This is a genomic window from Streptomyces venetus, assembly GCF_039540295.1.
GTDB lineage: Bacteria > Actinomycetota > Actinomycetes > Streptomycetales > Streptomycetaceae > Streptomyces > Streptomyces venetus.
In genome coordinates, this window is record NZ_BAABET010000005.1 from 339,485 (window position 1) to 395,135 (window position 55,651).

Genomic DNA, 55,651 nt, shown 5'->3' on the forward strand with positions numbered 1-55,651 from the left:
CTGTGGAAGCACTCCGACCTGACCCCCGATGACGTGGACGTCGCCCAGATCTACGACGCCTTCACCCCCCTGGTCCTGCTCTCCCTGGAGGGCTACGGCTTCTGCGGGCGCGGCGAGGGCGGGGCGTTCACCGAGGGCGGGGCGCTGGAGATCGGCGGGACGCTGCCCGTGAACACCGGCGGGGGCGGGCTGTCCGAGGCCTACGTGCACGGCTTCAACCTCATCGACGAAGGGGTGCGGCAACTGCGCGGGACCAGTACCGCGCAGGTGCCGGGCGCCTCGGTCTGTCTGGTCACCGCGGGTGAGGGTGTCCCGACCTCCGCCCTGCTGCTGAGGAGCTGACATGCTGCGTCCCGTCACCGACGCCGACGGCGCCCCCTTCTGGGAGTACGCCGCCCGGGGCGAACTCCGGGTCCAGGGCTGCGCCGGCTGCGGCGAGCTCCGCTTCCCGCCCCGGCCCTGCTGCCCGCACTGCCAGTCCTTCGAGGCCGGGTGGCGCCGGATGTCCGGGCGGGGCCGGGTCTGGTCGTACGTCGTCCCGCACCCGCCGCTGCTGCCGGAGTACGCGGCGGTGGCGCCGTACAACGTGGTCGTCGTCGAGCTGGACGAGGCACCGCGCATCCGGCTGGTGGGCAACCTGGTCGCCGGGCCGGGTCAGGCGCTCGACTCCTTCTCGCCGAGCGGCCTTCGTATCGGCGCCCGGGTGCGGGCCGTCTTCGACGAGGGCATCCCCCGGTGGATCCTGGAGCGCTCATGAGCAGTGTGCTCGTCACGGCCGACCAGGACAGCGGAGTCGCCGTCGTCACCCTGAACCGGCCCGACCGGCTCAACGCCATCGACCTGGGCATGGCCGGTGACCTCGCCCGCGTCTGGCGGGACCTGCGGTTCGACGACTCCGTGCGGGCGATCGTCCTCACCGGTGCCGGAGAGCGGGCCTTCTGCACCGGGATCGACCGGGACGCCGTCGTGCCGCAGCCGAACTCGCCCTACGCGCAGGACGATCCGCTGCTCGGCGTCGGGCCCAAGGCGAACGACCTGTGGAAACCGGTCGTCGCCGCGGTGCGCGGGATGGCCTGCGGGGGCGCCTTCTACCTGCTCGGCGAGGCGGAGTTCGTGATCGCCGACACCACCGCCACCTTCTTCGACCCGCACACCACCTACGGCATGGTCAGCGCCTACGAGTCCGTCCTCATGGCGCAGCGCATGCCGTACGGCGAGGTCGCGCGGATGGCGCTCATGGGGACGGCCGAACGGATCTCGGCCCGGCGCGCCCACGAGGTCGGGCTGGTGTCGGAACTCGCCCCGGAGGGCGAGGCGCTGGCGGCGGCGACCGCCTGCGCGGTCGTCGTCGCCGGGTATCCGACGGAGGCCGTGCAGGGGACGGTCCGGGCCCTGTGGGCGGCGAGCGAGGCCGGGCGGTCCCGGGGCCTCGCGCAGGCACCGCATCTCATCGCGCTCGGGAACGCGACGGGTGAGCGTCAGGCCCGGCTGTTCGCGGGGCGGGGGCGGGGGTACCGGTTGCGTGACCAGCAGCCGTTCAGTGGGCGGTGAAGCCGCCGTCGACGGGGAGAGCCGTCCCCGTGACGAAGCCGGCGCCGGGGCTGCACAGCCACAGGACGGCCGCCGCGACCTCCTCCGCCGTCCCCAGCCGGCCGATGGGCTGTTCCTTGAGGATCCCGGCCATGGCCTCGGCCTGGTTCTGGACCATGTCGGCGACCATCGGGGTGTCGATGACGCCGGGACACACGGCGTTGACGCGGACGCCCCTGGGCGCGTACTCGACCGCGGCGCTGCGGGTCAGGCCGATGACGCCGTGCTTGGAGGCGTGGTAGGCCGCCCGCTCGGGCAGCCCGACGAGCCCGCCCAGGGACGAGCAGTTGACGACGGCACCGCTGCCCTGCTCGCGCATCTGCCGCAGCTCGTGCTTCATCGCCGCCCAGACGCCGCGCAGGTTGACGGCGTTGACCCGGTCGAAGGAGTCGGCCGTCTCGTCGGCGGCGTCGGTCGGCGGCACCTGGATGCCGGCGTTGTTGAACGCCATGTCCAGGCGGCCGTACTCCGTGACCGCGCGCCGCACCGCCGCTTCCACCTGCTGTTCGTCGGTGACGTCGCAGACGACACCGATCGCCCGGCCTCCGCGGCCGGTGATCTCTTCGGCCGCGTCGTGGACGGCGTCGTGGTCGCGGTCGGCCAGCACCACGGCGGCGCCGGAGTCGGCGAAGGCGCGGGCGGCGGCCAGGCCCATGCCGGAGGCGGCGCCGGTGACCAGGGCCACCTGCCCGGAGAAGTCGTAGGTGGGGTTCATGGTGTTCTCCTGTCGAAGCTTTCACACCGACTTGTCGGCGGTGCTGTCCACCGTCCGCCACCTCGCGGACGCCTGCCAGGCCCTGTCAGGGACCCCCTCGGCCACGAGCACGTGACCCCTGCCTCGTCAGATTTCGTTTCCGCCTACACACGTATGCTCGACGCGTGGTTACGCATCGGATGATCGACGTGAACGGCATACGCCTGCACATCGCCGAGCAGGGCGAGGGCCCGCTCGTGGTGCTGCTGCACGGGTTCCCGGAGTCCTGGCACTCCTGGCGGCACCAGTTCGGGCCGCTGGCCGAGGCCGGTTTCCGGGTGGTCGCGCCCGACCAGCGCGGGTACGGCGGCAGTGACCACCCCGAGGACGTGTCCGCGTACAGCATCCTCCACCTGGTGGGGGACGTGGTCGGGCTGATCCACGCGCTGGGCGAGGAGCGGGCGTTCGTCGTCGGGCACGACTGGGGAGCGCCGGTGGCCTGGCACACCGCGCTGCTGCGGCCGGACGTGGTGCGCGGCGTGGCGGGGCTGAGCGTGCCGCCGCCGTTCCGTGGCGGGCAGCCGCCGCTCGCGACCATGCGGGAGCGCTTCGGCGGACGGTTCTACTGGAACTACTTCGAGCAGCCGGGCGTCGCCGAGGCCGAGTTCTCGGCGGACACCCGCGGCACCCTGCGCAAGCTGCTGTACTCCGCCTCCGGTGACGCCCCGGACGCCGGGCGGCCCGAGCAGGCCCTGGTCGACGACCTGGAGCGCGGCTGGCTCGGGGACGCGCCGGACCCCGAGGTGCTGCCCGAGTGGCTCACCGAGGAGGACCTCGACACCCTCACCGAGAGCTACGCGCAGGGCTTCACCGGCGCGCTCAACTGGTACCGCAACCTGGACCGCAACTGGGAGCTGACCGCCCCCTGGCAGGGAGCGGTCGTGTCCCCGCCCGCGCTGTACGTGTACGGCGACCGGGACCTGGTTGCGGCCTTCCCGGGCACGCCCGAACTGATCGAGAAGCTCCCGGAGTTGATGCCGAACCTCCTTCGGAAGCCGCTCGTGCTGCCGGGCTGCGGCCACTGGACGCAGCAGGAGCGGCCCACCGAGGTGAACGAGGCGCTGCTCGACTTCCTGACGGAGCTGCGGGACTGACGGACTGCCAGGCGCCTGCTCGTCGGGTCGTCGGCTCGTCGGTCGTCGGCTCTCGTCAGTCGTCGACGAGGGCCTGGCGGTCGACCTCGCAGTGGTCGACCGAGTCCACCAGGCCCGGGCCGACCTCGACGTCGACGGTCGCCCTGCCCTGCGCCGGGACCGTGACGTCCCCGTACCGGTCGACGACGGTGATGCCCTGCGCGTCCTCGAAGGTCACCGAGACGGAGAAGGTCGCCTTGCGGCCGTTGGGGTTGCTGACCTCGACGGTCGCGTAGGGGCGGGCGGCGCTCGCGCAGCTCACCAGCTTCGCCGTGCCGTCCCGCAGGGCCTTGCCGCTGCCGGAGCCGGAGGACGACGTCGGCGTGGAGCCGTAGTTCGGCCTGCGGGTGTACGAACCGCCGCCGCTGCTGGAGCCGCCGCTGCTCGCGTAGTAGTCATCGTCGTCGTCGGAGCCGTAGGACCCGCCGCTGGAGCCGCTGCTGGAGCCGCCCGAGCCGTAACCGCCGCCCGACGTCGACGAACTCGAACTGTCGTGGTCCTGGCTGGAACTGCTGCACCCGCCGCCGTGTCCCCCGCTGCTGCTGTGACCGTGGCTGCCGCCGCGGCCCCGGCCGGTGGAGAACCCTGTCAGGGCCAGGACGACCAGGACGAGTACCGCCGTGAATTTGAGCTTGCGCCCCCGTATCCGCATGGCGGAGAGCCTAGTGATCGCCTGTCACGGTCATGTCACCGCGTGGCGACCGGGCCGTACCCGGCGTAGCGTCGTGGGTGGAAGCGGCGCACAGGCCGCTCCCCGATGAGCGACGGCCGCCGTCCGGAGCCCCTTCCGTACGCCGTGCGACGGCCGTCCCGGGAACGTCAGGCAGTACGCCGCCGTCCCGGGAGCTTCAGGCGGTGCGCGCCGTGCCCGTCCCCTTCTCCGCGTCCAGCGCGTACACGCAGCGGTCCTTGCTGCACGCGTACACCACCCCGTCCCGGACGACCGGGGAGCCGGTGATCTCGCCGCCGGTGGCGAGCTTCCAGCGCAACCGGCCGTCGTCGGCCTTCAGGGTGTAGAGCAGGTGGTCGGTGGAGCCGAAGTGGATGCGGCCCTCGGCCACCGAGGGGGCGCCCACGATGTCGCCGCCCGCCTGGAAGCGCCACTTGGGGGTGCCGGTGACCGCGTCCAGGGTGTAGAGGCCCTTGCCGCTGCCCACGTGGACGTGGCCCGCGGCGACCAGGACGGGGTCGACGGACGTGCGGGACTCGGTGGCGATGCGCCAGCGGTCACGGCCGTCGGTGGCGTCCAGGGCGTACACCGTGCCGAGGTAGTCGGCCAGGTAGACGCCGCCGCCGGTGACGGCCGGGCCCGGGACGAAGGTGGGCGGGGAGAGGAAGACGGCCGGGGCCTCGAAGTGCCACTTCACATGCCCGGCGGCCACGTCGAGGGCGAGGACGCGGGTGCCGGCGCAGACGTAGACGTAGCCGTCGGGCGCCGGGGTGACCCGGACCGGGACGCCGCCGCAGGAGGCCGTGTCGCCGATCGGGTACGACCAGCGCTCGTCGCCGGTGCGGGCGTCCAGGGCGCGCAGCCGGGCGTCCTGCCAGACGTAGACCGTGCCGTCGTGCAGGGCGGGTCCGGCCTCGGAGGACTCGAAGTCGGTCTGGCAGCCGGTGATCTCCCAGAGCTTCTGCCCGTTCGAGGCCTCCCAGCCCTGGACGCCGCCGCCCCGGGTGCCGGTGACGACGCTGCCACGGCCGGCCTGGAGGGAGTAGACCCAGGCGTCCGTCTGGAAACGCCACAGGTCGCCGCCCTCGCGGGCGTCCAGGGCGAAGAGGGTGGGCCCGTCGGAGGCGTGGATCCGGCCGTCCGCGACCGCCATGGACCAGGCGACGTCCCGGGTCTTGAAGCGGCGGCGGCCGGTGGCCACGTCCAGGGCGTGCACCTCGAAGGAGGTGACGTAGACCAGGTCGTCGGCGACGGAGGGGGTGCCCCAGACGTCGTTGGACATGCGGAAGCGCCAGGGACGCCAGCCGCCGGCCTGCTCGGGCGGCGCGGCCGGGGCCGGGGGCGTGGCGACCGCGGGGCCGACGGCGGGGTCCGTGCCGTTGACTCCGGGGCGGGGCTTGGACCAGGAGGCGGCGAGTGCGGCCTCCGGAGGGGGTGCCTTGACGGCGGCGGCACGGACGTCGGCGACGCGCGGGCCCGGCCCGATGGGCACCTGGCCGCCGGCCAGCCGTACGGGGCCGGTGTCGGGGCCGCCGACCGGGGCGGCGACGGACGCGGCGGCCACGGACGCAGCGGGCACGGGCGCCGGGACGACGGGGTCGTGCGAGGGCGGCGGCGGAATGGGCGCGGGGCCCGGCGCCGGGGCGGGGCGTCCGCCGCCGCTGCGGCCGGGGCCGGGGGCGGGCTTGCCGGCCGGGCGGCCGTTGCGGCGGGACTCGATCAGGCCCACGGCCCGCTCGGGCAGCCAGGCGGAGGCGGTGCCGCTGTCGTCGGAGCCGGAGCCGAAGAGGTGGGGGGCCAGCTGGGCCTGGAGGTCGGCCGGGTTGGGGCGGGCCGTCGGGTCCATCTGCATACAGGACTCGATGAGCGGACGCAGCTCGTCCGGGAGACCCTCCAGGTCCGGGCCCTCGCGCAGCAGCATGAAGACCGTCTCGACCGGGTTGGCGCCGTGGAAGGGCGGGTGTCCGGTGGCGGCGAACACCAGCATCGAGCCGAGGGAGAAGACGTCGCTCGCGCCCGTGACGCTGCGGGAGTCCTTGGCCTGCTCGGGGGACATGTAGGCGGGCGTGCCGACGGCGACGTTGGTCATCGTCAAACGCGTGTTCGAAACGCCCGACGCGATCCCGAAGTCGATCACCCGGGGGCCGTCCTCGACGACGAGGACGTTGGACGGTTTGAGGTCGCGGTGCACGAGACCGGCCCCGTGGATGGACTGGAGCGCCTCGGCCACACCCGCCGCCAGCCAGCGCACCGCCTGGGCCGGCATCGGGCCGCAGTCGTTCACTATCTCCTCGAGGGAGGGCGCGGGGACGTACGCGGTGGCCAGCCACGGCACGGCGGCGCGCGGATCGGCGTCCACGACGGCGGCGGTGTAGAAGCCGGAGACGGCCCGGGCCGCCTCCACCTCACGCGTGAAGCGGACCCGGAACAGCTGGTCCTCGGCCAGTTCCGTCCGGACGGTCTTGATCGCCACGCGCCGGCCGGACGCCGAACGCGCGAGATAGACCAGCCCCATGCCGCCGGCACCCAGCCGTCCCAGCACCTCGAACGGCCCGATCCGCCGCGGATCGTGCTGCGTCAGCTGATCCACCACTCTGCCTGCCACCTCCCCGTACGAGCCGCGCCAAGCCACATGTTCCACGCGACCTTCGTGCAGCGTCTCACCACCGCACCGCCATGGCGGCACGCACCCCGATTCTTCCTGGCCGGAGCCGTGGTGGCGAACCCGGTGACATTTGGGATGTCTCGGCACAGAGGCGATCAAACGATGACCAAACCCTGCCCGCTCAGCGGTGCAGCAGCGCGAAGGACGCCCCCTGATTGTCCGTGACGACGGCCACCGTGCCGTACGAGGCTTCGAAAGGCCCGGCCTGGACACGGCCGCCGAGCCGGAGCACGTCCTCCAGCGCGGCCGGCACGTCCTCGACCGCGAAGTGCACGAGGAAGTGGGGCGGCATCTCGGCCGGGAACACGTCGGAGACGGGGGCGCGGCCGAAGTCGGGCTCGGCGTCCGGCCCGAACAGGGCCTCCTGGAAGAGATCGCCGTAGAAGGCGTCGGCCGCCTCGGCGTCCCGGGCGTACAGCTCGGCCCAGGCGAAGGTGCCCGGCTCGTGCCGTCTGCCGAAGCCGGGGTGCTCCTGGGGCTGCCACAGGGCGAAGACGGCCCCCTCGGGGTCGGTGACCAGGGCGGTTACCCCCAGGTCACCGGCCGGGACCGGCGCCGAGACGATCTGTCCGCCGGCCTCCCGGACGCGCCGGACCAGGGCCACCGCGTCCGGTGTCGCGAAGTACACCGTCCAGACGGTGGGCAGCCGGCCATCCACCTTGCGGACCAGCGCGGCCACGGGTTCGCCGTCCTTCAGCGCCTGCGCGAAGGAGCCGAACCAGTCCTCGAAGGTCCACCCGAAGAGTTCACCGTAGAACCGCTTGCCCGCCTCGACGTCGGCAAGCTGCGCGTCCACCCAGCAGGGGACGCCCTCTGCGTACACCGATGCCCTGTTTTCGGCCATGCCGCCAACGTAACCGTGACAGCCACAGCCCGCAGACCAGGCACACCAGCCTCCGTACTCCCTTACACCCCATTTGCAGTCGGCCGAATCGCGCCCCGATCACGCCTCGGTAAGCTGACGTCATGACAGGACAAGTGCGTACCGTCGACGGCCGTGTGGCCGGCCGGCGTGGGCAGGCGACCCGGCAGAAGCTGCTCGACTGCCTCAGCGAGATGCTCAGCTCCTCCCCGTACCGGGACGTCAAGGTCATCGATGTCGCCCGGAAGGCGGGCACTTCGCCCGCGACCTTCTACCAGTACTTCCCGGACGTCGAGGGCGCCGTCCTGGAGATCGCCGAGCAAATGGCGACCGAGGGCGCCGCGTTGACCGAGCTCCTGGAGGGCCGTTCCTGGGCCGGCAAGGCCGGCTGGCAGACGGCGCAGGAACTCGTCGACGGGTTCCTGGAGTTCTGGCGCAAGAACGACGCGATCCTCCGGGTCGTCGATCTCGGCGCCGCCGAGGGCGACAAGCGCTTCTACAAGCTCCGCATGAAGATCCTCAACTCGGTGAACAACTCCCTCGCGGACGCCGTCGCCGAGCTCCAGGCCAAGGGCAGGGTCGACAAGGACGTGAACCCGGCGGCCATCGCCGGCTCGCTGGTCGCGATGCTCGCGGCCGTCGCCTCGCACCAGAAGGGCTTCTCCTCCTGGGGCGTGAAGCAGGCCGAACTGAAGCCGAACCTCGCGCTGTTGGTGCACCTGGGTGTCACCGGCAGAAAGCCGACGAGGTAGCCCGGCGCGGCGGCCCCGGCCCGTTACCCGTACCCAAGTCCTGTCTGGCAGGCGGCGGTCCACCCGAGTGGACCGCCGCCTGTCGCGCTTTTCACCGCCGTACGACCCCGGATCACCCCCGTAGGACCCCGATCACCGCCGCACGACCCTGAACACGCGGATCTCCCGCTCCACCCGCGCCTGGTACGCCGCGTACGGCGGCCAGAACGCCAGTACCGCCTGCCAGGCCGCCGCCCGCTCCTCCCCCTCCAGCAGCCGGGCCGTGACCGGGATGTCCCGGCCCTTCCAGTTGATCTCGGCGTCGGGGTGAGCGAGCAGGTTGTGGCTCCAGGCGGGATGCCCCGGCCGTCCGAAGTTGGACCCGACGAGGATCCAGCTGTGCCCGTCCTGCTCGGGCATACAGGCGAGCGGCGTACGACGGGGCGCCCCGCTCCTCGCCCCGGTCGAGGTCAGCACCACCCCCGGCAGGAGCTGCGCGCTGAGCAGCACCTTTCCCCGGGTGAGCCGGTGCACGGCCCGGTCGAGGGCCGGGAAGACGTGCGGTGCCACGCGCGCGAAGCCGCGGGTGGACGACACCTTCTGCACGAACCGCACACCCCTCATCGACCGGCCTCCTCGAAGACGTCCGCCGCGTCGGCGGCGTGCGCCCGCAGCCGGTGCACCGGCCCGAACAGCAACTCGTCGCCCGCGGCGCGCTTGAAATACAGGTGAACCTCGTGCTCCCAGGTGAAACCGATGCCGCCGTGCAGCTGGATGCCCTCGGCGGCGGCCGAGCGCAGCGCCTGGAGCGCCTGGGCGAGGGCCAGCCCGCCTGCCGTCTCCTCGTGGGCCTCCCGGGTCTTCTGTGCGGCGGTCCAGGCCGCGTAGTACGCCGCCGAGCGGGCCGCCTGCACCTGCACGTACACGTCGGCCAGCCGGTGCTTGACCGCCTGGAAGGACCCGATCGGCCGCCCGAACTGCTCGCGCTGCCCCGCGTACTCCACAGTCCGCTCCAGCACCCGGGCGGCGGCCCCCACCGCCTCGGCGGCGAGACAGGCGGCGGCGGTCTCGCCGAGCCGGGCGAGGGCCGGGAGGACGTCCACGCGGTCCGTGCCGAGCAACTCGGCTTCCGTGTCGCGCAGCTGGACGCGTGCCTGCGGACGGGTCGCGTCCAGCGCGGTCCGCCGTACCCGGGTGAGCCCGGCCGCGTCACCGCGCACCAGGAAGAGCAGCACGCGGGAGCGGGCGAAGCCCCCGGCGTGTGCGGCGACCAGGAGCACATCGGCGCTGTGCCCGTCGAGGACCTGCTCGACCTGCCCGTACAGCAGCCAGCCGCCGTCCGTCCGCCGCGCCTGCACGCCCCCGGCCCGGCCGCCGCCCGCCCAGCCCCCGCGCGGGTCGTGGCCGGTGAGCGCGAGGGCGGTGGTGAGGGCCGGGCCCGGCACGGCGAGGGCGGCGGTGAGGCGGCCGGAGGCGATGCGCGGGAGAAGGCGGGCCCGCTGGGCGTCGGTGCCGAGGGCGAGCAGCAGGGGTGCGGTGAGGACGGCCGTGGCGAGCAGGGGCGAGGGGGCGAGGACCCGGCCCGTCTCCTCACAGGCCAGGGCCAGCTCGGTCACCGAGCAGCCGGCGCCGCCGCGGTCCTCGGGGAGGGCCAGGCCGGGCAGGCCTAGCTGCTCGGCGAGGGCGGTCCACAGGGCGGGGTCGTGTCCGGCCGGGGTGTCGACGGCGGCCCGCACCTCCTCGGGGCCGCAGCGCTTGTGGAGCAGTTCGCGCAGGGTGCGGCGGATGTCGTCCTGTTCGGCGGTGAAACGGGCGTCCATGGCGGTACCACCTCCGCATCTGACGGTGCGTCATATTAGGGCGGTGGGGCGGGGATGCCCAGAGTCCTGCCGTTCTTGCGCTCCGCCTCATCTGATGTACCGTCAGATTCATGGGTGCCCGGAGGAACGTGGCCGTCGTCGGTGTGGCCCTCTCGGACTGCGGCCGGGTGGACGACGCGACTCCCTACGCCCTGCACGCCCAGGCGGCCCGGCGCGCCCTGGCCGACGCGGGCCTGGACCGGTCACTGGTCGACGGCTTCGCCTCGGCGGGGCTGGGCACCCTGGCCCCGGTCGAGGTCGCCGCGCACCTGGGCCTGCGCCCCACCTGGGTCGACTCCACCTCCGTCGGCGGCTCCACCTGGGAGGTCATGGCGGCCCACGCGGCGGACGCGATCGTGGCCGGGCACGCGCGCGCGGTGCTGCTGGCCTACGGTTCCACGGCCCGCGCCGACGTCCGCGCGGGCCGCCGCACCGGCACGCTGTCCTTCGGCACCCGCGGCCCCTCGCAGTTCGAGGTCCCGTACGGCCACACCCTGATCGCCAAGTACGCCATGGCTGCCCGCCGCCACATGATCGAGTACGGCACGACGATCGAGCAGCTGGCTCAGGTGGCGGTGCAGGCACGGGCCAACGCGGCCCCGAACCCGGAGGCGATGTTCCGCACCCCGGTCACGGTGGACGAGGTCCTGGCCGGTCCCATGATCGCGGACCCTTTCACCAAGCTGCACTGCTGCGTCCGTTCCGACGGCGGGGCGGCGGTGCTCCTGGCGGCGGAGGAGTACGTACGGGACTGCCGTACGGCACCGGTGTGGGTGCTGGGCAGCGGGGAGCACGTCTCGCACGCGGCCCTGTCCGATTGGCCGGACTTCACGGTGTCCCCGGCGGCGGTGAGCGGCCGGCTGGCCTTCGAGCGGGCGGGCGTACGGCCGGAGGAGATGGACCTCGCGGAAATCTACGACGCGTTCACCTACATGACCCTGGTGACGCTGGAGGACCTGGGCTTCTGTGGGAAGGGCGAGGGCGGGGCGTTCGTGGAGAAGGGTCGGCTGCGGGTCGGGGGCGGCGGGCTGCCGGTGAACACCGACGGGGGCGGGCTCTCGGCCCAGCACCCGGGGATGCGGGGGTTGTTCCTGCTGGTGGAGGCGGTGCGGCAACTGCGGGGCGAGGCGGGCGAGAACCGCCAGGTGCGCCGGGCCGACGGCACACTGCCCCGACTGGCGGTGGCGTCGGGGACGGGTGGGTGGTTCTGCTCGTCGGGGACGGTGGTGTTGGGGGTGGGGTGAGGGTGAGCCGGGAGGCCGCGGAGCTGGGGGGCCGGGGCGCCGGGAGTCCGGGGCGCCGGGGGCCGGGAGGCCGGGGGTCGGAGCGCCGGGAGTCCGGGGCGCCGGGGGCCGGGAGGCCAGCGAGCCGGGAGGCCGAGGCACAGGGGCACCGGGGGCCCGGGACGCCGGGCGCCAGGGAGCCGGGGCACCGGGGAGCTAGGGGGCCGGGTGACAATCGGGGGATGGCGACTGATCTTCATGAGCTGCTGAGGTCACTGCGGGTCTGGGACCCGGAGGTCACCCGGCTGCCACCCTTCGACCCCGAGGCCGCCCCCGCCACCCCGCTGGAGCTGTTCACCGAGTGGTTCGCGGCGGTGGTGGCGGCCGGGCAGTCCGAGCCGCACACCATGTCGCTGGCGACCTCGGACGAGGCCGGCCTGCCCGACGTACGGATCGTGATGCTGCACGGCGCGGACGAGGCCGGCTGGTCCTTCGCGTCCCACGCCGGCAGCCGCAAGGGCCGTCACCTCAGCGCCCGCCCGTACGCCGCGCTCTGCTTCTACTGGCCGGTGCTGGGCCGGCAGGTGCGGGTGCGCGGCACGGTGACGGCCGCCCCGTCCGCCGACGCCCAGGGCGATCTCCACGCCCGGTCGACGGGCGCGCTGGCCGCGGCGCTGACCGGGCGCCAGAGCGAGGTCCTCGGGTCGGTGGCGGAGCTGGCACAGGCCTCCCAGGCCGCCTGGGAGCGCGCCGCGCGCGAGCCGGAGACCTCGGTGCCGTCCTGGACGCTGTACCGGCTGCGCGCCGAGGAGGTGGAGTTCTTCCAGGGCGACGAGGCCCGCCGGCACGTACGGCTCCGCTACCGGCGCGCCGAGGACGGGTGGACGCGGGAACTGCTGTGGCCGTGAGGGGGCGTGCAGCGGCTGGGGCCTGCCCACCGGGCGTGCAAAGGGGAGCGCGCGTAAATGGGATGGACACCGGCCCCCGCCGACGGCGAGTGTGGGCGGAATGAAGCAGGAGCAGATCTGGAACGCCGAGGCCGCCCAGCGCTATGACACGCCCGGTACCGGCATGTTCGCGCCGGAGGTCCTGGGGCCGACCGTGGACCGGCTGGCCGAGCTCGCGGACGGTGGAGCGGCCGTGGAGTTCGCGGTGGGGACCGGCCGGGTGGCGGTGCCGCTCGCCGAACGTGGAGTGCCCGTCACGGGCATCGAGTTGTCGGTGCCGATGGTGGAGCGGCTGCGGGCCAAGGCGGACGAGGCGACGATCCCCGTGATCGTCGGCGACATGGCGACCACCGTCGCGCCCGGTGAGTTCAGCCTGGTCTACCTCGTCTACAACACGATCTCCAACCTGCTCACCCAGGCCGAGCAGGTCGAGTGCTTCCGCAACGCCGCCCGCCATCTCACGCCCGGCGGCCGGTTCGTGATCGAGCTCTGGGTGCCCGAGCTGCGCAAGCTGCCCCCGGGCCAGACGGCCACCGTCTGGCAGTCCGACCCCGAGTACATCGGTCTGGACACCTACGACGTGCTGCACCAGCGCGTCGTCTCGCACCACTTCTACTTCGACGAGACCCAGCAGGCCCGGCTCAGCCGCAGCCCGCACCGCTACATCTGGCCGGCCGAACTCGACCTCATGGCCCAGCTCGCCGGATTCGAGCTGGAGGCCAGGCACGCGGACTGGTCCGGTGCCGAGTTCACCGCCGACGCGCGTTCCCACGTCTCGGTCTACCGCCTGAATCCGGCCACCGCCTGAATCCGCCTACCGACTACCGTCTGAATCCGGCTACCGACTGAATCCGTCTACCGACAGGATCCGACTACCGCCTGAAGTCGTAGACCGCGAAGTCCGCCACCGGCCGGTAACCGATCCGCTGGTACAAGCCGTTGCTGGTCGGGTTCGCGAGGTCCGTGAAGAGCAGCACCTCCTTCGCCCCGGCCGCCAGGGCGGCGCGGCTGACCTCGGCCGTGGCGGCACCCGCGTAGCCGCGCCCGCGCAGGTGGGGTGGCGTGTAGACGGAGGCGACGCGGACCTGGCCGGCGACCTGGGGGGTCGTCCCGGCCATGGCGACGGGCGTGCCGTCGGGGTCCTCCCAGAAGGTGATGCCACCGTGCTCGATGCGGGCGTCCGCCCACTCGCCGGCGTCCCGGACGGTGCCCGTGCCGACGGCGTCCGCGAACTCCAGGTGCCAGCGGACGAGCAGCTCACGGTCCGGCTCGACGGCGACCCGGGGCCCGCCGGGCGGTATCGGCCGGGGCGGGGTCAGGGTGCCGAGCCGGTAGAGCCGCTGGCGCTGCCGGAGCACGGCGGTGGCTCCCGTGTGCCGCCGCCAGGCCTCGGCGAAGGCGGCGGCGGTGTCGCGATCGGCACTCACCCCGGGCAGGGGCCGCCCGAGTTCGGCCAGCCGCGCGGTCAGGGTGCCGGCCTCTTCGGCGGTCAGCGAGGTGAGGTTCAGCTGGTGCGGGGGCGTACGGAAGAACGTCGCCCGGACCGCTCCGTCACGTTCCAGCACACCGAACTCCGGTGCGCCGTCGCCGTACACGTGCGGTCCGCGGGTGCGCAGCGTCTCCGTGACGGTCAACGGGACGGTGTGCAAGGCAGGCCGGGAGCGGAGGAAGTCGCCGGCGCGGGTCAGGAAGTCGTCGAGGTCAGGGGTGAGGCGCCACTCGGCGGTGTCCGTGTCCGTGTCCATACTCCATGGTGCCGCCGGCCCCCGTCCCGGCGCCTCCGAATTCACCGCCCCCTCCGCTCACTTGCCGCTGCCCTCGGCGAGGGTGTGGGCCACGAGCGCGTTGGCGTGGCCGTGTCCGAGGCCGTGCTCGGTCTTGAGCCAGTTGACGAGTTCCATGTGCCGGGTCAGCGGCGAGGAGCGGATGAGCGCCTGCCAGTCGGTGATCGGCCGGCCGTACTTCTTCTCGATGGCGGGGAAGTAGCTCGCGGGGCCCTTCACGGGTGCGGTCATCTCGGGTGGTCCCTTCTTGGTGGTTGCCAGATATGACCGGCGGCGCGGGAGGGACTCATCGCGGAGAAGATGTGATCTGCGTCATACGGCCGCCTGCCACGGGGCTCCTCACGGTCCCGCGGGCTCCGGATCCGTGGCCAGACGGGCGTGCAGATGGGCGTCGCGGAACGCGTCGTGCCGGCCCTCCTGGAAGATCGCCCCGCGCAGGGTGCCCTCGTACGCGAATCCGCACCGCTCGGCGATCCGGCACGACGCGTCGTGACCCAGGGCGTGGTCCAACTCCAGGCGGTGCAGGCCGAGTTCGGTGAGCGCCCAGTGCGCGGCGAGCAGCAGCGCCCGGGTGGCGACGCCCCGGCCGCGGGCCTCGGGGAGCACCCAGTAGCCGACACGGGCCACCTTCAGGTGGTACTTGATCTCGTTGACTCCGATGTGCCCCAGTGCGGTGTCGCCGGCCGCGTCGGCTATCCGGAACGACATCGACGTGCCCTCCGTGGCGCTCTGCGCCCGGGCGAGCAGCGACTCCTGGGCGCTCCTGCGGTCCGTCACCAGCCTCAGTGGGGTGTTCCAGCGCTGGAACTCCGGGTCCCTGAGGCCGCGCAGCCACGTCTCGACGTCGGAGCCGGACGCCGCGTCCCAGGGGCGGAGCCGGAGGCCGTGGCCGTGGAGTTCGGTGAGAGGAGCCGGGGACTGGTCACGTATGGGGGCCATGGGGCCATTCAAACCCGTGTCCGAGGCGCGTCGCAGGAGTGTGAACGCCGCACCCGGTGTCATCGGCGGGTCGGTGGTGTGACCGCCGTGAGCATCACGCTGGAGACCGGCCTGGACCGCCTGCCCCCGACGGACCGCTGACCCGGAACACCGGGATCCCCTCCCGGAAGGTCACCTCCAGTTCCGCCCCGGCCGACAGCTCCCCCGACCCCACCACCTCGGTCATCATGCGCGGGCCCTCGACCAGGTCCACCACGGCGGCGACGTACGGCGTGCGGTCCGTGAAGGGCGGCAGGTCGTTGCGGTGGACGACGGACCAGGTATAGAGGGTGGCGCGGCCGCTCGCGGGCTCCCAGGCGACGTCCTCGCTCCAGCAGTGGGGGCAGAACTCGCGCGGGTAGTGGTGGGCCCGGCCGCAGGACCGGCAGCGGCGGATCAGCAGCCGCCCCTCGGCGGCGGCGTCCCAGTACGCGCGGGTGAAGGCGTCGGGCTCGGGCAGATCGAGGCGTCCCGTCATCAGAACAGCCCCAGCGCACTGTCCAGCGACCAGGTCTGCCAGGACATGCCGAACAGCCCGACGACCGACATCAGCGCCATCATGGAGTTCTGCCCCTGCTCGGCGACGTCGTGGATCATGAGCGTGAAGTAGAGGGCGTTGAGGAGCAGTCCGCCGGCCAGCGCGATCGGGGTGAGGAGGCCGGTGATCAGGCCCAGTCCGAGGGCGAGTTCCGCGTAGACCACGACGTACGCCATCACGCGCGGGTGCGGGGCGACGGCCGCCTCGAAGCCCGAACGGACCGCGCTCCAGCGGTGCTTGCCCGCTATCCCGGCCGCCCACGCGATGCCGGTGCCCCGTTCGAACCAGGCCTTGCGGTCCTTGTGCCGCCAGCTCTCCAGCCACCACAGCCCGAGCCCGATCCGCAGTACGGCCAGCCACTGCGGGCCGGTGAGCCAGATCGTGTCCATGAAATCTGACGGTACGTCAGATCTGCGGATGCGCAAGGCCCCACAGCGCCTGAACGTCGGCGTCCTCGTCGAGATCGACGGCAGGAGCGTCGACGCCACGAGCGCGCCGTCCTGTTCGCGAACTCGGTCGGCGGCTTCATCCGTCACCGGTGACCGACGCCGACGGACGTCAGGAACGATCACCGCCTCGCCACAACCGGGCCCGCGACGCCACGAGGCCCACCCCCTCCCCCTACAGCCGTGATCAATCCGAAACCAATTCCGGTCTTGACCGAGACCCATCAACCAGGCCTGTGGCTACGCTCGCGCTCATGGCCGAGTCCACAACGCCCCCACACTCCTCCGCCCACCCCACACCGGACCGCCCCGTCTACGTCATCGGCGGCGGCCCCGGCGGACTCTCCGCCGCGTACGCGCTGCGCGCCCGGGGCATACGGGCGGTCGTCCTGGAGAAGTCCGACCGGGTCGGGGCGTCCTGGCGCGGCCACTACGACCGGCTGCACCTGCACACCACCCGCCGCCTGTCGGCCCTGCCCGGGCTGCCGATGCCACGCCGGTTCGGGCGCTGGGTGTCCCGGGACGACGTGGTGCGGTACCTGGAGAAGTACGCCGAGCACCACCGGCTCGAGATCGTCACCGGTGTCGAGGTGTCGCGTGTCGAGCGGGCGGCCGACGGCACGGGCTGGCTGCTGCACGCCACCGGCGGCCGGGAGCTGACCGGTGCGGCGGTCGTCGTCGCCACCGGCTACAACCACACGCCCCGCGTGCCCGACTGGCCCGGCCGCGAGACGTACCCCGGCGAGTTCCTGCACGCCGGTGAGTACCGCAACGGCGAGCCCTACGCGGGCCGGGACGTCCTCGTCGTCGGCGTCGGCAACACCGGCGCCGAGATCGCCGTCGACCTGGTGGAGGGCGGCGCTGCCCGGGTCCGGCTGGCGGTGCGCACCGCCCCGCACATCGTGCGGCGTTCGACCGCCGGTTGGCCCGCCCAGTACAGCGGCGTCCTCGTACGGCGGCTGCCCGTCGGCCTCGTCGACCGGATCAGCCGGGCGCAGGCCAGGGTGGCGGTTCCCGACCTGTCGGCGCACGGTCTGCCGCGCCCCGACACCGGGCTGTACACCAGGGTGAAGCAGGGGGCGATCCCGGTGCAGGACGTCGGTCTGATCGACGCGGTGCGCAAGGGCAGGGTGGAGATCGTGGCCGCCGTGGACGGCTTCGAGGACGGCGGCAAGATCGCGCTGGCCGACGGCAGCCGCGTCTCCCCGGACGCCGTGATCGCCGCCACCGGGTATGTCCGCGCCCTGGAGGGCCTCGTCGGCCACCTCGACGTCCTCGACCCGCACGGCAAGCCCGTCGTCCACGGCCCCCGCACCCCGCCCACGGCCCCCGGCCTGTACTTCACGGGCTTCACCAACCCGATCAGCGGCAACCTCCGCGAGATGGCGATCGACGCGGTACGGATCGCGAAGGCGATAGCCCGCGACCGGTCGGTCACCGCGGGGGCGGTGTCGCGACTGCCGGGCTGAGACGGGGCCGGGGCCCCGCACTCCTGACTGCCGGCGGGGCGGGGCGGCGACGGGGTCCGGACAGCGGCCAGGGCCGGACTGCGCCCTGCGGCTCCCGGGCCAGGACCGGGTGCCGGGGCCCGACTGCCGCCGAACCCGGACCACCGCCCGGGCCGGACCACCGCCCGGACCGGCCGCCCGGACCGACCGCCCGGGCCGACCGCCCGGGTCGGAAGTTGCTCCCCGCACGACCGTTCCTGACGTGGAGTCAGTTCAGATAATCTGACAGAGCGTCAGTTAGCGGCTGTCTCACAGGAGCGGGCGGAACGATGCTTGGATCGACCCACGGCACCCTCACCACCGACTCCCGCCGGACCCGGGCCATCGCCTGTGGCGAACGGTCCGGGCCCGCCGTGCACGGCAGGCCGGCCCAGGTGGGCGACCTCGACGTCAGCGGGCGTCCGCTGCACGCCGAAGTACCCGATCTGGACCTGTTCTTCCGCCCCCGGTCCGTCGCCGTCATCGGCGCCTCGGACAGCGAGGGCCGCCCCAACACCGGCGTCACACGGCAGTTGGCCGACTGGGCCGGGCGGGTCGGTGCCCGGCTGTACCCCGTGCACCCGAGCCGGCCGTCCGTCTTCGGCATTCCGTGCTCCCCGTCCGTCGCCGACCTGCCCGAGCAGGTCGACCTGGCCGTGGTGCTGGTCGGTGACCCGCTCCCCGTCGTCGAGGAACTCGCCGAGGCCAAGGCCCGGTTCGCGGTCGTCTTCGCCTCCGGCTTCGCGGAGACCGGCGAGGCCGGCGCGGCCGCTCAGCGGCGGCTGGCCGAGGTCGTCGCACGGTCCGGGCTGCGGCTGCTGGGCCCCAACACCAACCTCAACGCCTTCGAGCGGTTCCGTGACGACCTGGAGGGGCCGGCGATCGCGCTGATCACCCAGTCCGGCCACCAGGGCCGCCCCGTCTTCGCCCTCCAGGAGCTCGGCATCCGCCTCTCCCACTGGGCGCCCACCGGCAACGAGGCCGACCTGGAGACCGCCGACTTCCTCTCCTACTTCGCCGAGCGGCCCGAGGTCGGCGCCATCGCCTGCTACCTCGAAGGGCTGAAGGACGGCCGCTCCTTCCTGCTCGCCGCCGACCGGGCCGCCCGGCGCGGCGTGCCGGTCGTCGCCGTCAAGGTGGGCCGCACCGAGACCGGCGCCCGCACGGCGGCCTCCCACACGGGCAAACTGACCGGCGCGGACGCGGTGGTGGACGCGGCACTGCGCCAGTACGGCGTGATCCGCGTCGACGGGCTCGACGAACTCCAGGACACGGCAGCCCTGCTGGCCCGGGCCCGGCCGCCCCGCGCCGACGGGGTCGTCGTCTACTCCATCTCGGGCGGCACGGGCGCGCACGTGGCCGACCTGGCGACCGAGGCGGGCCTGCGCCTGCCGGTCCTGTCCGAGGCCAGGCAGGCCGAGCTGCACCAGTGGATACCCGAGTACCTGAGCGTCGCCAACCCGGTCGACAACGGCGGACACCCGGTCGGGGACGAACGCGGCCGGAAGATCATCGACGCGATCCTCGACGACCCGGAGGTGGGCGTGCTGGTCTGCCCGATCACCGGGCCGTTCCCCCCGCTCAGCGACCGGCTGGTACGGGACCTGGTGGACGCGGCGGAGCAGACGGACAAGCTGGTGTGCGTGGTGTGGGGGTCGCCGGTCGGCACCGAACCGGCCTACCGGGACGTCCTGCTCGGCTCCTCGCGCGTGGCCACCTTCCGCACGGTCGGCAACTGCCTCACCGCCGTCCGCGCCCACCTCGCCCACCACCGCTTCACGACCGGCTACCGCTCCCCCTTCGACGAGGCCCCGCGCACCCCCTCGCCGTCCTACCGCAAGGCACAGGCGCTCATGCACCCGGGTGAGCAGCTGAGCGAGCACGCGGCGAAGCAACTGCTGCGGGCGTACGGCATCCGGGTGCCGCGCGAGCAGTTGGTGACCAGTGCGGCGGCCGCCGTACGGGCGGCGGGCCAGGTGGGCTATCCGGTGGTGATGAAGGCCTCGGGCGCCCGCATCGCCCACAAGACCGAACTGGGCCTGGTGAAGATCGGCCTGACCTCGGCGAGCCAGGTCCGCGACGCCTACCGGGAGCTGACCGACATCGCCCGTTACGAGGGCGTCTCCCTGGACGGCGTCCTGGTCTGCCAGATGGTCGAGCAGGGGGTCGAGATGGTCGTCGGCGTCGCCCACGACGACCTGTTCGGCCCGACCGTGACGGTCGGCCTCGGCGGCGTGCTCGTCGAGGTGCTGCGCGACACCGTCGTGGGAGTGCCGCCCTTCGGGGAGGAGCAGGCCCGGGACATGCTCGCCGGGCTGCGCGGGCGGGCACTGCTCGACGGGGTCCGGGGGCGGCCGCCGGCCGACCTGGACGCACTGGTCGAGGTCGTCCTGCGCGTGCAGCGCATGGCCCTGGAACTCGGGGACCAGCTCGCCGAGTTGGACGTCAACCCGCTGATGGTGCTGCCTCAGGGGCAGGGCGCGGTGGCGCTGGACGCGCTGGCGGTGTGCGGCCGATGACGGAAGAACCCGCTGTCCTGCACACCACCGGCGACGACGTCCTGTCCATCACTCTCAACCGGCCCGAGACCCTCAACGCCCTCACGCCCGGCCAGCGGGAGGACATCATCCGTCTGCTGTCGGAGGCCTCCGCGACCGCCGCGACACGAGCCGTCGTGATCACGGGCACGGGCCGCGGCTTCTGCGCCGGAGCGGACCTGCGGGGCACCGCCACGACCGGCGAGCGCGCCCCCGGCGATGTCGCACGCACCCTCCGCACCGGCGCCCAGCGGCTGATCTCCGCCGTGCTCGACTGCGAGAAGCCGGTGCTCGCGGCGGTGAACGGCACGGCCGCCGGGCTGGGCGCGCATCTCGCGTTCGCCTGCGACCTCGTCCTGGCCGCGCGGTCGGCACGGTTCATCGAGGTGTTCGTACGGCGCGGGCTGGTGCCCGACGGGGGCGGCGCCTATCTGCTGCCCCGCCTGATCGGCCCCCAGCGCGCCAAGGAGTTGATGTTCTTCGGCGACGCGCTCACCGCGGCGGACGCCGAACGGCTCGGCCTGGTCAACCGGGTCGTGCCGGACGACGAGCTGGAGAAGACGGCCACGGAATGGGCCCACCGCCTGGCCACCGGCCCCACCCGCGCCCTCGCCCTGACCAAGCACCTCGTCAACGCCTCCCTGGACACCGACCGCGCCACCGCCTTCGCGGCCGAGGCCGCCGCACAGGAGATCAACATGACGACGGCGGACGCGCGGGAGGGCGTGCGGAGCTTCGTGGAGCGACGCGGGGCGGAGTTCACCGGCCACTGAGCCTTCCTATCTGACGGTGCGTCAGCTTCAATGGCGCCTGTGATGGGACAAGCAGGGATGGCGGAAGCCGCCGTCCGCTACCTCAGGTCGGTCCGCACCACCGCCCCGGAGCCCGTCGAAGCGCTGCCGCGCCCCGAACTGCGGTGCGTCGGCGCCGACGAGCGCGCTCCCCTGGACCCGCGTGAGTTCCGCCGGGTCCTCGGCACCTTCGCGACGGGCGTGGCCGTCATCACGGCCCCTCCCGCCACCGCCGCCGACTCCCCCGCGGGCTTCGCCTGCCAATCCTTCACGTCCCTCTCCCTGGACCCGCCCCTGGTCGCCTTCATGGTCGGCCGCGCGTCGACGACCTGGCCGCGCATCGCTCGCGCGGGCGTCTTCTGCGTGAACGTCCTGGGGTCCCGCCAGGCCGGACTCTGCCGTGCCTTCGCGGTCAGCGGGGCGGACAAGTTCGCGGGCGTGCCGTACGACGCGGCGCCGGTGTCCGGCTCGCCGCGTCTGCCGGGAGCCGTCGCCTGGATCGACTGCGCGATCCACGCCGTCCACACCGGCGGCGACCACCTCATCGTGGTCGGCCGGGTGGACGCCCTCGGCACGGACACCGACGCCGACCCGGACGGCCCGCTGCTCTTCCACCGGGGGCGGTTCGCGCACCTGCCAGACGACCCGACGGACTGAACCGACGGACTGAGCCGGTTCACTCACCCTTGCAGGTCGTCGGCCGCTACCAGATCGACGCCATGAACCTCGAACGTCGCCACCGACGGCACCCGCCTCACCCTGGCGGTCGGCATCAAGCCGGAGATCCGCGCAGCCTCGACCGAGCAGATGCCCCCGGACTACCCTGCCGCCGCCATCGGTTTCCTCCCCGGTGCCGACGACAAGTACATCGTCACCGAGGGCGGCCTCGCGGGGCAGCGCGGCTACTTCTCCCGCGACAGCGACGGCACGATCACGGGGATCGACCTCGCCGGCCGGCTCTTCGGCCGGACCTCGCCGGCCTCCTGATCCGGCTGATCCCACGCGGGCGGCTCAGCCGACGGCCAGCCGCCACAGTGACGTGACCTCGGCGGCCCGTACGGCGTGCAGCGGATCGTCCGTGTCCCGCACACGCGCATGACCCGGACGCGTGTCCACCCGCCCGACCACCCGCAACCCGGCCCCCTCCACGGCCGTCAGCAGCTCCTCCCGGCTCCGCAACCCGAGCCGCTCGGCCAGGTCGGACAGGACGAGCCAGCCCTCACCGCCGCGTTCCAGCCGCCCGGCGAGCCCGCTCAGGAACCCGTCGAGCATGCCGCCACCCGCGTCGTAGACGCCGAGGTCGAGGTCGGAGGCGGGACGGGCCGGGATCCAGGGCGGGTTGCAGACGACGAGACCGGCACGCCCCTCGGGGTACAGCGCGGGCCCGGTGACGCGAACGGACCCGGCGAGCCCCAACCGCCGTACGTTCTCCCGCGCACAGGCCCGGGCCCGCGCACTCACGTCCGTGGCCACGACCCGCCCGACACCCCGCCGGGCCAGCACGGCGGCGAGCACACCGGTGCCCGTGCCCAGGTCGAACGCGCAGCGGACGCCGGTGCCGGGCAGCGGCGCCCGCGCGACCAGGTCGACGTACTCACCCCGCGTCGGCGCGAACACCCCGTAGTGCGGGTGGATCCGCGCTTCCAGCGCCGGGACGTACACGCCCCGCTCCCGCCACTGCCGGGCACCGAGCACACCCAGCAGCTCGGTGAGGGCGACGGCCACGGGCCCCTCGGACACCCCGTACGCCTCATCGCACGCCCGGCGCACATCAGGCGCTCGGCGCAGCGCCAGGCTGTGGTCCTCCTCCAGCAGGACGAGCAACTTGCCGAGCACGCGCGCACGGTGGGCGCGGAAGCGGCGTTGCAGGTGAAAGGTCTCGGCGGGACTGTCCGCCGCGCCGGGCGCGGCACGGCCGACACGGCGGTCCATCGCGCGCAGCAGCTGACGGGCGTTGTGGAAATCACCGCGCCACAACAACGCGGTGCCCTCGCAGGCCAGACGGTGGGCGTCGGCGGCCCGCATACGGTCGTCGGCGACGACGACCCGGCGGGGCAGGGGCAGCCCGGACTCAGAATGCCAACGGGCGGAACGGGTTCGAACCTCGATCCAGTGGATCGTGGACACGGCGGACTCCTCGGAAGGTCGAGCGTGAACGAAGAAGCGACGTCACGACGACCCCGTCACCGAGGACCATGCCGAGTGTCATCAACCGGCCTTTCGAAGCAGGGAAGTTGCCGGGTCCACAATAGGCCGGACACCCGCCACAGATGAGGAAGCGCGCCCATGCCAGTGCCCGCCGACCCGACGATCCTGCATCCGATGCCCGAACAGCCCCGGGTGGTCCTGCTCAAGCCCCTCGTCAAGTCCCCCCTGATCGAGGTCGGGGAGTACTCCTACTACGACGACCCGGACGACCCGACGGCGTTCGAGACCCGCAACGTGCTGTACCACTACGGGCCGGAGAAGCTGATCATCGGCAGGTTCTGCGCGCTGGGCACGGGCGTGCGGTTCATCATGAACGGCGCCAACCACCGGATGGACGGCCCCTCGACCTTCCCCTTCCCCACCATGGGCGGCTCCTGGGCGGAGCACTTCGACCTGCTGACCGGCCTGCCCGACCGCGGGGACACCGTCGTCGGCAACGACGTCTGGTTCGGCCACGGCACGACGGTGATGCCCGGCGTACGGATCGGGCACGGCGCGATCATCGCCACCGGCGCCGTGGTCACCGCCGACGTCCCCGACTACGGCATCGTCGGCGGCAACCCGGCCCGCCTCATCCGCACCCGCTACGACGCCGAGGACGTCGCCCGGCTCCTGGCGGTGGCCTGGTGGGACTGGCCCGCCGAGCACATCACCGCACACGTACGCACGATCATGTCGGGCAGCATCACCGACCTGGAGGCCGCGGCCCCGGGCACCCGGTAGCGGTCCTCCGGCGGTTTCAGGTGAGCAGCACGTGCAGCGTTCCCGCGGTGATCAGCAGCCCGGCCAGCGAGGTCCAGCCGACGCCGAGAGTGATCGGGAACTTCCTCTCCGTCCACCGTTGCGCGTGTCCCGGATAGCGCGCGTCATAGATCAGTTCGACCGGGTCGCCCACCTCCGGGAAGTCGGGCGGACCCTCCACCATCCAGCGCATCCGGCGGCCGTCTTCGGAGAAGTACTGGCACAGGACCCTCTTCGGGTCCGCGCTGACCCCGTCGTAGACCCGGTCGACGCACGTCGCGACCACCCGCACCCCGTTGCGCTTCAAGCTCCGCTCGACGTACCAGATGCGCAGCCCGAACGGCAGCAGGAACACCCCGATGCCGATCAGTCCGGTCATGTGCCCCGCCCCTGTTCCCCGATGGGTCGATTCCCCCGCACCAGTATCCGTTCTCAGACCGCCGCCGCCACGGCCCCCGGCCTCCGACGAATGACCAACGCCATCAACGCGGCCACCGCGCACAGCGCCCCCGACGCGTACCAGACCACATCGTAGGAGCCGAACGTGTCGCGGGCGACGCCGCCGAGGAAGGCGACGAGGGCCGCGCCGACCTGGTGGGAGGCGAGGACCCAGCCGAAGACGATCGCGCTGTCCTCGCCGTACTGCTCGCGGCACAGGGCGAGGGTGGGCGGGACGGTGGCGACCCAGTCGAGGCCGTAGAAGACGATGAAGAAGATCATCGGCGGCTGCACGCTGGGCGTGACCAGCAGCAGCGGCAGGAACATCAACGACACGCCCCGCAGGGAGTAGTACACCGCGAGCAGCCGGCGGGCGTCGAAGCGGTCCGTGAACCAGCCGGAGGCGATCGTGCCGACGACGTCGAAGACGCCGATCACCGCGAGCAGGGACGCGGCGGCCGTGATGGGCATGCCGTGGTCGTGGGCGGCGGGCACGAAGTGGGTCTGGACCAGGCCGTTGGTGGAGGCGCCGCAGATGGCGAAGGTGCCGGCGAGGAGCCAGAACGGGCCGGTGCGGGCCGCCGAGAGCAGGACGGACACCGTCCGGCGGGCAGCGCCGCGCACCGGTGCGGGCTTCGGCACGAACTCGGCCGCGCCGTACGGCTTCTGGCCGACGTCGGCCGGGTGGTCGTGGAGGAGGAGCCAGACGAAGGGGACGACCGCGAGGGCGGCGAGTGCGACCGTCACCGCCGCCGGGCGCCACGCGTACCGGTCGACGATCCAGGACAGCAACGGCAGGAAGATCAGCTGGCCGGAGGCCGAGGCGGCGGTGAGGATGCCGCTGACCAGACCGCGCCGCTCGGTGAACCAGCGGTTGGTGACGGTCGCCGCGAAGGCCAGCGCCATGGAGCCGGAGCCCAGGCCGACCAGCAGCCCCCAGCACAGCATCAGCTGCCAGGCCGCCGTCATCCACACCGTCAGGCCGGAGCCGAGCGCGATCACCGTGAGCGCGACCGCGACGACCCGCCGGATGCCGAAGCGGTCCATCAGGGCGGCGGCGAACGGGGCCGTCAGACCGTAGAGAGCGAGGTTGACGGAGACGGCGGCGCCGATCGTGCCGCGGGACCAGCCGAACTCGGCGTGGAGGGGGTCGATGAGCAGGCCCGGCACGGATCGGAAGGCCGCGGCTCCGATGATCGTCACGAAGGTGACGGCGGCGACGAACCAGGCCCGGTGCACACGCCCGCGGCCCGGCTTCGACGGCTGCTGTACGGCTGCTGGGGCTTCGCTTGTCTGGGTCACGACATAGAGCTTCCGCTCTGCGACGCAGCGCATCGAGTGGCCCGGAGGACAGCGTTCGTTAGGATCCGGCCATGACAGCAGCGACCTCGTCCTCCACCGGCTTCCGCCCCCACCGGGTCGTCGTCCTCGCGCTCGACGGGCTGCTCCCCTTCGAGCTGGGCATCCCGCACCGCATCTTCGGCCGCCCGAAGGACGCCCGGGGACGGCATCTGTACGAGGTCGTCACCTGCTCGGTCCGGCCGCCCGGCCCGGTCGAGACGGACGCCGACTTCGCCATCCACGTCGCGCACGGCCCGGAGGCCCTGGCCACCGCCGACACGGTGATCGTCCCGGCGTCGTACGAACTCGGCCCGGTCTACGAGGAGGGCGTGCTGACCGACGAACTGGCCGCCGCCCTCACCCACCTCCGCCCCGGCACCCGGCTCGCCTCCATCTGCACCGGCGTGTACGTCCTCGCCGCCGCCGGCTTCCTCGACGGCCGGCCCGCCACCACGCACTGGTCCGACGCCGAGCGCCTCCAGCGGCTCTTCCCGCAGGTCGACGTCGACCCGGACGTGCTGTTCATCGACGACGGCGACGTGCTGACCTCCGCCGGTGTCGCGGCCGGCCTCGACCTGTGCCTGCACATCGTGCGCCGCGACCACGGCTCCGCCGTCGCCAACGACGTGGCCCGCCGTACGGTCGTACCGCCGCACCGTGACGGCGGGCAGGCGCAGTACATCGCGCGGCCGGTGCCCGATCCGCAGCAGGCGTCCACCACCGCCGCCCGCGCCTGGGCCCTGGGCCGCCTCCACGAGCCGATCCAGCTGCGCGACATGGCCGCCCAGGAGGCCATGTCGGTCCGCACCTTCACCCGCCGCTTCCGCGAGGAGACCGGGGTCAGCCCCGGCCAGTGGCTCACCCAGCAGCGTGTGGAACGGGCCCGGCACCTGCTGGAGTCCACCGACCGCTCCGTCGACCAGGTGGCCCACGACGCCGGCTTCGGCACGGCACAGTCGATGCGCCAGCACATGCAGGCGGCGCTGGGCGTCACCCCCACCGCCTACCGGCGGACCTTCCGGACCGGGAAGGGCCCGCAGACCGGCGGGGACCCGGCGCCGGCCGTCGCCGCGGGGCGACCCCGAGCCCTCAGAAGGTGAGAACCGCCCGCGCCACCCGCCCCGCCTCCGCGTCCTGCGCCGCCTTCTCGAAGTCCTCGACGGGGTAGGTCCGGGTGACCAGTTCGTCGAGCAGCAGGCGGCCCTCGCGGTACAGGCCGGCGTACAGGGCGATGTCGCGCTGGGGCCGGGAGGAGCCGTAGCGGCAGCCCAGGATGGACTTGTCCAGGTACAGCGACGAGACGCGGAAGGACGCCTCGGCGGTGGCCGGGGGCACGCCGAGGAGGACCGCCTGCCCGTGCCGGTCCAGCGCGTCGATCGCCTGGCGGATCAGCTCCACCCGGCCCACGCACTCGAAGGCGTGGTCCGCGCCGGTGGGGAGGATGTCCCGCACGCCCTCGGCCGAGGTGAGGAAGTGGGTCGCACCGAACCGCCGCGCCACCTCCTCCTTCGCCGGGTTGGCGTCGACGGCCACGATCCGCAGGGCACCCGCGAGCCGCGCCCCCTGGAGCACGTTCAGCCCGATGCCGCCCGTCCCGATCACCAGGACGCTGTCACCCCGGTCCACCCGCGCCCGGTTCAGCACGGCGCCGACTCCCGTCAGGACCCCGCAGCCGATGAGCGCGGCCGACGGCAGCGGCACGTCCTTGGGGATCCGCACCGCCTGTACGGCCTTCACGACCGTGCGCTCGGCGAAGGCGGAGTTGGCGGCGAACTGGTGGACGGGCGCCCCATCGAGGCTGAACGGCCGGCCCGGGCGCCCGATCGCCTGCCGGCACATCGTGGGCCGGCCCCGGTCGCACTCCGCGCACGCACCGCAGTTCGCGAGGGTGGACAGCGCGACATGGTCCCCGGGCACCACATGGGTGACGCCCGCACCCACCGCCTCCACGACGCCCGCCCCCTCATGGCCCAGCACCACGGGAACGGGGAACGGTATGGTCCCGTCCACCACCGACAGATCGCTGTGGCACAGCCCCGCCGCCGAGATCGCGACCCGCACCTCGCCCGGCCCCGGCTCCCGCACCTGGAGATCCCTGACGACCCGGACCCGCTTCCCGTCGAAGATCACGCCTCGCATCACACGGCCCCCTTGGGCTCCCTGGGCAGGCCGAGCACCCGCTCGGCGATGATCGTGCGCTGGACCTGGTCCGAGCCGCCGTAGATCGTGTCGGCCCGGGAGAAGAGGAACAGGTGCTGCGCCGCGTCCAGTTCGTACGGCGACGAGACCGACCAGTCGGCCGGTCCCGCGCTCGCGGCCGCGCCCCGCACCAGCACCGCCAGCTCCCCGAGCCGCTGATGCCAGCCGGCCCACAGCAGTTTGGCGACGCTGGGCGCGCCCGGGCCACCGGAACCCCCCAGCGTCCGCAGGGCGTTCCAGCGCATGGTGCGCAGTTCGGCCCACTGCCGCACGAGCCGTTCCCGTACGACGGGATCCCGCGCGGCCCCGGTCTCCACGGCCGTACGCACCACGGTGCGCAGTTCCTCGGCGAACCCGATCTGCTGGGCCAGTGTGGACACGCCCCGCTCGAAGCCGAGGAGGCTCATGGCGACGCGCCAGCCGTCGCCCTCGCCCCCGACGACGTGCTCCGCGTGCGCGCCGTCGAAGAAGACCTCGTTGAAGTCGCTGGTGCCCGTCATCTGCCGGATGGGACGCACCTCGATCCGGCCGGGCTGGTCCATGGGGACGAGGAGGAAGCTCAGTCCGTGGTGCCGCTTCGACCCGGGCTCGGTGCGGGCCAGGACGAAGCACCAGTCGGCTTCGCGGGCGAGTGACGTCCAGACCTTCTGGCCGGTGACGCGATGGGTACGGCCGTCCGGTTCGCGTACGGCCGTCGTACGGATGCCCGCCAGGTCCGAACCGGCACCGGGTTCGCTGTAGCCCTGACACCAGAGTTCCTCGCCGGCGGCGATCGGGGGGAGGAAGCGGGACTTCTGCTCGCCGGTGCCGTGGAGCAGGAGCGTGGGGGCGAGGAGGTTCTCCCCGATGTGCCCGGAGCGCGCAGGAGCCGCCGACCGTGCGTACTCCTCGGCCCAGGCGACCTGCTGGGTGAGGGTGGCCCGCCGATTTCCGTACCCGGACGCCTCCCACCCGATCCCGATCCAGCCGGCGGCCCCGAGGGTCCGCTCCCAGCTTCGCCGGTCGGTCACCCCTTCGACGTTCTCGGCAAGCCAGCCCCGAGCCTCGTCCCGAAACTCCTGGTCCTCTTGACCGAATCCGAAGTCCACGATCGCCGCCTCACTCAACCCAAGGGGCGCGGGGAACTGCGCGACCAGCCACAACGAAACCCGCACCCACCGAACAACTGGGCATCGGACCGCCGCCCCAAGCGACACGCCTGCCCGCAGATCAACACCCCGAAGGGGCGCGGGGAACTGCGCGAACCACCACACACAACCCGCACCCGCCGAACAACACGCACCCCCGAGCTACTGGGCGTTAGGCCTCCGCCCCTCCCCCGCCGCCCTCTCCATCTCCCCCACCCGCTCCAGCATCGGCATCACATCCACCCCCACCGACCCGGGCAGAAACTCCGCGATCCGCTCCACGGTCCACCCCCCGGCGGCATACGCGGCCCGCAACTCCCTCGGCTGCGCCCACACCGCGATCTTCGCCCCGGCGACCGTGTACACCTGCCCGGTGATCCCCTGCCGGGCGGCCTCCCCCGACAGCAGGTACACCACCAGCGCGGCGACATCCTCCGGCTCCCCGATCTCCGCAAGTTCCACCGGCACCCCCGCCGACATCCGGGTCCGGGCGACCGGCGCCACCGCGTTCGCGGTCACCCCGTACTTGTGCAGCCCCAGCGCCGCACTGCGCACCAGGGAGATGACCCCGCCCTTCGCGGCGCTGTAGTTGGCCTGGGAGACCGACCCCTGGTGGTTGCCGCTGGTGAACCCGATCAGCGTCCCCGCCCGCTGCTTCCGCATCACCGCCGAGGCCGCCCGGAACACCGTGAACGTGCCCTTCAGATGCGTCGCGACGACCGGATCCCACTCCTCCTCGGTCATGTTGAACAGCATCCGCTCGCGCAGGATCCCGGCCACGCAGACCACTCCGTCGAGCCGTCCGTACGACGACAGCGCCACGTCGACGACCCGCTGCCCGCCCGCCATGGTGGAGATGTCGTCGGCGACCGCCACCGCGTGCCCGCCCGCCGCCTCGATCTCCTTGGCCACCGCCTCGGCGACCTCACTCGTCGGCGAGGCCCCGTCGACCGCCACGCCGTAGTCGTTGACGACGACCTTCGCCCCCTCTGCCGCCGCCGCGAGCGCGACCGCCCGGCCGATGCCCCGCCCCGCGCCGGTGACGGCGACGACCTTGCCCGCCAAGAAGTTCCCCACGCCCGGCCCCTTCCCGTCCCACGGTTTCTGACGGACCGTTAGATTTCGCAGACGTCCGAATTCTACGACCCGTCAGATACCGGAAGACAAGCCCCGGGGAGGACTCATGTCGCTGCCGGACGCGTTCCACGACATCGCCAAGCGCGTGAACAACTGGGGCCGTTGGGGCGCAGACGACGAGCTCGGCACGCTGAACCTGATCACCGACGAGGCCGTACGGGAGGCCGCGGCGACGGTCCGCACCGGCCGGAGGATCCCACTCGCGCTCCCGCTGCGGCGCGACGGCGTGCAGACGGGGATGATCCCGGGGCGGATCGACCCGCTGCACGTCATGGTGCAGATCAACCAGGAGCTCTTCGGCCCGGGCACGGTCGCGTGCAGCGACGACGTCGTGACCATGGGGCTCCAGGCGGCCACCCACTGGGACGCGCTGCCGCACGTCTCCCACTCGGGCCGGATCTACAACGGCCGCCCCGCAGACACCGTCACCCCGCACGGCGGCGCCGAGTTCAGCGGTATCGACGGGGTCCGGCGACTCGTGTCGCGGGGCGTGCTGCTCGACGTCGCACGCGCCCGGGGCACGGACCGGCTCGACGGCGGGTACGCCGTCACGCCCGAGGACCTGGACGCCGCCGAGGAGCTCGCCGGTACGCGGGTACGGGCCGGTGACGTAGTGCTCGTACGGACCGGCCAGGTCCAGTTCTGTCTCGCCGGGGACCGGCACGCCTACGCCTACCCGTCGCCGGGGCTGTCGATCCGGACGCCGGAGTGGTTCCACGCGCGGGACGTCGCAGCCGTCGCCAACGACACCCTCACCTTCGAGGTGTTCCCGCCCGAGGTGGAGGGCCTGTGGTTGCCGGTGCACGCCCTGCATCTCGTGGAGATGGGGATGCCACAGGGCCAGAACTGGAATCTCGAAGAGTTGTCCACAGCCTGTGGAGAAGCGGGCCGCTATGCCTTCCTGCTGGCGGCGACGCCCGAGCCGTTCACGGGGGCGACCGGGGCTCCGGTGGCCCCGGTCGCCGTCCTGTAGGCCCCGCCGGGCCCACCCGTCACCCCGGCTCGCTGAAGCTGGATGGCGGCACCGCGCTGCTCGCCCCGAGCACGACCGCGCGCGCCGCCACCCGACTCCGGCGCTCCCGCCCCGGCTCCCCTTCCCCTGAGGGAGCCGACGCCGAGTCACGACTCACACTCGCCGAGGGCCTCCGTCCGGTGAGGTCCTCGCCGTCCCCTCACGGCGAATCGCTGAACACAAGCGTGAGCACATGGTCACGAGGCGTCAACACCCGTTCGGCGGTTTGTCGCCTTGTGCGGCATTTGCCGCCGGTGCGCACGGGAGCACATCCCGGCGCATCGCATCACGCCATGACCAGAACGGCCCCCCTGCCGTGCATCCATGCCCCGGCCCCGCCGCAACCCCGCGTGGCATGTGCCCCGCACGCCGTGCTCGCCGCCCTACACGGCCTCGAACGCCAGCCCCTCGAAAGCGGCCCCGCCGCCGTACGCCACCGCGCCACCCCCGCACGACGCCGCACCCTCGCGGGACTTCGTACACCGGTCCAGTTCGCACCAGATGCGCTTGCCGGTGGCCTCGACGCTCCAGCCCCAGCGGTCCGCGAGGCCGTCGACGAGGGCGAGGCCCCGGCCGCCGGTCGCGTCGTCGTCCGCGCAGCGGGGCACGGGCGCCCGGCCGCTGCGGTCGGCGACCTCGAGACGGACGGTGACCTCCTCCGTCACCGCCGGCGGCAGGGACAGCCGCAGCACGGCGGGCCGGCCGGTGTGCACCACGGCGTTGGTGACGAGTTCGGAGACCAGCAGGATCAGCGTCTCGGCGAGCGGCTCGTCGGCCTGTATCCCCGACCCGGCCAGGCGCGAGCGGGCCCACCGCCGGGCCCGTCCCACCTCAGCGGGGTCGGGCCGGATCTCCAGCTGCACTTGAAGCACCTGCACCGCTCACACCATCCGAACCGGCGGACACTTAGGCTCGCGCCTCACGAAGGCCACGATCGTAGCCATTTTCTGCATGGCCAGAACAACGGCCGGGACGAGGATCACGGAACGTGAATCCCTTGTGGGACAGCATGGTTGACGTACAGTCACGCCAACAAGCGCTTCGGGCATATTCCAGCGCGAAGGAGTACCCGTGCGGCATACTGTGCGACGCTCGCGGCGGGGAGTCGAACAGGCGCCGACACCAGGCCGCACCGCCGGACGAGCAGCGGCTCGCATCGCGGGATCCGCAGGCACCCCGGGGGCGACTGCGGTACGGAGCGTGTTCAGGACCACTCGCATCCCACACAAGGTACCCGAGGGGGCGGCCGACTCCGGGCCGTGACGAGTCACACGGAGGACACGACCCTGTATCAACTCTCCGTAACCCCGCCATGCCACGATCCGCGACATCCTCATCGGCGGGTTCGCCTGCGCCGCAGCCAGACGGCCTGTCAGACCCCTCCGGCGGACAGTTCGGCCGCGAGCAGCTCCTCACTCTCCGTGACTCCGCCCGTACGTTGGGTTCGAACCCATGCGCGTTTCAGATGCAGATGGACCTCGGACTCCCAGGTGAAGCCCATGCCGCCGTGCACCTGGAGGCAGTCGCGGGCGCCGCGCACGGCGGCCTCGGCGGCGAGCAGACGGGCGGCGGCGATGTCGACGGGGTCGGCCGTGACGGCGGCCGCGTACACCGCCGCGCGGGCCGTCTCCGTCCGGACCAGCATCCCCGCGCACAGGTGTGCCACCGCCTGGAAGGCCCCGATGGGTCTTCCGAACTGTTCGCGCGCCCGGGCGTGTTGCGCCGCCAGTTCGCAGACCCGGCCGGCCGTGCCGAGCTGCTCGGCCGCGGTGAGGAGGACGGCGACGGGATCCGGGGACGCCGCCGGGCCGCCGGGCACGCGGTGCAGGGGGGTCAGCGGGTCGAGGGAACGCAGCGGTACGGCGCCGGCGGCGTCGCCGCGTACGACGTCCGCCTGCTCCAGCCACTCCACGAGCCCGCCGTCCACGGCCGCCACGACCCTCTCCCCGGTGGCGGCTCCCGGCACCGCACCGGCCGCGAGATGGGTGGCGACCAGCGGCCCGGGCAGCAGCGCCCGCCCCGCCTCCTCGAACAGCAACGCGGCCTCCGGCAGCCCGAGTCCGACCCCGCCCGCCGCCTCCGGCAGGCGCGACGCGAAGAACCCGGCCTCCCCGAGCGCCCGCCACAGCGCCCGGTCGAGCCGCTGGGGCCCGTCCGCGGCCGCCCGCAGCGCCGCCCCGTCGAAGCGCCGCTGAAGCAGCCGCCGCATCCCCTCCCGCAGCGCCCGCTGGTCGTCGTCGAGCCGGAACCGCACGGTCATCGTCCCTTCGGCAGGCCGAGGATCCGCTCGGCGATGATGCTGTGCTGGATCTGCGAGGTGCCGGCCGCGATGGTGTACGAGAGGGAGGACAGGCGGTCGAGGGTCCAGGGGCGGTCCAGGTCGAGGCAGTCGGGGCCCAGGACGTCGGCAGCGGCGTCGTAGAGCTCCTGACGGGCCTGCGAGTACCGCAGTTTGAAGACCGAGCCGCCGACGCCCGGCACACCGCCCGACGCCTCCGCCGCGCTCACGTTCCACTGCGTCAGCCGCCACAGGGCCCGGAACTCGGCGTTGAGCCTGCCGAGCCGGCGCCGGAGTGCCGGGTCGTCCCAGCGGGCGTTCTTGCGGGCCTCGACGGCCAGTTCGCCCAGGACCCGCCGGCAGGCGACGACCTCACCGGCGAAGGCCGTGCCGCGTTCGAAGGACAGGGTCACCATGGTCACGCGCCAGCCGTCGTTCTCGTCGCCGACCCGGTTCGCCACCGGCACCCGGACCTCGTCGAGGAACACCTCGGCGAACTCGGCCGACCCGGCGAGCGTGCGCAGCGGCCGTACGGTGATGCCCGGTGCGTCCATGGGCATGGCCAGCCAGGTGATGCCCCGGTGCCTGGGCGCCGCGGGGTCCGTGCGCACCAACAGTTCGCACCAGTCGGCGACTTCCGCGTGGGACGTCCAGATCTTGGCACCGGTCACCACGTAGTCGTCGCCCTCGCGCCGGGCGCGGGTGCGCAGGGCCGCGAGGTCGGACCCGGCGTCCGGTTCGCTGAAGCCCTGGCACCAGACCTCCTCGCCGCGCAGGATCGGGGGCAGCCAGCGGGCCCGCTGGGCGTCCGTGCCCTCGGCGGCGATGGTCGGCCCGGCGTGCAGCAGCCCCACGAAGTTGGCGCCGACGTAGGGCGCGCCGGCCTTCTCGGTCTCCTCCAGGAAGATCAGCCGGGTGGTCGGGGAGGCGTCCCAGTGGACGTCGCCGTATCCGGCGTCGTACAGCCTGCGCTGCCAGCCGAGGTCGTACGCCCGCCGCCCCGGCCAGTCGGCGGGGGACGGTTTGGGCGGGAGGGCCGGGAGGGTCCGCGCGAGCCACTCCCGCAGCCGGGCCCGGAACTCCTCCTCCTCGGGCGTGTACGACAGGTCCATCAGCCGTCCTCAGCGGTCGAGGTCCAGGTCGAGCATGCGGATGGCGTTGCCGCGCATCAGCTTGTAGACCGTCTCGTCGTCGAGGCCCTTGACGTGGTCGAGGGCGACCTCCTTGGTGTGCGGGAAGGTCGAGTCGACGTGGGGGTAGTCGGTCTCGAAGGTGGCGTTGTCGCGGCCGACCACGTCGATCGACGCCACTCCGTGCTTGTCGCGGAAGAAGCAGCAGAAGATCTGCCGGTAGTAGTACGTGGACGGCGGCTCGGGGATCGTGTCCCGCACCCCGCCCCAGGCGCGGTGTTCCTCCCACACGTCGTCGGCGCGCTCCAGGGCGTACGGCACCCAGCCCATCTGGCCCTCGGAGTAGGCCAGTTTGAGGCGGGGGTACGTCACCAGGACCCCGCTGAAGAGGAAGTCCATCATCGAGGCCATCGCGTTGTTGAAGCTGAGCGAGGCCTGGACGGCGGGCGGGGCGTCCGGGGACGCGGCGGGCATCTGGGACGAGGACCCGATGTGCATGTTGACGACCGTCCCGGTCTCCTGGCAGACCGCGAAGAACGGGTCCCAGTAGCCGGAGTGGATGGACGGCAGCCCGAGGTGGGTGGGGATCTCGGAGAAGGTCACCGCCTTCACCCCGCGCGCGGCGTTGCGGCGGATCTCCGCGACCGCCAGCTCGACGTCCCACAGCGGGATGAGGCAGAGCGGGATGAGCCGTCCGCCGCTGTCCCCGCACCACTCCTCGACCATCCAGTCGTTGTAGGCGCGCACGCAGGCCAGGGCGACCTCCTTGTCGTGCGCCTCGGCGAAGGTCTGGCCGCAGAAGCGGGGGAAGCTCGGGAAGCAGAGGCTGGCCTCGACATGGTTGAGGTCCATGTCCTTCAGGCGCTCCTCGGGGTCCCAGCAGCCGGGGCGCATCTCCTCGCGGGTGATGCCCTCCAGGGTCATCTCGTCCCGGTCGAAGCCGACGGCGGCGATGTTGCGTTTGTACGGGAACTTCAGGTCCTCGTAGACCCACCAGTCGGTGGGCGGGCCGTCCGGGTCCATCGTGATCCGGTACTTGCCGCCGACGTAGGCGAGTTCACCGATGCCGGCGGTCAGCGGCCGGGGACCGCGCTCCCGGTACCTGGCCGGCAGCCAGGTGTCGAACAGGTGGGCCGGCTCGATCACGTGGTCGTCGACGCTGATGATGCGGGGCAGTTCGGTCGCCATGGGTCCCCTCCGCCGGACGGTACTTATCTGATGGCTCGTCAGATAGCATCCCACCTGACGACCCGTCAGCCAAGAAGCGCAGTCGAGCAGCAGGGGGCAGCCGTGAACGAGACCCCGCACGCCCTGAGTTCGTCCCGCACCCTGTGGGAGCTCGTCACCCGCCGCGCCGCCCTCACCCCCGGCCGCCCGCTCTTCCTCCAGGACGACCGGACGCTGACCTTCGGAGCCCTGCACGCCCGAGCCGAACGGGTCGCGGCCGGGCTGTACGGCATGGGGGTACGCCCCGGCACGGTGGTCGCCTGGCAGCTGCCCACCCGCGTCGAGACGGCCGTGCTGTCCTTCGCGCTGGCCCGCCTCGGCGCGGTGCAGACCCCGGTGATCCCCTTTTACCGGGAGCGGGAGGTCGGCTTCGCGCTGCGCGAGTCGAAGGCGGAGTTCTTCGCGGTGCCGGGCGAGTGGCGCGGCTTCGACCACACGCAGATGGCCCGGCGGCTGGGCGCGAGGGGCGTCTTCGAGGCCTACGACGACCTGCCGGACGGAGATCCGTCCGTACTGCCTCCCCCGCCCTTGGACGGCACCGCGGTCCGCTGGATCTACTGGACGTCCGGCACGACCTCCGACCCCAAGGGCGTCCTGCACACGGACCGTTCCCTGCTCGCGGGCGGCTCCTGCCTCGCGCACGCCCTGCGGCCCTCGGCGGACGACGTGGGCTCGATCGCCTTCCCGTACGCGCACATCGGCGGGCCCGACTACACGGTGATGCTGCTGCTGTACGGCTTCCCGGCGGTGCTGTTCGAGCAGTTCGCACTGCCGGACGCGCTGGCGGCGTACCGGGGACACGGGGTGACGATGGCGGGCGGGTCGACGGCGTTCTACTCGATGTTCCTGGCGGAGCAGCGCAAGCAGCCGGGGACGCCGCTCATTCCCTCACTGCGGCTGCTGGCGGGCGGCGGGGCGCCCAAGCCGCCGGAGCTGTACCACGCCGTCGTGCGCGAGATGGGCGTGCGGCTCACCCACGGGTACGGCATGACCGAGGTGCCGATGATCACCATGGGGGCGCCGGACGACGACCCCGAGCTGCTGGCGACGACCGAGGGACGGCCGCCGGAGGGGATGGAGATACGGATCGTGGACGGGGAGGTGCGGCTGCGCGGGGAGGCGGTGTGCCGGGGGTATCTGGATCCGGGGCAGACGGCGCAGGCCTTCGACGAGGACGGGTTCCTGCGCACCGGCGATCTCGGGCGCCTCACGGAGACCGGGCATCTGGTCCTCACCGGCCGGCTGAAGGACGTGATCATCCGCAAGGGAGAGAACATCTCGGCCCAGGAGATCGAGGACCTGCTGCACCGGCATCCGGCGGTCGCGGACGTGGCGGTGATCGGCCTGCCGGACGCGACGCGCGGGGAGCTGGTCTGCGCGGTGGTGGAACAGCCACCGGGGGCCGGGGCCTTGACGCTCCCGGCCCTGACGGCCTACCTGCGCGCCGAGGGACTGTCGGTGCACAAGCTGCCCGAGCGGCTCGAGGTGGTGGACGCCCTTCCGCGGGGCGAGACCCTGCGGAAGGTGCTGAAGTACAAGCTGCGCGAGCGCTACTCGGGCACGGTGAAGTAGCGGGCGAAGGCCGGGACGACCTCGGTCTCGCCGACCTTGCCGTCGTCGTCCGCGTCGAGCGCGCCGGCGGCCGTTCCGGCGACGTCCTCGGGGACGCCGAGGCACTTCAGTACGCGGGCGGCCTCCTCGACCGTCGCCGCGCCGTCACCGTCGGTGTCGGCGACATCGAGGGCCGCGTGCAGGAAGGGCCGGGCGATCTCGGCGAACCGGTCGGGGTTGTCGCGCAGGCGCTTGACCGCTCCGTGGACGAACTCCTCGCGCGTGATGCGCTGGTCGCCGTCGCGGTCCGCTATGCCCGCCATGCCCTGCCAGAACGCCTCCGCGCCGCCGTACAGCGCCTGTCCCTTGTCGGACCGGGCCGCGACGGCGAACTCCGAGAGCAGCGCCTTGGCCGCCCCCATGAAGTCCTCGCGGTCGATGTAGCCGTTGCCGTCCTGGTCGAAGGTGGCGAACCGGGCGGCGATCCTGCGCTCGTACTCGCTGCTGACCATGTCTCTTTCGGGCCGCCTTACGTCAGGTGGGGTGCGTCTCGCTCGGAGCGTACGACGGAGGGGGCCGTTCGGGCGCGGGAAAACGTCACTTGTGCCAAGACCGGGGGAATTCCAGGACAACCGCGTGTCAGAACAGCAACACTCGCCCCACCGTGCGTGATCGCCCCGTCACGCGGACAGAGGTTCGCCCTCGTCACCCAGGGCCTGGTCCACATCGCCGTACACGTCGAAGAGCCTGCGCACGCCCAGCGCGCCGAGGACCCGGTTCACATGGGATCCGTCGGCCGCGCCCCGGGCGGGCAGCACCAGCCGCAGCCGTCCCTGGCAGGAGCGGATCAGACGACGGGCGGCGATGAGCACGCCGACGCCACTGGAATCGCAGAAGAACACCTCGGACAGATCCAGGACGAGACAGTGGTGCCCTTCGGCCACCACGTCGTGCACCCGCTGACGCAGCACCGGCGACGTCACCAGATCCAGCTCGCCCGACACCTGGAGCACGGCCCACTCGCCCTGCTCGCCGCCGGTCACATTGAAGGTCACCACCACGCCCTTCGCTCGCCAAAACGGAAGCAGTCCCTACGCTTCCTTGCAGCGCGGCTGCCCAGCGGGCGTTTCCCTGAAACACGGCCCGGAAAACGGATGCCTTTGAAAACAGGCTTGTTTTGGTCGGCTTCGATCCTGTTCGATCCTCTTCGGACACGCCTGATCGGAGGCCGGATGGGTAGGCGCGACTCCGACGGCTCCGCATGTGAGCGCCGGTGGCCCTCTACCACCTGCGGCCGGTCGGGGGGCGCACATTGCCACAAAGGGGCGTGCGCCACGGGACGTGCCGACTACATTCGGGGAGACGTCGGACACAGGCTGGACTCGGCACGGGCGCGGGACACGAGGAGGGGGCGAGGGGGCCGCATGGCGCAAAAAGAGGGACCGCCCCGCTGGGACCGCAAGATGCAGCAGCGACTGGCCCGCGGGGAGGCGGCCGCCCTCGGTGAGCTCTACGACCGCTTCGCCTCCCTCGTGCACGGACTCGCCCACCGCGTGCTCGGCGACGAACGCGCCGCCGACGGCATCACGCGCGAGGTCTTCGCCCACGTCTGGGAGCACCCGGACTCCTACGACCCCAGACAGGGACCGCTGCGCACCTGGGTCGCCACCCTGACCCACCACCTGGCCGTCCAGCGCCTGCGCGCCACCGAGACCGAGGCCCTCGCCCTCGAAGGCTCCGGCACCACGGAGGAACTGGAGCACCGGGTGCGCCGCGCCTCGGTCGCCGCCCGGGCCGACTACATCGTCCAGTCCATGCCGGTCCCGCTGCGCTCGGCCCTGGAACGGGCCTACTTCCAGCGCCGCGACTACCGCCAGACCGCCACGGACCTCGGCATCACCGAGGACGAGGCCCGCCGCCGCCTCCGACTCGGCCTGCAACTGCTGTCCACGGCCCACGACACCGAGGCACCGGGCGCACCGCCCGGATTCGGAGGTGCGGCGTGAACGGCCCGGACCGGTTCGAGGAGGACGAGAACGACGTTCCGGACGAGTCCGGGCAGCAGGCCGGGGATCCGCTCCGGATCCCCATGCCCCGGGCCTCCGTCGAGGACAGCGGGCTGCCGCTGCCCGCACCGGCGGACCTCGGAGCCGCCGGGCCACCGCCCGTGCTGGAGCACCCCGTGCTGAAATCCCTGCTCGGCGCCTGGGCGCTGGCCGCCTGCTCGGCCGAGGAGGCCACGGCCGTCGAGCAGCACCTCGGCGAGTGCGGCGCGTGCGCCGACGAGGCACGGCGGCTGCGCGAGGCGGTCGGACTGCTGCAACGCCCCGAGAGCCTCGACCTGGACCCGGGACTGCGCACCCGCGTGCTGGAGTCCTGCCTGGACCGGCGCCCGCCGCGCATCCCGGTACCGGACTGGGCCGCCGCGTACGACGCCGAGACGGCACGTCTGGACGCCCTGCTCCAGGACTTCGGCGACGCCGAGTGGCACGCGCCGGTACGGCTGCGCTGGTTCCGGGGCGACGAGGCGACCAGCCGCCGCACCACCGTCGCCGGGGTCATCGCGCATCTGCTCAGCGTCGACGGGCTCGTGGCGGTCGCGCTCGGCCTGGACGACCCGATGGGCGACGTCACGCCCCCGCAGCCGACCCCGGCCGCCCGCACCGAGGCGTACTGGCGCGCCTCCCACTTCCCGCCGACCCGTGCGATGCGGGCGCCCTGGCGGGATCAGAGCCACCACCTCGTCCGCACGGTGTCCTTCACGGGCGGCGGCCTCGGCAGGCTGCCCGTGCCGTACGGCGACTTCGAGCTGCCCCTGCACGACGCGATGCTCGACCGGGCCTTCGAGTGCTGGGTGCACGCGGAGGACATCGCGGACGCGGTGGACTACCCCTACGACCCGCCCTCGCCCCGCCATCTGCACCGCATGATCGACCTGGCGGCCCGTATGCTCCCGACCGCCCTCGCCCATCGCCGCCGCACCGGTCTGGCCGCTCCCGCCCACCACCGTCACCTGGTCGCGGCCGGCGAACCCGGCCGCAGCCTTCGGCTGGAGATCGAGGGCTCGGGCGGCGGCGAGTGGCTGATCCCGCTGGACTCCCCCGCGGCCAAGGGCTCGGCCGACCACGAGGTGGCCCACATCGCCCTGGACGGAGTCGAGTTCTGCCGCCTGGCAGCGGGCCACGTACCCCCGCAGGAGGCGGCGGCAGGTCAGGTCGGAGACCGGGACGCGATCAAGGACGTCCTCTTCGCAGCCGCTTCACTGAGCAGGATGTAGAACTCGACTGAGGGGAAGCTCCCCAGGGGCGCGGGGCTGCCTCGATATGCGGCTCCGCCGCGTGGGCGCGATCAACCACAAACCAGCCGCACCCGCCCACAAAGCAGGACGCCCCGAGCTCCTAGGCGAAAATCACAGTCCGCCGCCCATTGAGCAGAATCCTCCGCTCGGCATGCCACTTCACACCCCGAGCCAACGCCTGGCACTCCACATCGCGCCCGATCGCGACAAGCCCTTCCGGCGTCACGTCATGCCCGACCCGCTCGACCTCCTGCTCGATGATCGGCCCTTCATCAAGATCAGCCGTCACGTAATGAGCGGTCGCACCGATCAGCTTCACACCCCGGGCGTGAGCCTGGTGATACGGCTTGGCCCCCTTGAAGCTCGGCAGGAACGAGTGGTGGATGTTGATGATCCGGCCGCTCAGCTGCTTGCACAGATCGTCCGACAGCACCTGCATGTACCGGGCGAGCACGACCAGCTCGACACCCTCCTCACGCACGAGGTCGAGCAGCCGTCCCTCCGCCTCCGGCTTCGTGTCCTTCGTCACCGGAATGTGGTGGAAGGGGATGTTGTAAGAGCCCACCAGCTCCGCGAAGTCCGTGTGGTTGGACACCACTCCGGCGATCTCCACCGGCAACGCCCCGGTCTGCGCCCGGAACAGCAGGTCGTTCAGGCAGTGCCCGAACTTGCTGACCATCAGCAGGATGCGCATCTTCTGGTCGGCCCGGTTGATCTGCCACTCCATCTGGAAGGAGTCACCGATCGCCGCGAAGCTGGCCCGCAGCTTGTCCAGGCTCACCGGAGCGTCCGCCGAGAAGTGGACGCGCATGAAGAACAGTCCCGTGTCGTGGTCGCCGAACTGCTGGCTGTCCTCGATGTTGCAGCCGGTCATGAACAGGTAGCTCGACACGGCGTGCACGATGCCCTTGCGGTCCGGGCAGGAAAGGGTGAGGACGTACTGATCGGCCGGTGCGGCGGCGCTGGTGGACTGCTCGTTCATGCAGGACAGGGTCCCACAAGCAGCCACGCCGCCGGCAATCGTCCCGCCAGGCGGACCTCGTCCCGCCAGGCGGACCTCGTCCTGCTAGGCGGACCTCGTCATGATCCGCAGAACCTCCAGGCTGCGCGGCGGAGTGTCCGGCTCCTCGCCGTCGCTCGCGGCGAGCCGCGCGTGTGCGTCCCGGGCCGCCCGGACCGCCTCCGGCCACGCCTGGTGTTCGAGGTACGCCGCGACGGGCGCGTCCGGCCCGACCTGGTGCATGATCCGCAGCACCCGCAGCACGGCGGTGTCGACGAGGGCCGCCTCCTGCGAGTCACGGAAGATCGTGCCGACGTACTTCTCGGCGGACCAGTGGTCCAGCCAGGTGTCCTCGACCAGGCGGTACACCGCGTCGGTCACGTCGCCGTAGCCGTCCACGCCGGCCAGCCAGACGTCCCGCTGGAAGACGGGATCGGAAAGCATGTGCAGCGCCGAGCGCACGTTGCTGCGCCAGCGCCACCACGGCATGTCGTTGACAGGCATGCCGCCCATGGTGGATGAGCGACGGCCACGACGGGAAGAGTTCTCCGAAGCTTGCACGGTCATCGATCGTACGTTCCCCTCCACATCGGTCACTCCTGCCCCCGCAATTCACCTGCTCGTCACCAATTGTTGACCCGAGATCACTCACGGGTTAGTCATGTGGCGGAATCGTGCGGAACCATGACCGGCAGGCGACGCACCCGCAGCACATTCCTCCCCGGCCTCCTCACCCGTCACGCCAGACACGGCGTCCTCTGCGCGGGCGCGGCGGTCGCGTGTGCGTCGCTCCTCGCCGGCTGCGGGGTCGTCCCCGGCACCACGGGGGGAGTCGGGGACGACCCGATCACCGTCATGACCTGGGCTCCCCAGGACACCAAGGCGACCAACAAGCCCGGCATGCCCGCCTTCGCCCGCGCCTACGCCCGCTGGGTCAACGCCAAGGGCGGGATCAACGGCCGCAAGCTCAACGTGCTGACCTGCAACGACCACAACGACAGCGTGGGTGCCGCGAAGTGCGCCCGGCAGGCCGCCAAGGAGAACGCCGTCGCGGTCGTAGGATCCTACAGCCAGTACGCCGACTCCTTCTTCCCGTCCCTGGAGGGCGCGGGCATCCCGTACATCGGCGGTTACGGGGTCACCAACGCCGAGTTCACCAGCCCGCTGTCCTACCCCGTCAACGGCGGCCAGCCCACGCTGCTCGCCGGTCTCGGCCGCGCGCTCGCCGACTGCGGTCCCGTCGCGCTGATCCGGCCCGACACCATCGCGGGCGACCAGCTGCCCCCGCTGCTCGACTCCGGCCTGAAGGCGGGCGGGCACAAGGCCTCCAAGGACCAGCGGGCGGCGGAGGACGCCACCGAGTACGACGGCCAGGCCGCGCGGGCGCTGCGGGCGACGACCACCACCCCGGGGGACGAGGGGTGCGTGGTGCCCGCGCTCGGGGACCGCAACGGCACCTTCATGGACTCCTTCCGGCGGGCCCGCGAGGACTATCCCGACGTCCGGACGGCGGCCGTGCTCGGCAGCGTCGACCAGACGGTGATCGACGCGACGGGCGGGGCGTCGGGGCCGTACGAGGGCTCGTACATCACCGGCTGGTACCCGGTGGCGAGCGACCCGCGCTGGGACGGGATGAAGCAGGTCATCCGGGACGAGGCCTTCGACGACAACCGGATCGACCCGGCGGACGCCGGGGTGCAGACCACGTGGATCGCCTACACCGTGTTCCGGAAGGTCGTCGAGTCGCTCGGCAGCGGTGAGGTGACCGCCGACACGGTGACGGAGGCCCTCGACAACGGCCTCAGGGTCGGCACGGGCGGTCTGACTCCGACGCTGCGGTGGCGGTTCCAGGACAAGCTCGCCTCCGTCGGCTTCCCGCGCCTGGTCAACGCGAACGTGACGCTCCAGGTGGTACGGCAAGGGCGGCTGGTGTCGGCGCGCAAGGGCTTCGTCGACACGACCAGGACCCTTCAGAACGCCGACGTGAACTACTGAGCTTCCCCGGCTCAGCAGTTCACCGCCGGATCCGCGCACGTCACAGCTGCGTCGGCTGGCGCTCGGTCAGGCCGTACCGCTTCGCGATCGAGTTCCACAGCTGGGCCGCCTTGGTCTTCTCGGTGCTCGCGGCGGCGCTGGCCCGGTTTCCGGCCTGGGTCTGGCCGGTGGCCCGGGCCTGGCCCTTCTTGCAGCCCTTCTTGCCGGCGGTCTGGTCGGCCCAGGAGGCGTAGTGGTTGTCGGCCGAGGCCGAGGCCTGCCACGCCTTGGTGAGGGCCGTCGTCAGCGCGGCGTGGTCGGGCAGCTTGTCGACCGTGATGCCGCCGAGCCGGGTGACCAGCTCGTTGCGCTGCCTGGCCGCGTCGCGCAGGTTCTTGGCGGCCTGGGGGAGGTTGTCGCAGCGCCTGACGTCGCCCACCGCGTTGATCACGGTGCTGCGGCTGTCACCGCTGTCGGCGAGCAGCTTGTCCAGCTCGATCGCCTGCGCCCGGACCGGGTCGGCGGACGGCGAGGCGGACCCCTCCGTGGCGGGTGCCGAGGCGGCCACGGTCTTGTTGTCCCCACCGTCGTCGTCACCGCCTCCGCCACCGGCGAGCATCGCGCCCGCGCCGACGCCGAGGACGGCTATGCCGATACCGACGGCCGCGATGACCGGTACGCGCGAGCCGGTACGGCCGCCCCGGCCGCCACGACCGCCGCCGGGCTCGTCGGCCGGGGTGTAGGAGGGCTGCGGAGCACCGTACGAAGACTGTTGCCGGGGCTGCTGCTCGACGCGGGGCATCTGCTGGGTGGCCCCGGCCGAGCCGTCCGCGCCCTGCTCGCTGCGGAAGAGGTTCTCGAACCCGGCGGGCGGCTGCTGGTCCGCACCGGGCACCGGCGCGATGTACTGCGTCGCCTCGGCGTCCGGGTTCGAGGCGGGCGGCAGCGGCCCGGCACCGGCCCGGGGTCCGGTGCCGAGGATCGTGGTCGCCTCCGGGTCGTGTCCGGCGGGCGTCTCGGGCGGCAGCGCGCCCGGGCCCACCGGGGGTATGTACTGCGTCGCGCCCTCGTCTGCGGGTGCGGCGGTGACGGGCGGCAGATACTGCGTGGCCGCCGCGTCCCCGGCGGCGGGCGGCAGCGGGCCTCCGCCGGGAGGGGAGTCGTACCCGCCGCCGGCCCCCTGCTGCGGACCGTCCCCGGGCGCGGAGCCGTACGCGTCCGCGGCCGGCGGCAACGGGGCGCCCCCGGAGGGCGAGTTGTACGTGTTCCCGGCCTGCGGCTGCGAACCGCCCCCGGTCGGGGGGCCGTACTGGCCGGAGGGCGCGGGCAGGCCACCCTCGGTGGGAGCGCCGTACTGGCCGGCGGGCGGGGGCAACGGGCCTGCCCCGGAGGGTGAGTTGTACGTGTCAGCCTGCGGCGGCTGTGAACCGTCCCCGGCGGCAGGGCCGTACTGACCGGACGCCGGAGGCAGACCGCCCCCGGCGGCAGGAGGGCCGTACGGGTCGGCGCCGGTGGCCGGTTGTGCCGCGCCCGGGGTGCCGTACGGGTCGGCCGCGGCGGGCGGCTGTGCGTCGCCCGTGGGGCCGCCGTACGGGTCGGTGTACGGGTTCGGGGTGCCCTCCCCCGGGAGCGAGCCGGTGGCGGGGGGCTGGGCGCCCCAGGCCGGCGGCTCCGTCCACTGCTGCGGCGGCGGGGACTGCCAGCTCTGGCCCTGCGACGGGGGCGGGGTCTGCTGGTCGGGGCCCCACGGCTCGCCCCAGGTCTGGCCGCCGGCGGGGGCGGAGGCCGGGGGCTGGCCGGTCGGGGGCGGGCCGGGCCGACGGCCGGCCGGGGCGTCACCGGGTCCGCCCGTCATACCCGGCAGCAGGGGTTCGCCACCGTCGGAGGGCAGCACGATGCCTTCGCGCGCGGGGCGCGCCGAGGGCTCCTCGCCCTGTCCACTCTGCGTCACCGGGACTCCTACTTATGGGGGACCTTGTGAATCGTCGGGTCACGCTACCGGGTCCCCAGAGCCCCGTGCCACGCAGCACAGGGCCCGGCCCCAGGCCCTGTGAGCGCGGTAACACAACCGGGTCACGCCGCGCTGTTCATGTCACCTCCTGCTCGCCGAGGGGCCGTTTCCCGCATGTTCACGCATCCGCAGACCCTGTGTTCATGCCGCGACCTGGAGGTCCAGCCGCGCCCCGAACTCCCTGACCACGGCCTCGTCCCGGTACGGCTCCAGCCGCTGCTGGAAGTCCTCCAGGTACTCGGCGCCGCGGTTGGAGCGCACTCCTTCCAGCAGTTCCACGGCCTTCATGCCGGTGCTGCACGCCTCCTCGATCTCGCGCTGCTGCACCTGCGCCGTGGCCAACAGCACATAACCGATGGCCCGGCGGCGGGCCCGCGACTCGGGGTGCCCGGCCAGCGACTCCTGCGCGCACCGCGCCGCGGCCTCGGCCTGCCCCAGGTCCCGGTGGCAGTGGGCCAACTCGTCGGCGAGATAGGCCTCGTCGAAGTGCGCGATCCACACCGGGTCGTCCCCGGCGGCCGGGTCGGCCGACTCCAGGGCGCTCACCGCTCGCCCGGCCGCGACCTGGGCGGCGCGCGCGTCGCCCATCAGCGCGTGCCCGCGCGCCTCCGCCGCGAGGAACATGCACTCCGCCCGGGGCGTCACGCGCCCCCGCGCGCCCTCCTGCGCCGCCCGCGCCAACTGGGCGATCTCGCGCGGGTTCCCGAGCTGCGCGGCGAGATGGCTCATGGAGGCGGCCAGCACGTACCCGCCGTAACCCCGGTCCCCGGCCGCCTGGGCCAGCCGCAGCGCCTGGATGTAGTAGCGCTGGGCCAGACCGGGCTGCCCGGTGTCCACCGCCATGTACCCGGCGAGCTCCGTCAGCCGGGCCACCGCCGCGAACAGGTCCCGCCCCACCGCCTCCCGGTACGAGCCCGCCAGCAGCCCGGAGACGACGCTGTTGAGGTAGTGCACGACGACGGGGCGCACATGCCCGCTGCCGTACTGGTGGTCGAGATCCACCAGCGCCTGCGTCATGGCCTGCACCGCCTGCACGTCCGACTGCCCCACCCGCGGCCCGGCCGTCCGTGACACCTGGCCGTCGGGCGCGGAGATCAGCCAGTCACGGCTGGGCTCGACCAGCGCGGACGCGGCGACCGACGAGCCGGACAGGAAGTCCCGCCGCCCCACGTCGCTGCGCCACAGCTCGCAGACCTGCTCGATGGCCCCCAGTACCGTCGGCGAGAACTGCAGACCCACGCCCGAGGCCAGGTTCTTGCCGTTGGCCATGCCGATCTCGTCGATCGTGACCGTACGGCCCAGCTTGCGGCCCAGCGCCTCGGCGATGATCGCCGGGGCCCGGCCCCGCGGCTGCTGCCCGCGCAGCCAGCGCGCCACCGACGTCTTGTCGTAGCGCAGGTCGAGGCCGTGCTCGGCGCCGCACATGTTGACCCGGCGGGCCAGGCCGGCGTTGGAGCACCCGGCTTCCTGGATGAGCGCCTGGAGCCGTTCGTTCGGCTGCCGAGCGACAAGAGGCCTTGCGGCCATGGCGTACCCCCTGCTTTCCGCGGTTCGCCTGCGGGACGGCGCGCCCCTTCGGCTCATCCGCCGTGTGGCTGCGGTGCCTGCCCACGCACCGAGTTGACGTGTCTTCCGCGGCCGAATCCCTCACGTCCCAGCTGAAAGATCCGGCCGTGAAGATCAATGCCCCGCCGACCAGGCGAAAATGCGAGGCATGTGAGGTTTGCCGGGGTAACGGCTGTTGCCGGCCCCACACGTGGCTACCCAGCAGCGGCTACGGATCCTCCTGCGCGCCCCCGCACATGCACCCATGCGCCCCGAGGGCGGGCGCGGTGCTCCTCCCCGCGCACGTCGGCGGGCGTAACCCCTGGTGACGACCAGAGTTGTGCTCATCGTGGAAGAGACGATCGCCGGCACCGAAGCCGCTCAGATCCCGAAGCAGCGCGGGGAATCGCTGCTGGAGACCGCTGTTCGCTACGCCGAGGAGCGCCACTGGGACGTGTTCCCCGGCACCTGGCTGGAAGCCGTCGACGGCGCTCAGCACTGCTCCTGCGGTGACGCCGCGTGTCCGGCCCCCGGCTCGCACCCGGCGCGCCCGGACTGGGCGACACAGGCGACGGGCAGTGCGACCGTCGCGCGGCGCATGTGGCAGAAGCAGCCGACGGCGTCGATCCTGCTGCCGACCGGGCGGACCTTCGACGCGATCTCCGTGCCGGAGACGGCGGGGTTCCTGGCGCTCGCGCGGATGGAACGGATGGAGCTGACGCTGGGGCCGGTGACGTTGACTCCGGATCGTCGGATGGAGTTCTTCGTGCTGCCGGGGGCGTCCGTGAAGGTGCCCGACCTGGTGCGGAAGCTGGGGTGGTCGCTTGCGTCGCTGGATCTGACCGTGCTGGGCGAGGGGGCGTACGTGGCTGCGCCGCCTACTCGGTTCGGGTCGCGGGGAGCTGTGCAGTGGGCGTGCCGGCCTACGCCCGCTAATCGGTGGTTGCCGGATGCGGAGGAGTTGATCTCGCCGTTGGCTTATGCGTGCGGGCGGGACAGGTAGGCGCCTTTTCGTCTGCCTGGTTGCCGTTGCGCGGCGGCTGCGGGCCGTCGGTGGTTGTTCGCGCAGTTCCCCGCGCCCCTGAAGGAAGGGCGTTGTCCCACCGTAGGGTGCAAGGTGACGGAGGGAGACGCGGTGGGATCCAGTGCTGTACGGGTGCAGGGGCTCTGGAAGCGGTTCGGGGAGCAGGTCGCTGTCGCCGGGGTCGATCTCGAGCTGCCGGCGGGCAAGTTCATCGGGCTCGTCGGGCCGAACGGAGCCGGGAAGACCACCACCTTGTCGATGGTGACCGGGCTGCTCAGGCCCGATCACGGGACCGTCGAGGTGGTCGGGCACGACGTGTGGCGGGACCCCGTCGAGGTGAAGGCCCGGATCGGGGTGCTGCCGGAAGGACTGCGGCTGTTCGAGCGGCTGTCGGGGCGGGAACTGCTGGCGTACAGCGGGCGGTTGCGCGGGCTGCCCGGTGCCGAGGTCGACAAGCGGGCCACCCAGCTCCTGGACGTCCTCGATCTCGCCGGCGCCCAGCACAAGCTCGTCGTCGACTACTCGACCGGCATGCGCAAGAAGATCGGGCTCGCCGCCGCCCTCCTCCACAACCCCGAAGTGCTCTTCCTGGACGAGCCGTTCGAAGGCGTCGACCCCGTCTCCGCCCAGACCATCCGGGGCGTGCTGGAGCGGTACACCGCCTCGGGCGCCACGGTCGTGTTCTCTTCCCACGTCATGGAGCTCGTCGAGTCGCTGTGCGACTGGGTGGCCGTCATGGCCGCCGGGCGGATCCGCGCCACCGGCACCCTCGCCGAGGTCCGCGGGGACGCGCCCTCGTTGCAGCAGGCGTTCCTCCAACTCGTCGGGGCGCAGAGCCGGGACGCCGGGTCCGACCTCGACTGGCTGGGCGGCGGATCGCGGTGAGCGCCCCCGCGATCACCCCCGTCTTCGTACGGCTGAAGCTGTCGCTGCTGCGCGGCGGACTGCGGCAGTCCGGTGGACGGAAGGCCGCCTACATCGCCTCGGCCGTCTCCGCCCTGCTGTTCGCCGCGCTCCAGTTGATCGGCCTGATCGCGCTGCGCGGGCACGCGCACGCCGAGTCGGTGGTCGTGCCGGCCGTGGCGGTGCTGGGGCTCGGGTGGGCGGTGATGCCGCTGTTCTTCCCCAGCGGTGACGAGACGCTCGACCCGACCCGGCTGGTGATGCTGCCGCTGCGGCCCCGGCCGCTGGTGGGGGCCCTGCTCACGGCCTCGCTGGTGGGGATCGGCCCGCTGTTCACGCTGTGTCTGCTGGTCGGTTCCGTGGTCGCGGTGGCGAGGGGCGGGGCGGCGTTCGCCGTCGGGGTCGTCGCCGTCGTCCTGGCGCTGCTGGTGTGCGTGGCCCTCGCGCGGACCGTCGCCGCCGCCAACGTACGGCTGCTGACCAGCCGCAAGGGCCGGGACCTCGCGGTGCTGAGCGGACTCGTCGTCGCGATCGGCGCCCAGGTCGTCAACTTCGGCGCGCAGCGGCTCGGCGCCTCGGGGCTCGGCCAGCTCGACCCGGCGGCGGACGTGCTGCGGTGGGTGCCGCCCGCGTCGGCCATCGGGGCCGTGCACGCGGTGGGCGAGGGATCGTACGGACTCGCCGTCGCTCAGCTGGCGCTGACCGCGGGCGCCCTGGCGGCGCTGCTCGCGGTGTGGTCCCGGCATCTCACCCGGCTGATGACCTCCCCCGACGGATCCACCCTGCCCACCGCCGGGACGGCCGTCCGCGAGCGGTCCTCGACCGGCCTCGCACGGCTGCTGCCCTCCGGCCGCACGGGCGCGGTCATGGAGCGCAGCCTGCGGTACGTGTGGCGCGACCCGAAGACCAAGGCCGCGTGGGTGACGTCGCTGGCCATCGGTCTGATCGTGCCGGTGTTCAACGCCTGGCAGGGCACCGGGTCGGTGTACTTCGCCTGCTTCGCCGCCGGGATGCTCGGCATTCAGATGTACAACCAGTTCGGCCAGGACACGTCCGCGTTCTGGATGGTCGCGATGACGATCTCCTCGACCCGTGACGCCTACGCCGAGCTGCGTGCCCGGGCGCTGGCCCTGCTGCTGATCACCCTGCCGTACGCCACGCTCGTCACCGTGGTGACGACCGCCATGCTCGGCGACTGGGAGCGGCTGCCCGAGGCGCTGGGGCTGTCCTTCGCGCTGCTCGGCGCGATGCTCGCGACCGGGGCGTGGACGTCCGCCCGCTTCCCCTACTCCATCCCGCAGGAGGGCTACAAGAACGTCGCCCCCGGGCAGACCGGGCTCGCCTGGATCTCCATCTTCGGCGGAATGATCGCGGCCGCCCTGCTGTGCGCACCCGTCATCGCGCTCACGATCTGGCTGAACGTGAGCGCGTGGGGCGACGACTGGACGTGGCTGCTGTTTCCGGTGGGCTCGGGGTACGGGGCGGTGCTCACGGCGGCGGGGCTGCGGCTGGCCGCTCCGCGGACGGCCCGGCGGCTGCCGGAGATCCTGGGGGCGGTCAGCAAGGGCTGACCGCCCGACCGCTGCCCGGAGTCAGTCGGTCTGACCGCTGCCCCGAGTCAGTCGGTGTCGAGGGCGTCCAGGAACGGCTGGATGGCCGCGCGCCAGGCCTCCGGCTGGTCGTAGTGCACCAGGTGGCCGGCGTCGGCGACCTCCGCGTACTGGCCGCGGGGCAGGACGCGGACCATCTCCTGCGCCTCGGCGCGGCCCAGCTCGCCGTCGAGGCCGCGCACCACCAGGGCCGGGCAGCGCACCTGGGCCAGTTCCTCCCAGTGCGCGTCGTACACCCAGGTCTCGCGGGAGCGGAGCATCTGGTCCGGATCGAAGACGGGGCGCCAGCCGTCCGGGGACTCGGCCATCACCTCGGCGTAGAACTCGCCGCGGGCCGGGTTGGGCCGCTCCACCCAGGGGTCGTCCTCCCCGAACCACTTGCGGACGTCGGCGAGCGTGGCGAACGGCAGCGGCCAGGACTCGAACCACTGGGCCCACTCGCGCTGCGACGCGGCACCGAGCGCGGAGGCCCGCATATCGCAGATGATCAGGCCGCGGACCAGGTCGGGACGCCTGGCGGCGAGCTGCCAGGCGGTCAGCGCGCCCATGGCGTGGCCGATGAGGACGACCGGGGCGAGGCCGAGCTGTTCGAGAGCGGACTCGGCGTCGTCGACGTAGGCGTCGCGGGTGAAGGACGCCCGCGGGGGCTTGTCGCTGCGGCCGTGGCCGCGCTGGTCGAGGGCGACCGCGCGATACCGGCCGGAGAGCCAGCGGGCGGTGAAGGCCCAGTGTGATGCTCGGCCCATGAGGCCGTGCAGTAACAGCACGCCCGGGGAGCCGTTCGACGCGGACGGTGTGGCCTGCGGCCTGGCCGGTGCGGCTCGCCCGTCGTCCGGGTCCCGGCCGCCTCGGCCGCCCCGGCCGTCCCGGCCGCCCCGGCTGTCCTGGTCGTCCTGGGGCCGGTTCTCGTCCTGCGGGCCTTGGGTGCCCTGCGGCCCGTGGGTGCCCTGCGGCCCGTGGGCGTCCTGGGCCGGATCGGGCTTGGGCGGGTCGCCGAACTCCCAGGCCGCGAGGCGTACGCCGCCCGTCCCGGTCACGTCGATGCGTCGCGCCATGTCCTGGCACCCCCCAAGCTTCGCGCGGACCGCGGCCCTCACGGGCCGGTCGGTCCTGTGAACCGTGTTCTGCCTGCTGTGCCTTTTGCTGTGACTGGTGGTGTACCCGGTGTACCTGTCTGGTGCAGCTGATGGTGTGACGGTGTGGTGCCACCCCTCAGCAGACTATCGAATGGGCATTCGAAGATGCCGTTCTCGCGGACAACACCCCTCGTTCGAGTGACCGTCCCCGGGGATTGATCGCCGCTGCCGAGGGGAGATCTTCAGCGGGAGGCGGACCGCTCGGGGAAACCGGTCCGAGGGGAATGACCCTGAGAGCTCGGGGCTCCGGGTCAGCACAGGGGAGGACAGGCCCCGGCGCCACACGGCGCCGGGGCCCTCAACGTCTTCACGGCACATCATCCCCGCCCCCTCCCCGGCCGGGCGACATCACCGCCGAGCCGCGGCCAAGCGCCCTCAGGTCATATGCCTCACGCGACAGCGTCGCACGGTAACCGTACGAGCGCTGCCATTCGACGGACTGGACAACCGATCCGACAGGATCACGCCAAAGCGCCAACCCGACCGACCACAACGGGAGTTGCCACCGAGCCCCGACCGGTGGGAGCCCCGGCGCGCCGGCTGCTCAGGGCTTGGCGACGAACACGTGGGAGGCGGTGTCCGACTCCAGCTCGGCCGCCTCGCCACCACTGCCCACCAGCACACCGCCCGCCGACTCCGTCACGCTCACCACCGAGCCGGGCTGCACGCCCGCCCGGCGCAGCGTGTACATCAACTGCGCGTCCGTCTGGATCGGCTCGCCGATCCGGCGCACCACGACCGTCTTGCCCTCGGTACCCGGGTCGAGCGTGGCCAGCGACACCATGCCCTCGTCCAGGAACGGGTCGGCGCCGTCCTTCTCACCGAGCTCCTCCAGACCGGGGATCGGGTTCCCGTACGGCGACTCCGTCGGATGCCGCAGCAGCTCCAGCACACGGCGCTCCACGGCCTCGCTCATCACGTGCTCCCAGCGGCACGCCTCCGCGTGGACCTGCTCCCACTCCAGACCGATCACGTCGACGAGCAGACACTCGGCGAGCCGGTGCTTGCGCATCACGCGCGTGGCGAGACGACGCCCCTCGTCGGTGAGCTCCAGATGCCGGTCGCTGGCGACGGACACCAGACCGTCGCGCTCCATCCGCGCCACCGTCTGGCTGACCGTCGGCCCGCTCTGGTCGAGCCGCTCCGCGATACGGGCGCGCATGGGGACCACACCCTCTTCCTCCAGCTCGAGGATGGTGCGGAGATACATCTCCGTGGTGTCGATCAGTCCGGACATACGTGCCCCTCGAATGAGTTCTGCCGGAGGCTGGACGGCTCACCGGCGCGTGCGCTGGCCCTGCACCCAATTCTGCCGGATACCACCGACAACCGTGCCGCCGGAGCGGAAGCAGGGGATTACACGGCCCCGCGGAGGGGTACCGACCGCGCTCGCGGGCCCCTCACGGCCGTGTTGACACCACCATGGTCCAGACCGCACCGTGATGCGCGACACAAGCCCACCGAGGCCTGCCCGAAGGGACCCCGAATGAGCGACCGCGCGCCGGCCGGCCAGTTCCTCGACGCCGCGATCGGCCTGCTCCAGCGGGTCCGCGACGAGGAGGCCGACAGCATCGCGGCAGCCGGGACGCTCCTCGCCGACACCGTCACCGACGGGGGCCGCCTCTTCGCCTTCGGCGCCGGACACTCCTCCCTCGCCGCACAGGACCTCGTCTACCGCGCCGGCGGCCTCGCGCTCATGAACCTGCTCGCCGTGCCGGGCGTCGTCGGCGTCGACGTCATGCCCGCCCCGCTCGGCTCCGCCCTGGAACGCGTCGACGGCCTCGCGAGCGCCGTCCTGGACAGCTCCCCGCTCCGCGCCGGCGACGCCCTGCTGATCATCTCCCTCTCGGGACGCAACGCGCTCCCCGTGGAGATGGCCCTGCACGCGCGCGCCCTCGGCGTGAAGGTCATCGGCGTGACCTCGGTCGCCTACGCCACGGAGACGACCTCCCGGCACACCTCGGGGACCTACCTCAAGGACCACTGCGACCTCGTCCTCGACACCAAGATCGCGGTCGGCGACGCGGAACTCACCCTCGACAACGTACCGGCCCCCTTCGCCCCCGCCTCCACCGTCGTCACCTCGGCCCTCCTCCAGGCCGTCATGGCCACCACGGCCGCCACCCTCGCCGACCGCGGCATCGACCCCCCGCTGCTCCGCTCCGGCAACGTCGACGGAGGCCACGACTGGAACGACCGCGTGATGCGGCAATACGCGGACCGCATCTTCTACCGGCACTGAGCCCTTCCGGGCCGGGGCGGCTACGGCCCGGCCCTCACTCCTCCTCGGCCAGCCCCGCGAGATCCAGCGCCGCCGCGATCCGTACCGCCACGTCCTCCGCGTACATCGCGTCGGAACGCTCGAAGGCGCTGCGCCCCGCCCCCCTCAGGAACGTCACCGCGCCCAGCGTCCGGCCCCGGCTGCGCAACACCGCACACAGGGCGTGCACCGCGTCCTGCGGCCACTGCCGGGCCAGAGCCCAGCCCCGGGCCTCCTCAGCCGTTATCGCGCCCGCACTCGCCCGAACCGCGCCGACACGCTCCACGCACTGCAACGCCGGATGCCCCTCCGCATACCGCACAGGCAGACCCGCCCGGCCCGCGAGCCTGCTCGGCCCCGGCGCACCGGACGGCGTCGCGGCGACCCGGACCAACCGCACCGGCCCCTCCGCCTCCCCATCGGTCAGCGCACCCCCGGCCACCCGGTCGATCAACGCGTGGTCCGCGAACCCGGCCAGCGCGAAGTCCAGGTGCACGGTCACCGCCTCCGCCGGATCCTCGCACTCCGCGGCCGCCCGCGACGCCCGGTGCAGCTGCTGCGTACGGAACCGCAGCAGCGACGCCTCCTGCTCGACCTGCTTGGACTCCGTCACGTCCTGGAACAGCCAGCCCACACCCAGCGGCACCGGCTCCTCCGCGAGCGGCGACGCCAGCCGCAGGAACCCGCTCCGCCAGCACCGCCGACGCTCACCCTCCGGCGTACGCACGCTCACCCACACCTCGGCCGGCGCGGGCGGCGCACCCTCCGCCAGCACATGCTGCAACGCGCTCTCCAGCTCCTCCACGCCCTGCGCCAGCAGGTCCCCGAGCGGCCGCCCCAGCACCGACGTACGCCCCGTACCCAGCGCCTTGGCCGCGTGCGCGTTCACCACGGCCGGCCGCAGGTCGACGTCCACGAGCACGACACCCCAGCTGGCGTCCTCGAACAGCGCCTCGCTCAACGCGATCGACCGCTCCAGATCGATCTGCGCGTGCACCTCGCTGAAGGCGCAGTACACCCCCGCCGGCTTCCCGTCGGGCCCCAGCACCACCGCCGACTGCGTCCGTACGAGCACCCGCCCGCCGTCCTTGGTCAGCAACGCGAACTCGTGCACCTGACGCCCCGGGGCGTGCATCGCCGACAACAGCCGGCTCTCCACCTCCTCGGCGTCCGCGCTGCGCACCGCCCACCCGGCCAGCCCGCGCCGCCCCACGGCCTCGTCCGCGCTCCACCCCAGAATCCGCTCGGCCTCACGGTTCCAGTGCGTCACGACCCCGTCGGCGTCGAAGGCGCACAGCGCCGCGTCCATACCGTCCAGCAGGGCGGCGAGCAGATCCGAACCGTCCGAGGCCGAACCGTCCGAGGCCGCACCGTCCCGCTCGGGCTCGTCGGGCCCCAGCTCGTCGGTGGTCCCACTACGCCGGGAAGCACTCACCTGGACCCCCTGCAGGCTGCGTCCGCACGTACCGCACGTCGGTTCGCTACTTGCAATCATTCAACTGGAAG

Annotated in this window: 54 protein-coding genes (1 of these 54 only partly in view); 24 read left to right on the forward strand and 30 right to left on the reverse strand. The window is 72.8% G+C overall.

Annotated elements, in window-relative coordinates:
- The 3 genes in view from ABEA82_RS18625 to ABEA82_RS18635 are tightly spaced (at most 1 nt apart) and all read left to right on the forward strand, a layout consistent with a single transcriptional unit that may run on beyond the window.
- Window positions 1-342, forward strand: partial view of a lipid-transfer protein gene (locus ABEA82_RS18625; protein WP_345662660.1) — the 3' end only. Its footprint begins 855 nt before the window's first position; only the last 342 of its 1,197 coding nucleotides appear in the window; its start codon lies beyond the left edge, outside the window; the stop codon is at window positions 340-342.
- 1 nt (window position 343) lies between these two features.
- Window positions 344-757, forward strand: a complete 414-nt coding sequence (locus ABEA82_RS18630) for a Zn-ribbon domain-containing OB-fold protein (RefSeq protein ID WP_345662661.1) — start codon at window positions 344-346, stop codon at window positions 755-757.
- Window positions 754-1,551, forward strand: coding sequence for an enoyl-CoA hydratase/isomerase family protein (locus tag ABEA82_RS18635; protein WP_345662662.1), 798 nt, complete (start codon window positions 754-756; stop codon window positions 1,549-1,551). Before ABEA82_RS18630 ends, ABEA82_RS18635 begins: the two co-directional genes overlap by 4 nt.
- On the opposite strand, the gene ABEA82_RS18640 is transcribed toward ABEA82_RS18635, so the two are convergent.
- On the reverse strand, window positions 1,538-2,305 hold the full coding sequence (locus tag ABEA82_RS18640; protein ID WP_345662663.1) for an SDR family NAD(P)-dependent oxidoreductase: 768 nt from the start codon (window positions 2,303-2,305) through the stop codon (window positions 1,538-1,540). The two genes, ABEA82_RS18635 and ABEA82_RS18640, sit on opposite strands and share 14 nt — an antisense overlap.
- 179 nt (window positions 2,306-2,484) lie before the next feature.
- Here ABEA82_RS18640 and ABEA82_RS18645 point away from each other — a divergent pair, with 179 nt between their 5' ends.
- On the forward strand, window positions 2,485-3,438 hold the full coding sequence (locus ABEA82_RS18645) for an alpha/beta fold hydrolase (RefSeq protein WP_345662934.1): 954 nt from the start codon (window positions 2,485-2,487) through the stop codon (window positions 3,436-3,438).
- A 55-nt stretch (window positions 3,439-3,493) separates the two neighbouring features.
- Here the strand turns inward: ABEA82_RS18645 and ABEA82_RS18650 are convergent, their stop codons facing one another.
- From ABEA82_RS18650 to kbpA, 3 genes are all read right to left on the reverse strand, one after another.
- Entirely contained in the window at window positions 3,494-4,129 is a 636-nt protein-coding gene (locus ABEA82_RS18650; protein ID WP_345662664.1) for a hypothetical protein, read from the reverse strand.
- A gap of 196 nt (window positions 4,130-4,325) precedes the next feature.
- Complete coding sequence (gene afsK, locus ABEA82_RS18655; protein ID WP_345662665.1) at window positions 4,326-6,740, reverse strand: protein serine/threonine kinase AfsK; 2,415 nt, start codon at window positions 6,738-6,740, stop codon at window positions 4,326-4,328.
- A gap of 193 nt (window positions 6,741-6,933) precedes the next feature.
- Entirely contained in the window at window positions 6,934-7,656 is a 723-nt protein-coding gene (gene kbpA / locus ABEA82_RS18660) for an AfsK-binding protein KbpA (protein ID WP_345662666.1), read from the reverse strand.
- Window positions 7,657-7,778: 122 nt separating this feature from the next.
- On the opposite strand from kbpA, the gene ABEA82_RS18665 reads away from it, so the two are divergent.
- Window positions 7,779-8,426, forward strand: coding sequence for a TetR family transcriptional regulator (locus ABEA82_RS18665; RefSeq protein WP_345662667.1), 648 nt, complete (start codon window positions 7,779-7,781; stop codon window positions 8,424-8,426).
- A gap of 132 nt (window positions 8,427-8,558) precedes the next feature.
- Here the strand turns inward: ABEA82_RS18665 and ABEA82_RS18670 are convergent, their stop codons facing one another.
- Together ABEA82_RS18670 and ABEA82_RS18675 are read right to left on the reverse strand one after the other, a co-directional pair.
- Window positions 8,559-9,029, reverse strand: a complete 471-nt coding sequence (locus ABEA82_RS18670; RefSeq protein WP_345662668.1) for a nitroreductase/quinone reductase family protein — start codon at window positions 9,027-9,029, stop codon at window positions 8,559-8,561.
- Complete coding sequence (locus ABEA82_RS18675; RefSeq protein WP_345662669.1) at window positions 9,026-10,225, reverse strand: acyl-CoA dehydrogenase family protein; 1,200 nt, start codon at window positions 10,223-10,225, stop codon at window positions 9,026-9,028. Before ABEA82_RS18675 ends, ABEA82_RS18670 begins: the two co-directional genes overlap by 4 nt.
- A gap of 110 nt (window positions 10,226-10,335) precedes the next feature.
- Between ABEA82_RS18675 and ABEA82_RS18680 the strand changes: the two genes are divergently transcribed.
- The 3 genes from ABEA82_RS18680 to ABEA82_RS18690 all read left to right on the forward strand — a co-directional run bounded on the left by ABEA82_RS18680 (window position 10,336) and on the right by ABEA82_RS18690 (window position 13,242).
- Window positions 10,336-11,508 carry a thiolase C-terminal domain-containing protein gene (locus ABEA82_RS18680; protein WP_345662670.1) on the forward strand — a complete coding sequence of 391 codons (1,173 nt, stop codon included), beginning with the start codon at window positions 10,336-10,338 and terminating at the stop codon, window positions 11,506-11,508.
- A gap of 221 nt (window positions 11,509-11,729) precedes the next feature.
- On the forward strand, window positions 11,730-12,395 hold the full coding sequence (locus ABEA82_RS18685; protein ID WP_345662672.1) for a pyridoxine/pyridoxamine 5'-phosphate oxidase: 666 nt from the start codon (window positions 11,730-11,732) through the stop codon (window positions 12,393-12,395).
- A gap of 100 nt (window positions 12,396-12,495) precedes the next feature.
- Window positions 12,496-13,242, forward strand: coding sequence for a class I SAM-dependent methyltransferase (locus ABEA82_RS18690; RefSeq protein WP_345662673.1), 747 nt, complete (start codon window positions 12,496-12,498; stop codon window positions 13,240-13,242).
- Window positions 13,243-13,306: 64 nt separating this feature from the next.
- Here the strand turns inward: ABEA82_RS18690 and ABEA82_RS18695 are convergent, their stop codons facing one another.
- From ABEA82_RS18695 to ABEA82_RS18715, 5 genes are all read right to left on the reverse strand, one after another.
- On the reverse strand, window positions 13,307-14,179 hold the full coding sequence (locus ABEA82_RS18695) for a GNAT family N-acetyltransferase (RefSeq protein ID WP_345662675.1): 873 nt from the start codon (window positions 14,177-14,179) through the stop codon (window positions 13,307-13,309).
- A 57-nt stretch (window positions 14,180-14,236) separates the two neighbouring features.
- Entirely contained in the window at window positions 14,237-14,449 is a 213-nt protein-coding gene (locus tag ABEA82_RS18700; protein WP_345662676.1) for a DUF4287 domain-containing protein, read from the reverse strand.
- A 108-nt stretch (window positions 14,450-14,557) separates the two neighbouring features.
- On the reverse strand, window positions 14,558-15,157 hold the full coding sequence (locus ABEA82_RS18705; protein WP_345662677.1) for a GNAT family N-acetyltransferase: 600 nt from the start codon (window positions 15,155-15,157) through the stop codon (window positions 14,558-14,560).
- Between the two features lie 94 nt (window positions 15,158-15,251).
- On the reverse strand, window positions 15,252-15,674 hold the full coding sequence (locus tag ABEA82_RS18710) for a Zn-ribbon domain-containing OB-fold protein (RefSeq protein WP_345662678.1): 423 nt from the start codon (window positions 15,672-15,674) through the stop codon (window positions 15,252-15,254).
- Window positions 15,674-16,123 (reverse strand): DoxX family protein, encoded by a 450-nt coding sequence (locus ABEA82_RS18715; RefSeq protein ID WP_345662680.1) that lies wholly within the window; start codon window positions 16,121-16,123, stop codon window positions 15,674-15,676. Before ABEA82_RS18715 ends, ABEA82_RS18710 begins: the two co-directional genes overlap by 1 nt.
- A 311-nt stretch (window positions 16,124-16,434) precedes the next feature.
- Between ABEA82_RS18715 and ABEA82_RS18720 the strand changes: the two genes are divergently transcribed.
- The 5 genes from ABEA82_RS18720 (at window position 16,435) to ABEA82_RS18740 (ending at window position 21,982) form a co-directional block, all read left to right on the forward strand.
- The gene (locus tag ABEA82_RS18720) at window positions 16,435-17,649 is read left to right on the forward strand and encodes a flavin-containing monooxygenase (protein ID WP_345662681.1); all 1,215 of its coding nucleotides are present in this window, start codon (window positions 16,435-16,437) and stop codon (window positions 17,647-17,649) included.
- 308 nt (window positions 17,650-17,957) lie between these two features.
- Window positions 17,958-20,186 (forward strand): acetate--CoA ligase family protein, encoded by a 2,229-nt coding sequence (locus ABEA82_RS18725; protein WP_345662682.1) that lies wholly within the window; start codon window positions 17,958-17,960, stop codon window positions 20,184-20,186.
- Complete coding sequence (locus tag ABEA82_RS18730) at window positions 20,183-20,977, forward strand: enoyl-CoA hydratase/isomerase family protein (protein WP_345662683.1); 795 nt, start codon at window positions 20,183-20,185, stop codon at window positions 20,975-20,977. The genes ABEA82_RS18725 and ABEA82_RS18730 overlap by 4 nt, the downstream gene beginning before the upstream one ends.
- Window positions 20,978-21,019: 42 nt before the next feature.
- Entirely contained in the window at window positions 21,020-21,652 is a 633-nt protein-coding gene (locus tag ABEA82_RS18735; RefSeq protein WP_345662684.1) for a flavin reductase family protein, read from the forward strand.
- Between the two features lie 150 nt (window positions 21,653-21,802).
- A complete protein-coding gene (locus ABEA82_RS18740) occupies window positions 21,803-21,982 on the forward strand; it encodes a hypothetical protein (RefSeq protein WP_345662685.1) in 180 nt (59 codons plus the stop codon).
- Window positions 21,983-22,006: 24 nt separating this feature from the next.
- On the opposite strand, the gene ABEA82_RS18745 is transcribed toward ABEA82_RS18740, so the two are convergent.
- Window positions 22,007-23,122 (reverse strand): methyltransferase, encoded by a 1,116-nt coding sequence (locus tag ABEA82_RS18745; RefSeq protein WP_345662687.1) that lies wholly within the window; start codon window positions 23,120-23,122, stop codon window positions 22,007-22,009.
- Between the two features lie 159 nt (window positions 23,123-23,281).
- Between ABEA82_RS18745 and ABEA82_RS18750 the strand changes: the two genes are divergently transcribed.
- The gene (locus ABEA82_RS18750; RefSeq protein ID WP_345662688.1) at window positions 23,282-23,926 is read left to right on the forward strand and encodes a CatB-related O-acetyltransferase; all 645 of its coding nucleotides are present in this window, start codon (window positions 23,282-23,284) and stop codon (window positions 23,924-23,926) included.
- 16 nt (window positions 23,927-23,942) lie between these two features.
- Here ABEA82_RS18750 and ABEA82_RS18755 read toward each other — a convergent pair whose 3' ends face one another.
- A complete protein-coding gene (locus tag ABEA82_RS18755; protein WP_345662689.1) occupies window positions 23,943-24,323 on the reverse strand; it encodes a DUF3592 domain-containing protein in 381 nt (126 codons plus the stop codon).
- 53 nt (window positions 24,324-24,376) lie between these two features.
- Entirely contained in the window at window positions 24,377-25,684 is a 1,308-nt protein-coding gene (locus ABEA82_RS18760; RefSeq protein ID WP_345662690.1) for an MFS transporter, read from the reverse strand.
- A 71-nt stretch (window positions 25,685-25,755) separates the two neighbouring features.
- Between ABEA82_RS18760 and ABEA82_RS18765 the strand changes: the two genes are divergently transcribed.
- Window positions 25,756-26,823: a GlxA family transcriptional regulator gene (locus ABEA82_RS18765; protein ID WP_345662691.1), complete on the forward strand. Its 1,068-nt coding sequence runs from the start codon at window positions 25,756-25,758 to the stop codon at window positions 26,821-26,823.
- On the opposite strand, the gene ABEA82_RS18770 is transcribed toward ABEA82_RS18765, so the two are convergent.
- The 3 genes from ABEA82_RS18770 to ABEA82_RS18780 form a co-directional block, all read right to left on the reverse strand.
- Complete coding sequence (locus ABEA82_RS18770) at window positions 26,813-27,862, reverse strand: Zn-dependent alcohol dehydrogenase (RefSeq protein WP_345662692.1); 1,050 nt, start codon at window positions 27,860-27,862, stop codon at window positions 26,813-26,815. The genes ABEA82_RS18765 and ABEA82_RS18770 overlap by 11 nt on opposite strands.
- Entirely contained in the window at window positions 27,862-29,010 is a 1,149-nt protein-coding gene (locus tag ABEA82_RS18775; RefSeq protein WP_345662693.1) for an acyl-CoA dehydrogenase family protein, read from the reverse strand. Before ABEA82_RS18775 ends, ABEA82_RS18770 begins: the two co-directional genes overlap by 1 nt.
- A 201-nt stretch (window positions 29,011-29,211) precedes the next feature.
- On the reverse strand, window positions 29,212-30,126 hold the full coding sequence (locus ABEA82_RS18780) for an SDR family NAD(P)-dependent oxidoreductase (RefSeq protein WP_345662694.1): 915 nt from the start codon (window positions 30,124-30,126) through the stop codon (window positions 29,212-29,214).
- 106 nt (window positions 30,127-30,232) lie between these two features.
- On the opposite strand from ABEA82_RS18780, the gene ABEA82_RS18785 reads away from it, so the two are divergent.
- Window positions 30,233-31,159 (forward strand): cyclase family protein, encoded by a 927-nt coding sequence (locus ABEA82_RS18785; RefSeq protein ID WP_345662695.1) that lies wholly within the window; start codon window positions 30,233-30,235, stop codon window positions 31,157-31,159.
- Window positions 31,160-31,581: 422 nt separating this feature from the next.
- Here ABEA82_RS18785 and ABEA82_RS18790 read toward each other — a convergent pair whose 3' ends face one another.
- From ABEA82_RS18790 to ABEA82_RS18805, 4 genes are all read right to left on the reverse strand, one after another.
- Complete coding sequence (locus ABEA82_RS18790) at window positions 31,582-32,061, reverse strand: ATP-binding protein (RefSeq protein WP_345662935.1); 480 nt, start codon at window positions 32,059-32,061, stop codon at window positions 31,582-31,584.
- Window positions 32,062-32,570: 509 nt separating this feature from the next.
- On the reverse strand, window positions 32,571-33,458 hold the full coding sequence (locus ABEA82_RS18795) for an acyl-CoA dehydrogenase family protein (protein ID WP_345662696.1): 888 nt from the start codon (window positions 33,456-33,458) through the stop codon (window positions 32,571-32,573).
- The gene (locus ABEA82_RS18800) at window positions 33,455-34,588 is read right to left on the reverse strand and encodes an acyl-CoA dehydrogenase family protein (protein ID WP_345662697.1); all 1,134 of its coding nucleotides are present in this window, start codon (window positions 34,586-34,588) and stop codon (window positions 33,455-33,457) included. Before ABEA82_RS18800 ends, ABEA82_RS18795 begins: the two co-directional genes overlap by 4 nt.
- Window positions 34,589-34,597: 9 nt before the next feature.
- A complete protein-coding gene (locus ABEA82_RS18805) occupies window positions 34,598-35,794 on the reverse strand; it encodes an amidohydrolase family protein (protein WP_345662698.1) in 1,197 nt (398 codons plus the stop codon).
- Between the two features lie 102 nt (window positions 35,795-35,896).
- Here ABEA82_RS18805 and ABEA82_RS18810 point away from each other — a divergent pair, with 102 nt between their 5' ends.
- Window positions 35,897-37,405: a class I adenylate-forming enzyme family protein gene (locus tag ABEA82_RS18810; RefSeq protein WP_345662700.1), complete on the forward strand. Its 1,509-nt coding sequence runs from the start codon at window positions 35,897-35,899 to the stop codon at window positions 37,403-37,405.
- On the opposite strand, the gene ABEA82_RS18815 is transcribed toward ABEA82_RS18810, so the two are convergent.
- Window positions 37,384-37,896: an EF-hand domain-containing protein gene (locus tag ABEA82_RS18815; protein ID WP_345662701.1), complete on the reverse strand. Its 513-nt coding sequence runs from the start codon at window positions 37,894-37,896 to the stop codon at window positions 37,384-37,386. The two genes, ABEA82_RS18810 and ABEA82_RS18815, sit on opposite strands and share 22 nt — an antisense overlap.
- A 168-nt stretch (window positions 37,897-38,064) precedes the next feature.
- Entirely contained in the window at window positions 38,065-38,445 is a 381-nt protein-coding gene (locus ABEA82_RS18820; RefSeq protein WP_345662702.1) for an STAS domain-containing protein, read from the reverse strand.
- Between the two features lie 363 nt (window positions 38,446-38,808).
- On the opposite strand from ABEA82_RS18820, the gene ABEA82_RS18825 reads away from it, so the two are divergent.
- Both ABEA82_RS18825 and ABEA82_RS18830 read left to right on the forward strand, forming a co-directional pair.
- The gene (locus tag ABEA82_RS18825; protein WP_345662703.1) at window positions 38,809-39,390 is read left to right on the forward strand and encodes a sigma-70 family RNA polymerase sigma factor; all 582 of its coding nucleotides are present in this window, start codon (window positions 38,809-38,811) and stop codon (window positions 39,388-39,390) included.
- Window positions 39,387-40,661 (forward strand): zf-HC2 domain-containing protein, encoded by a 1,275-nt coding sequence (locus ABEA82_RS18830; protein ID WP_345662704.1) that lies wholly within the window; start codon window positions 39,387-39,389, stop codon window positions 40,659-40,661. The genes ABEA82_RS18825 and ABEA82_RS18830 overlap by 4 nt, the downstream gene beginning before the upstream one ends.
- 121 nt (window positions 40,662-40,782) lie before the next feature.
- Here the strand turns inward: ABEA82_RS18830 and purU are convergent, their stop codons facing one another.
- The gene (gene purU, locus ABEA82_RS18835; RefSeq protein ID WP_345662705.1) at window positions 40,783-41,664 is read right to left on the reverse strand and encodes a formyltetrahydrofolate deformylase; all 882 of its coding nucleotides are present in this window, start codon (window positions 41,662-41,664) and stop codon (window positions 40,783-40,785) included.
- 84 nt (window positions 41,665-41,748) lie between these two features.
- Window positions 41,749-42,249, reverse strand: a complete 501-nt coding sequence (locus ABEA82_RS18840) for an SCO4402 family protein (protein WP_345662706.1) — start codon at window positions 42,247-42,249, stop codon at window positions 41,749-41,751.
- 117 nt (window positions 42,250-42,366) lie between these two features.
- On the opposite strand from ABEA82_RS18840, the gene ABEA82_RS18845 reads away from it, so the two are divergent.
- Window positions 42,367-43,677 carry an ABC transporter substrate-binding protein gene (locus ABEA82_RS18845; protein WP_345662707.1) on the forward strand — a complete coding sequence of 437 codons (1,311 nt, stop codon included), beginning with the start codon at window positions 42,367-42,369 and terminating at the stop codon, window positions 43,675-43,677.
- Window positions 43,678-43,717: 40 nt separating this feature from the next.
- Here the strand turns inward: ABEA82_RS18845 and ABEA82_RS18850 are convergent, their stop codons facing one another.
- Window positions 43,718-45,607 (reverse strand): hypothetical protein, encoded by a 1,890-nt coding sequence (locus ABEA82_RS18850; protein WP_345662709.1) that lies wholly within the window; start codon window positions 45,605-45,607, stop codon window positions 43,718-43,720.
- Window positions 45,608-45,808: 201 nt separating this feature from the next.
- Complete coding sequence (locus ABEA82_RS18855) at window positions 45,809-47,194, reverse strand: NsdA family TPR-like regulatory protein (protein ID WP_003991055.1); 1,386 nt, start codon at window positions 47,192-47,194, stop codon at window positions 45,809-45,811.
- Window positions 47,195-47,552: 358 nt separating this feature from the next.
- Between ABEA82_RS18855 and ABEA82_RS18860 the strand changes: the two genes are divergently transcribed.
- The 3 genes from ABEA82_RS18860 to ABEA82_RS18870 all read left to right on the forward strand — a co-directional run bounded on the left by ABEA82_RS18860 (window position 47,553) and on the right by ABEA82_RS18870 (window position 50,710).
- A complete protein-coding gene (locus ABEA82_RS18860; protein WP_345662711.1) occupies window positions 47,553-48,215 on the forward strand; it encodes a bifunctional DNA primase/polymerase in 663 nt (220 codons plus the stop codon).
- 114 nt (window positions 48,216-48,329) lie between these two features.
- The gene (locus ABEA82_RS18865) at window positions 48,330-49,121 is read left to right on the forward strand and encodes an ABC transporter ATP-binding protein (RefSeq protein ID WP_345662713.1); all 792 of its coding nucleotides are present in this window, start codon (window positions 48,330-48,332) and stop codon (window positions 49,119-49,121) included.
- Complete coding sequence (locus tag ABEA82_RS18870; protein ID WP_345662714.1) at window positions 49,118-50,710, forward strand: transporter; 1,593 nt, start codon at window positions 49,118-49,120, stop codon at window positions 50,708-50,710. The genes ABEA82_RS18865 and ABEA82_RS18870 overlap by 4 nt, the downstream gene beginning before the upstream one ends.
- 47 nt (window positions 50,711-50,757) lie before the next feature.
- On the opposite strand, the gene ABEA82_RS18875 is transcribed toward ABEA82_RS18870, so the two are convergent.
- Window positions 50,758-51,804 (reverse strand): alpha/beta fold hydrolase, encoded by a 1,047-nt coding sequence (locus ABEA82_RS18875; protein WP_345662715.1) that lies wholly within the window; start codon window positions 51,802-51,804, stop codon window positions 50,758-50,760.
- A gap of 625 nt (window positions 51,805-52,429) precedes the next feature.
- Window positions 52,430-53,122 (reverse strand): iron-dependent transcriptional repressor DtxR, encoded by a 693-nt coding sequence (locus tag ABEA82_RS18880; protein WP_345662716.1) that lies wholly within the window; start codon window positions 53,120-53,122, stop codon window positions 52,430-52,432.
- A 249-nt stretch (window positions 53,123-53,371) separates the two neighbouring features.
- Between ABEA82_RS18880 and ABEA82_RS18885 the strand changes: the two genes are divergently transcribed.
- Entirely contained in the window at window positions 53,372-54,127 is a 756-nt protein-coding gene (locus tag ABEA82_RS18885) for an SIS domain-containing protein (protein WP_345662717.1), read from the forward strand.
- 34 nt (window positions 54,128-54,161) lie between these two features.
- On the opposite strand, the gene ABEA82_RS18890 is transcribed toward ABEA82_RS18885, so the two are convergent.
- On the reverse strand, window positions 54,162-55,640 hold the full coding sequence (locus tag ABEA82_RS18890; protein ID WP_345662718.1) for a PAS domain-containing protein: 1,479 nt from the start codon (window positions 55,638-55,640) through the stop codon (window positions 54,162-54,164).
- Between the last annotated feature and the right edge of the window lie 11 nt (window positions 55,641-55,651).

Coding starts and splice junctions, on each gene's coding strand:
- ABEA82_RS18635 (WP_345662662.1), top strand. CDS start 754: ATGAGCAGTGTGCTCGTCACGGCCGACCAGGACAGCGGAGTCGCCGTC.
- ABEA82_RS18665 (WP_345662667.1), top strand. CDS start 7,779: ATGACAGGACAAGTGCGTACCGTCGACGGCCGTGTGGCCGGCCGGCGT.
- ABEA82_RS18650 (WP_345662664.1), bottom strand. CDS start 4,129: ATGCGGATACGGGGGCGCAAGCTCAAATTCACGGCGGTACTCGTCCTG.
- ABEA82_RS18735 (WP_345662684.1), top strand. CDS start 21,020: ATGGGACAAGCAGGGATGGCGGAAGCCGCCGTCCGCTACCTCAGGTCG.
- ABEA82_RS18755 (WP_345662689.1), bottom strand. CDS start 24,323: ATGACCGGACTGATCGGCATCGGGGTGTTCCTGCTGCCGTTCGGGCTG.
- ABEA82_RS18885 (WP_345662717.1), top strand. CDS start 53,372: ATGAGCGACCGCGCGCCGGCCGGCCAGTTCCTCGACGCCGCGATCGGC.
- ABEA82_RS18840 (WP_345662706.1), bottom strand. CDS start 42,249: ATGACCGTGCAAGCTTCGGAGAACTCTTCCCGTCGTGGCCGTCGCTCA.
- ABEA82_RS18690 (WP_345662673.1), top strand. CDS start 12,496: ATGAAGCAGGAGCAGATCTGGAACGCCGAGGCCGCCCAGCGCTATGAC.
- kbpA (WP_345662666.1), bottom strand. CDS start 7,656: ATGGCCGAAAACAGGGCATCGGTGTACGCAGAGGGCGTCCCCTGCTGG.
- ABEA82_RS18640 (WP_345662663.1), bottom strand. CDS start 2,305: ATGAACCCCACCTACGACTTCTCCGGGCAGGTGGCCCTGGTCACCGGC.
- ABEA82_RS18705 (WP_345662677.1), bottom strand. CDS start 15,157: ATGGCCCCCATACGTGACCAGTCCCCGGCTCCTCTCACCGAACTCCAC.
- ABEA82_RS18795 (WP_345662696.1), bottom strand. CDS start 33,458: ATGACCGTGCGGTTCCGGCTCGACGACGACCAGCGGGCGCTGCGGGAG.
- ABEA82_RS18730 (WP_345662683.1), top strand. CDS start 20,183: ATGACGGAAGAACCCGCTGTCCTGCACACCACCGGCGACGACGTCCTG.
- ABEA82_RS18675 (WP_345662669.1), bottom strand. CDS start 10,225: ATGGACGCCCGTTTCACCGCCGAACAGGACGACATCCGCCGCACCCTG.
- ABEA82_RS18680 (WP_345662670.1), top strand. CDS start 10,336: ATGGGTGCCCGGAGGAACGTGGCCGTCGTCGGTGTGGCCCTCTCGGAC.
- ABEA82_RS18750 (WP_345662688.1), top strand. CDS start 23,282: ATGCCAGTGCCCGCCGACCCGACGATCCTGCATCCGATGCCCGAACAG.
- ABEA82_RS18700 (WP_345662676.1), bottom strand. CDS start 14,449: ATGACCGCACCCGTGAAGGGCCCCGCGAGCTACTTCCCCGCCATCGAG.
- ABEA82_RS18630 (WP_345662661.1), top strand. CDS start 344: ATGCTGCGTCCCGTCACCGACGCCGACGGCGCCCCCTTCTGGGAGTAC.
- ABEA82_RS18805 (WP_345662698.1), bottom strand. CDS start 35,794: ATGGCGACCGAACTGCCCCGCATCATCAGCGTCGACGACCACGTGATC.
- ABEA82_RS18855 (WP_003991055.1), bottom strand. CDS start 47,194: ATGGCCGCAAGGCCTCTTGTCGCTCGGCAGCCGAACGAACGGCTCCAG.
- ABEA82_RS18815 (WP_345662701.1), bottom strand. CDS start 37,896: ATGGTCAGCAGCGAGTACGAGCGCAGGATCGCCGCCCGGTTCGCCACC.
- ABEA82_RS18770 (WP_345662692.1), bottom strand. CDS start 27,862: ATGCGAGGCGTGATCTTCGACGGGAAGCGGGTCCGGGTCGTCAGGGAT.
- ABEA82_RS18785 (WP_345662695.1), top strand. CDS start 30,233: ATGTCGCTGCCGGACGCGTTCCACGACATCGCCAAGCGCGTGAACAAC.
- ABEA82_RS18645 (WP_345662934.1), top strand. CDS start 2,485: ATGATCGACGTGAACGGCATACGCCTGCACATCGCCGAGCAGGGCGAG.
- ABEA82_RS18695 (WP_345662675.1), bottom strand. CDS start 14,179: ATGGACACGGACACGGACACCGCCGAGTGGCGCCTCACCCCTGACCTC.
- ABEA82_RS18845 (WP_345662707.1), top strand. CDS start 42,367: ATGACCGGCAGGCGACGCACCCGCAGCACATTCCTCCCCGGCCTCCTC.
- ABEA82_RS18890 (WP_345662718.1), bottom strand. CDS start 55,640: ATGATTGCAAGTAGCGAACCGACGTGCGGTACGTGCGGACGCAGCCTG.
- ABEA82_RS18800 (WP_345662697.1), bottom strand. CDS start 34,588: ATGGACCTGTCGTACACGCCCGAGGAGGAGGAGTTCCGGGCCCGGCTG.
- purU (WP_345662705.1), bottom strand. CDS start 41,664: ATGAACGAGCAGTCCACCAGCGCCGCCGCACCGGCCGATCAGTACGTC.
- ABEA82_RS18880 (WP_345662716.1), bottom strand. CDS start 53,122: ATGTCCGGACTGATCGACACCACGGAGATGTATCTCCGCACCATCCTC.
- ABEA82_RS18725 (WP_345662682.1), top strand. CDS start 17,958: ATGCTTGGATCGACCCACGGCACCCTCACCACCGACTCCCGCCGGACC.
- ABEA82_RS18670 (WP_345662668.1), bottom strand. CDS start 9,029: ATGAGGGGTGTGCGGTTCGTGCAGAAGGTGTCGTCCACCCGCGGCTTC.
- ABEA82_RS18685 (WP_345662672.1), top strand. CDS start 11,730: ATGGCGACTGATCTTCATGAGCTGCTGAGGTCACTGCGGGTCTGGGAC.
- ABEA82_RS18875 (WP_345662715.1), bottom strand. CDS start 51,804: ATGGCGCGACGCATCGACGTGACCGGGACGGGCGGCGTACGCCTCGCG.
- ABEA82_RS18710 (WP_345662678.1), bottom strand. CDS start 15,674: ATGACGGGACGCCTCGATCTGCCCGAGCCCGACGCCTTCACCCGCGCG.
- ABEA82_RS18765 (WP_345662691.1), top strand. CDS start 25,756: ATGACAGCAGCGACCTCGTCCTCCACCGGCTTCCGCCCCCACCGGGTC.
- ABEA82_RS18720 (WP_345662681.1), top strand. CDS start 16,435: ATGGCCGAGTCCACAACGCCCCCACACTCCTCCGCCCACCCCACACCG.
- ABEA82_RS18740 (WP_345662685.1), top strand. CDS start 21,803: ATGCCCCCGGACTACCCTGCCGCCGCCATCGGTTTCCTCCCCGGTGCC.
- ABEA82_RS18825 (WP_345662703.1), top strand. CDS start 38,809: ATGGCGCAAAAAGAGGGACCGCCCCGCTGGGACCGCAAGATGCAGCAG.
- ABEA82_RS18715 (WP_345662680.1), bottom strand. CDS start 16,123: ATGGACACGATCTGGCTCACCGGCCCGCAGTGGCTGGCCGTACTGCGG.